A 50,310-nucleotide genomic window follows, 5' to 3' on the forward strand; every position below is an offset into this window, starting at 1 on the left:
AACACATATGCATTGTACCTGAAATGACATAGTTTTCGCCCATTATTTATTGCTTATCATTGTTTGTAACTTATTAACCAATTGCACATAGGGCTTAAATACTGGTTCTTTTGTGCAAAATATATAAGAAAGTATAGAGAGGATTTTAAAATGGGAGATTTTTTAAAGAACTTTTCACTTGAAGGTAAGGTAGCTTGGGTTACAGGCGCTTCTTATGGACTTGGACTTGCTTATGCAGTAGCATTCGCAGAGAGCGGAGCTAAGGTTGTATTCAACGATATCAACCAGGAACTTGTAGACAAGGGACTTGCTGAGTACGAGAAGCACGGCATCAAGGCTTTCGGTAAGGTTTGTGACGTTACTAAGGAAGATCAGGTACAGGAATTTGTAGCTGCAGTTGAGAAGGAAGTTGGTACAATCGACATCCTCGTTAACAACGCAGGTATCATCAAGAGAATTCCTATGCACGAGATGTCAGTTGATCAGTGGCAGCAGGTTATCGATGTAGACCTTACAGGTCCATTCATCTGTTCTAAGGCAGTTCTTCCAGCAATGATGAAGAAGGGCTCAGGTAAGATCATCAACGCTTGCTCAATGATGTCAGAGTTTGGTCGTGAGACTGTATCTGCATATGCAGCAGCTAAGGGCGGACTTAAGATGCTTACAAGAAACATCTGCTCAGAGTATGGTCAGTACAACATTCAGTGCAACGCTATTGGACCTGGTTACATTGCAACACCTCAGACAGCACCTCTTCGTGAGAAGCAGGCTGATGGTTCAATGAACCCATTCGACAGATTCATCCGTTCTAAGACACCAGCTCAGAGATGGGGTAAGACAGAAGACCTTATGGGACTTGCAGTATTCCTTGCATCTCCAGCTTCTGACTTCATCAACGGACAGGTAGTTTATATCGACGGTGGTATCTCTGCTTACATCGGACAGGATCCTAACAACCTTGATCCTTCCAAGTTTGCTGATATCGACGAGAGCACAGCACAGTAAAGAATAATTTCTATATATAGGATAAAGAAAGGCAATAAAAATGGATAAGATTTGCGAAGAGTTATACAAAATTGGTATCGTTCCTGTAATCGCTATTGACGATGCTAAGGATGCAGTGCCACTTGCTGAGGCACTTATTAAGGGTGGTCTTCCAGCTGCAGAGGTTACATTCCGTACAGCTGCTGCTGAGGAAGCAATCAGACTTATTTCTGAGAAGTTCCCAGAGATGATCGTTGGTGCTGGTACAGTCCTCAATGCTGAGCAGGCTGACCGCGCTAAGGCTGCTGGTGCTAAGTTCATCGTTAGCCCAGGCTTTAACAGATCAAACGTTGAGTACATCCAGTCAATCGGTGTACCTGTAGTTCCTGGAACTGCTACACCTGGTGAAGTTGAGCAGGCTATCGAGCTCGGTCTTGATTGCGTTAAGTTCTTCCCAGCTGAGCAGAACGGTGGTATTGCCAAGATCAAGGCTATGGCTGCTCCTTATACTAAGATGCACTTCATGCCTACTGGCGGTGTTAACAAGAACAACCTCAATGATTACCTCAGCTTCAACAAGGTATTCTGCTGTGGTGGTAGCTGGATGGTTAAGAAGGAACTCATCTCTGCAGGCAAGTTCGATGAGATCGAAGCTATGACAAGAGATGCAGTTAATGCTATGCTTGGCTTCACAATGAAGCACGTTGGAATCAACCAGGCTGATGCTGCAAGCGCTGAGGCTACTGCAGACAAGTTTGATTCACTCTTCGGATTTACCAAGAAGGTTGGCAACTCATCAGTATTCGCTGGCTCAGTTGTAGAAGTTATGAAGTCTCAGGGACGTGGACAGTGCGGACACATCGCTATCGGCACTAACAACGTTGACAGAGCTGTATATCACCTTGGCAAGCAGGGCGTTAAGTTTGATGAGACATCATTCTCATATGATGCAGATGGTCACCTTAAGGTAGCTTACCTCGCTGATGACTTCGGCGGATTCGCTGTACATCTTACAAAAAACTAATTATCACATTTGATTTATAGAATAAGAAAAGAGGATTTTATTATGTCAAAGAAAGTCGTTACATTTGGTGAAATCATGCTTCGTCTTCAGCCAGACAACTATCTTAGATTTGTTCAGGTTGATCACCTTGAGGCTACATTCGGTGGCGGAGAGGCTAACGTATCAGTTTCTCTTGCTAACTATGGTCTTGATTCAGTTTACGTTACAAAGCTTCCTAAGCACGAGATTGGACAGGCTGCTGTTAACTCACTTAGAAAGTATGGCGTTGATACATCTAAGATCACAAGAGGCGGCGATCGCGTAGGTATCTACTACAACGAGAAGGGTGCTTCACAGAGAGGTTCTAAGTGCATCTATGATAGAGCACATTCAGCTATCGCTGAGGCAGTTCCAGCTGACTTCAACTGGGATGAGATCTTCGAGGGTGCTGAGTGGTTCCACTTCACAGGTATCACTCCAGCTGTAAGTGATTCTCTTGCTGAGATCACTCTTGAGGCTTGTAAGAAGGCTAAAGAGCATGGTCTTACAGTATCTTGTGACCTTAACTACAGAGGTAAGCTCTGGAGCAAGGAGAAGGCTGGTAAGGTTATGGCTGAGCTCTGCCAGTATGTTGATGTATGTATCGCTAACGAAGAGGATGCTAACGATGTATTTGGTATCGCTGCTTCTTCAACAGACGTTACAACAGGTAAGCTTAACAGAGAGGGCTACATCGAGGTTGCTCAGAAGCTTACAGAGAGATTTGGCTTCAAGAAGGTTGCTATCACACTTCGTGAGTCACTTTCAGCTAACGACAACAACTGGAGCGCTATGCTCTACACTGATGGACAGGCTTACTTCTCCAAGAAGTATGCACTTCACATCGTTGACCGTGTAGGTGGCGGAGATTCATTCGGCGGCGGACTTATCTACAGCTGCGTTAACGGATTTGATCCTCAGGCTACAATCGAGTTTGCTGTTGCAGCATCTGCTCTTAAGCACTCAATCGAGGGAGACTTCAACCTTGTTACTGTTGATGAGGTTAACAAGCTTGCTGGTGGCGACGGATCAGGACGTATCCAGAGATAATCATCATAAAGAATTATGGAGAGCTCTATCTGGCTTAGGCTGGATAGAGCTCTTTTTATTTTGTTTATTAAATTATCACAGAAAAATAACTGATATATCGCACTCGATTGTATATAATGTATTCGTAGAATTGTGTAGTTGTGCGCATTTATAGGTGTTGCGATATGAAGATGGAAAGACCTTTTCATACTTTTTTGATGTTCATAGCTGTTCTTATGATGCTTCTTACAGGGTATCTTGTTAATAAGATTGCTATTGAAAATAATGTATCTTCTGAGGTTACAGCTGATCTGAATCTTTATGGAGCTAAGCTGTCCGATATATTATATGCTTCTGTAACAAAGAAAAGTGAGACAAAGACTACGTCCGGGTATGATACGGAATATGAGTTTTTGATCACTAACATTGGAGATAATACTATATCTAATTGGAAAGCTACGTTATCAGTTCCAAATGGTACGATTGTAAAAAGTTCATGGGATGCAGCACTTAATCAGCATCTGGATAGAAATGAACTTGTTTTTACCCCTGAGTATTACAGTATAGATATTCATTCCTATGAAGCAACTGCATTCAGGTTGCTTTTAAATACTATTGAGCCGTTTGATCCTCATTCAATTAAATTTGTAGGCTATGAGGTTGTTAAAGGCCAAAAAAACATAATAGGACCAATTATTCAGATAGCTATAGCAATCTGGGCGATTTCATTTATTGGATACTGGGTTACAAGGTTCAATATCAGAAACTACAAAGAAAGACAGCAGAATGATGTTAAGATCATTCTACAGTCGATGAATACTTTCATTAGTTTCATAGACGCAAAAGATCCATATACAAGAGGACATTCAAAGCGTGTTGCCATGTATGGTGCTGAAATTGCCAAGAGAATGGGGCTATCGGAAGATGAGGTCCAGAATATTTATTATGCAGGTCTTTTGCATGATTCCGGAAAGATCAGTATTCCGGATGCTGTTTTAAATAAACCAGGTAAGCTTACTGATGAAGAGCGCAAGCTTATACAGAACCATACAATTGCAGGAGGAAAGATGCTCAAACAGCTTTCTTCTATCAGAGGTATCAGAGAAACAGCTCTTTATCACCATGAGAGATATGATGGAACCGGATATCCGGAAGGTCTTCGCGGAGAATCTATTCCTCTATATGCGAGAATTGTAGGTGTGGCAGATGCTTATGATGCCATGTCTAGTAACCGTGTGTACAGAAGACACCTTAATAAGGATGAGATCATTGAGGAAATTCAAAAGGGCGGTGGAAAGCAGTTTGATCCTGATATTGTAAAATACATGGTTGATATGATTAATGATGGCTATGTAAATGTAGTTAAGATGGAAACGGCAGACAGTGAGGAAGGAGCTAACAATTTCCACCTTACAGAAAGCGATATTCCTGGAGTTTATATGGGATATTAGTATACATAATAATCGATATTGACAAGATGTGTGAAATTTCGTAATATGTAATTGAAATCGGTTTCAGACAGTCCCCAAGACGGAGTTTTTATGGAAAACGATAGACTGAATGCCGGTAAGTCGATTACAATCTATGATATTGCAGCGGAAGCGGGAGTGTCTGCTTCTACTGTTTCTCGTGTCCTGAACGGAAGTGCTTCCGTTCGCAAAGAGAAGAAGGACAGAATCCAGAGCATAATTGATAAATATAATTTCAAGCCTAATGCATTGGCTAAGGGGCTTTCTGACACTGCCACCAAGACAATTGGTATCATTGCTGCTGACGTTAGAAACCCTTATTATTCAGCTCTTTTTGTAGCCTGCGAGATTGCAGCAGAGAAGGCTGGATACAGTGTTGGTCTTGCTAATTCGCTTGGCGTAAAAGAAAGAGAGCAGGCGCAGCTGGATATTCTGCTGCAGCAGAAGGTTGATGCCATCATTCAGATGGGCGGACGGGTTGATGATCTTATTACTGATGATGCGTATGCTGAGAAAGTAAGGGCTGTTTGTGCCAGTACTCCTGTGATTGTAACGGGCAAGCTTGATAAAGCGCCTGTTCACAGGGTAGTTATTGATGAAGCAAAGGGAATGAACCTTGTTATGGAACATCTTATCGGACTGGGACATCACAAGATTGCTCTTGTTGGAGGTGAAATGCGCGTTGCTTCTACTTTTTACAAGTATCAGAGATATGAGGATAATCTCAAGGCGCATGGTATCAAGGTAAATGGGGAATATGTAGTAAATGGATATTATGATCCGGAATCAGGGTATGACGCAACCAATAAGATTCTGAAACTAGAGGACAGGCCTACAGCGATAATAGCAATTAATGACTTTGCTGCCAGTGGAGCTCTCAGGAGTATAAGAGAACATGGGTTAAGAGTGCCTGAGGATATATCTGTAGTAAGTTTTGACAATACATATATCGCTGATCTGATGTCACCTAAGCTCACCAGTATAGATTATAACTATGATAAGTATGGCCAGAAGTTGATAGATACAGCAGTTGCTGTATCTGCCGGAAAAGAAGTAGAAGACCTTCAAATGGTTGATCCGGTGCTGGTTATCAGGGATAGTACAGGGATATGCTATAACTGATGGCAAAAGATATAAGAATATTTATGGAAAAACGTTTTTGAAACTGTGATATTGCTATTTGGTATTTTTGTATACAATATATGGCAAAATGTACAAAAATAGGAGGAAGTAACTAGTATAGCTTCCTCCTTTTTGTATTAATTCACCAAAACTGCAATCGGTTTCAAAATAATCATTGACTAATATATGGCATTAATGATTAAATAATGATATGAAATCGGTTGCAAGTTGTTAAAATGCACAAACGGGGACTGTGTTTAATAGAAAAGCAATCGCGAGTAATTGGGAGGGTTCCATGAGTAAGAATACTAATTCATCTTCTACGCAGGTAATCAGGAAGCGCGGGGTGCTAGAAACTTTGTGGAGATACAGAGTTTTGGAACTTATGTGTTTGCCTGCAGTAGTCTTTTTCTTCCTTTTCAGCTATATGCCGATGCCCGGTATTTGGGTAGCCTTTGTTAAATATAATTACAGAGATGGTATTTTTGGAAGTAAGTTCGTAGGTCTTAAGAACTTCCAGTTCCTGGCAGAGTCAGGCAAGCTCTTTGAACTTACCAAGAATACAATTCTCTACAATATCGCATTTATTATCCTGGGTAACTTACTTGCTATTCTCGTAGCTATTCTTCTTAACGAGATGCAGAGCAAGATGTTCAAGAAGGTATCACAGACAATGATGTTCCTTCCATACTTCATTTCACAGGTACTTGTAGGAATTCTTGTTTACAACCTTTTAAATTATGACTACGGTTTTGTAAATGAGGTTCTCACATCACTTGGAAGAGAGAAATGGGGACCGTATTCAGATCCTTCGGTTTGGCCGGTAATCCTGGTAATCGTTCATTTGTGGCAGCAGACAGGTTACAACTCAGTTGTTTACTTCGCTGCAATCTGCGGAATTGATGCAGAGATCATCGAGGCAGCCAAGGTTGATGGTGCCAACGCTTTCCAGAAGATCAGATACATCATTCTTCCAGGACTTAAGCCTACAATAGTAATTCTTCTGTTGTTCGCTCTTGGTGGAATCGTAAAAGGTAACTTTGGTCTGTTCTACAACATTATCGGTACTAACTCACTTCTTTATCCTACAACAGATATTATTGAGACTTACGTGTACCGTGCTACAATCAATGACTTTAACTTCTCTACAGCATCAGCTGTTGGTTTGTATCAGTCAATCATAGGCTTTGTAATGGTTATGGCAGTTAACTACATAGTTAAGAAGATTGATCCAGATTATTCACTGTTCTGATTATTGATGCAAAAGAAATTAAGAAAATAAGAGGAGTTTTACGATGGCTAAATCAAATGAAATCGAAATGACTGGCGTTAAAGTTAAACTTGGCGCTTCAGATATTATTATAAGAGTTTTTGGATATGTACTTATTACATTCTATGCTCTTGCATGTATTTTTCCTTTCCTGATCATCATCGGTACATCTTTTACCAATGAGGCAGTAATCAGAGCAGAAGGTGTTCAGCTTCTTCCAAAGGAGTTCACACTTAAAGCCTATGAGATGGTTGTCAGAGGCGGAATGATCTGGAAATCATACGGACTTACAATTACTCTTACATTATGCGGAACAGTAGTAGGTCTTATGATAATTGCTATGACAGGTTATGCACTTCAGAGAAAAGATTTCCCTCTCAGAAATGCAATTTCCTTCTATATTTACTTTACTTCACTGTTCTCAGCAGGACTTGCACCATATTACCTTCTGATGACACAGACCTACAAATTAAATGATAGCTATCTGGCAGTATTTTTCCCTCTTCTCATGTCACCTTGGCTGATCATTCTCATGAAGAACTTTGTTAAAGCTATCCCTCATGAGATCACAGAATCAGGTAAGATTGACGGAGCCGGAGATATGGTCATCTTTACAAGACTTATTCTTCCTATGCTCAAGCCAGCTCTTGCTACAATAGGTCTTTTCCTTGCACTTGGATATTGGAACGAGTGGTATCAGTCATCTCTTTTCCTTAGTTCAAGAGTAGCTGTTAAGCCACTTCAGTTCCAGCTGTACAAGGTTGTTAACGAAACTCAGGCACTTAAGAATTCAATCGCCGGACAGTACATCACACTTACAGATGTACCTACAGAGTCACTTAAGATGGCAACAGCAGTTATGGCAACAGGACCTATCGTATTCCTGTATCCATTCGTTCAGAAGTATTTTATCGGCGGTATTACCGTTGGTGCGGTAAAGGGCTGAGAGAACTTGCTGAGGTTTTTTCGAAGCTAGTTCGAACGTCTTCCGGCGAGCGTATGCGAGAGCGGAAGTTCCTTGTTTGAAACTCACGTAAGTGGGTTCACATATTCATTTTCTTATCAAAAAGGAGGATAAAAATGAAGAAAAAGTTATTAGCAACATTACTTAGCGCAAGCATGGTACTTGGTATTGCAGCATGTGGCTCATCTACAGCTGAAACACCAGCTCCTGCAGACACAACTGCAACACAGACAGAAACAAAGACTGAGACAACTACAACTGATGCAGGCAGCACAGAGACAGCAGACGCTTCAGCTATCGACACATCTGAGCATGTAGTTATCACCTACATGACAACAGGTGGTGCTCCAGAAGGAAACCAGACAGATGCTATGCTTGAGCAGCTGAACAAGATCCTTACAGAGAAGGTTAACGCAGAGCTTGAAGTATACTACATCGACTGGACAGATTATCTTTCAGTTTATAACTTAACACTTGCACGTATGGACGGTACAGTAGACCTTGTTGGTACAGCTTCTGACTGGCTTGATGCTTGGCCAAATGCCAAGAATGGTGCTTTCCTTGAGCTTTCAGAGGATATGCTCAAGACATACGCTCCTAAGACATGGGAGTCAGTATCACCTGAGCACTGGGAACTTTGCAAATATGATGGAAACATCTACCTTATGCCAGAAGATAACTATGCACAGTGGACTAACCACGGATTTGCATATCGTCTTGACTGGGCTAAGGAAGCAGGCCTTGCTGATGGCGTTAAGAGCTGGGAAGACCTTACAACATACTTCAAGTATGTAAAAGAGACATATCCTGATGTTATTCCTTGGGATTCAGACGGCACACAGTATGCAACAATGGTTGGTGGATGGATCACATCTCACTCTAACTATGTTTCAATCGATGGTATCAACTCCGGCGCTATGTGGGGTGGTACAAAGGATGACCTTTACACAGTATATTCACCATATGTAACAGATACAGATTCACTTGTTGAGTTTGCTAAGATGATGAAGGAATGGGATGAGATTGGCGTTTGGAAGACAGACGTTCTCAACAACACAACTTCTGACAACAGAGAAGACTTCAAGATTGGCCGTGTAGCAGCTGAGCAGCACCACACACAGACTTGGACAGACCTTTGCTCACACAAGGATGGCTATACAATCTATGATGATCCTAAGGCTGAAACAGGCTTCTTCTACTTTGGTGAAGAGACTAAGAACCTTGTAGCTCTTTCAATCACTCACGGTGCTATGGCTGTATCTGCAGCTTCCAAGAACCCTGAGAGAGCTCTTATGGTTTATGACCTTATCAGAAACGATCCAGATTGCTACAAGCTTTTCAACTATGGTGTTGAGGGCGTTTCATACGAGCTTACAGCTGATGGCATGAGAAAGACTCCAGACGGATACAACTCAGCTACAGATGGTATTTCTGTAAACTACTGGTGGGGACGTAACGATGACCTTGAGATCAAGGACGCTACAATGAACTGGGATGCTATCGAGAAGCTCTACAAAGAGTATGATGCAATCAAGATCGACTATCCATATGGACAGTTCGTTCCTAACGTAGATGACATTCAGTCTAAGATCGACAACATCAATGATATTCACACAACATACATGAAGCAGATCGCATTTGGTAAGTACCAGGGATCAGCTGAAGATATCGTTGCTGAGTATCAGGAAGCTCTTAAGAAGGCTGGTATCGATGATGTAACAGCTGAGCTTCAGAGGCAGTTCGACGAGCTCTACAAGTAATAACTTGAACTAATTACTAGATAAAAAGGGAATACTGTAGACTAGTTTTGCAGTATTCCCTTTATTATAAAAATGAGGAAACGAAAACAATAGCTTTAGTTTTCAGGAGATAAATTATGGGAAAATTTGAAATTAAGGATACCTTTTATTTAAATGGAGAACCATTCAAGGTTATATCTGGTTCTTTTCACTATTTCAGGACTGTCCCGGAGTATTGGGTCGACAGACTTGAGAAGTTAAAAGCTCTTGGATGCAATACCGTTGAGACCTATATTCCATGGAATCTTACAGAGCCTAAAAAAGGTGTATTTAATTTTGAAGGTTTCTGCGACATAGAGAAATTTATACAGACTGCTACTGAGCTGGGCCTTTACATTATTATCAGGCCATCACCTTATATCTGCGCTGAGTGGGAATTTGGCGGACTTCCAGCATGGCTGTTAAAAGACAGAAATATGCGCCTTAGAGTCAGCTACAAGCCTTTTCTTGATGCGGTAGAGGATTATTATAAGGTTCTGATGCCTAAGATCACCAAGTATCAGATTGATAATGGTGGAAACATTATTCTCATGCAGATTGAGAATGAGTATGGATATTACGCTAATGACCATGAGTACATGAAGTTTATGCGTGATCTGATGGTTAAGTATGGCGTTACAGTACCTCTTATTACTTCAGACGGCCCATATCATGAGAGCTACAGAGGTGGCTATGCAGAAGGTGCTCACCCTACTGGTAACTTTGGATCCAAGACAGAAGAGCGCTTCAATGTAATCAAGGATTACACAAACGGTGGACCACTTATGTGCGCTGAGTTCTGGGTTGGCTGGTTTGACCATTGGGGAAATGGCGGCCATATGAAGGGCAACCTCGTACAGAGTACTGAGGACCTTGATAAGATGCTTGAGCTTGGAAATGTCAGTATCTACATGTTCCAGGGTGGTACAAACTTTGGATTTATGAATGGCTCTAACTATTACAACGAGCTTACACCTGACGTTACAAGCTATGACTATGATGGAATACTCACTGAGGATGGACAGATCACTGAGAAGTATCGTAGGTACCAGGAAGTAATTCGCAAGTATGTGGACGTTCCAGAGGTTGAGTTTAGTACCAAGATCAGCAGAAAGAGCTATGGAACACTTGAGTGTAAGGAGAAGGTATCTCTTTTTGCAACACTTGATACACTCAGCACTCCAGTGCATCTTCCTTATACGGTTAACATGGAAGAGCTTGATCAGAGCTATGGCTATATTCTCTATAGATCAAGACTTCATTCAGAGGCTGGAATTGCCAAGCTTAAACTCTGGGAGACTGGAGACAGAGCTAATGTATTTGTAGATGAGAATCCGCTCATTACACTTTATGACCTGGAGCTTAACGATGAGCATAATATTCCTATGGAGAAGTTCCTTGCATGCTCTCAGCCTGCACAGATGCTCGCCGGTAAGTTTATGATGGAGAATGGACTCACTCCTGAGACTGCTGCAGCTGCTATTGGAGAAGCAGGTCTTTCTACAGGAACTCTTCAGGGACTTAATGAGAAATTTGATGTCCTTGTTGAGAACATGGGACGTGTTAATTTTGGCCCTCGTATGGAGACACAGAGAAAGGGTATTAACAGATGTGTTCAGATTAACGGTCATATACATAATGACTGGGATATCTATACACTTCCTCTTGATAACATCGACAAGGTAGATTTTAGTAGAGAATACAAAGAGGGTGCGCCTGCATTCTATCGCTTTACATTTGATGTTGATGAGAAGGGTGACACATTCCTTGACTTCGAAGGATGGGGCAAGGGAGTAGCATTTATCAATGGCTTTAACCTTGGAAGATTCTGGGAAATCGGACCTCAGAAGAGACTGTATATACCAGCTCCTCTTCTTAAAGATGGAGAAAATGAGATCATTATCTTTGAGACAGATGGTAAGGTAAGAGATACAATTGAGCTCAAAGATGAGCCAGATATTGGTTGAATATAGCACGTGACAAAAGAGGTGACTTGGATGCCGCCTCTTTTTTGTATTAATGAAATTAAAAAAGACCACCGGTATATGCCGGTGGCCTAATTTACCAAGCAAATTATGGATGATAGATTACATCAGCACCTGGTGCTTCTGTATTTACAGTTCCGCCGCTGAAGCTCTTCCAGTTAGTGTTTCTGTCAGCATCGTAGATATAGCCATCAACATATCTTGTATCGTCGCCGCTGAGCTGTGTTCCACTGAGCTTAAGCTCTTTGATCTCTGGTGTGTTCCAAGTCTTCATACCTTTTGCTCCTCCATGATACTTTTTTTCCCGCAAGTTGGCCAACTTACAGAGGCTATGTTATCACTGCACCATAGTAGAGTAAAGGAATCTTACACAACTGTAACAGATGTGTTCAAATTGTTAAAAGTTTACCATAATACGATAACAACCAATATCAAATTCTGAAAAACAATATAAATATATCGAATAACAACAAAAATATATTGACATTCAATTTTAGGAGTATTATCCTAAAATCAATAAAACGTTAGAAACACCCAAAAACGTTATTTTGGAGGAAAAATAATGGGAAAAGATGGGAATAAGGTGAATGTAAACGAGTCAGCAAGCATCGGTGCAACAAAAGCCTTTATAGTTATCCTGACAGTTGCTGCAGTGATTATGTGTGTTCTGGGCCCCAGAATCGTAGAGATCGTCATGACCAAGACAACACCACTTGTACCGGATGAGTACAGATTCTGGATTATGTTAATTGGGGGATATGTTCTTGCAACGATTCTATTTGTCTTTTTGTCTCTATTATATAAGCTGGTTTGCAGAATAGAACTGGGCGAAGTATTTGTAGAACAGAATGTTAAGGCACTTAGAATCCTTAGTAAGCTCGTATTTGCCGCATGTGTTATTACATTCGCTATCGGAATCACCTGTACGTACATGATATTCGTCATCACCGTTACAACCGCATTTGTGACACCTATCATCAGTGTTATAGGACATGCATTTGCCAAGGCGGTAGCGATGAAGGATGAATTGGACCTGACTGTATGAGGAGGTGGCCATGATTAGAGTTAATTTGGATGTGGTAATGGCAATGCGTAAGGTGGGGGCTGGAGATCTTGCGGAGAAGGTCGATATCACTCCGGCGAATCTTTCTATTTTGAAAAATAATAAAGCTAAGGCGGTTAGATTTTCGACGCTCAACGCGATCTGCAAGGAGCTTAATTGCCAACCGGGAGACATCCTGGAATATGTACCAGACGAAGACAACGATGGAGGACAGTATGGAAGTAAAGAAGAATAAGGTAGTCTTTAGATGGGCTGCCATCATAAGTTATGTTGTGGGATTTATTTATATTAAGTATATGGCCTGGAGCGCAGGCATTTGTGACAATGATTTCTGGCAGGGCAAATACGGACTCAGGATGCTGATCTTTGCAGTGATTTTTATTGTATGCACAGAGCTGTTTGCAAATCTTACAGGCGTTACCTATCAGAGTATTAAGGAAAAAAAGAACTCGGTAATCGAGCCGATTATCTATATCGCATGCATATTGCTTCAGTCAATTGGACTTGCTTTCTGGAACTTCCATGATGACTGGGAGGCTGCACAGCTCTTTTTCTGGCACTTTACAATTATCTATTATATTCTCGCAAGAACAGGCTCACTGGTAGCTGGCAGAAGCGGAATAATGTTTATCATAGACTGTTTTCAGGGATGTGTTGTTATTCCGGTCAGCAATATGTTCCTCAGAGTAGTTGCTATTTTCAAGAGAGAAGATAAGCTTGATGAAAATGGAAATGTTATTCCAAGGAAAAAGATTTCTGCTAGAACTGTTGCAACAATAGCAGCTTCTTCGTTTGTAGCACTCATCATTTGCTTATATGCGTATGTTCAGCTTGCAAATGCATCAGATACCTTTGAAGATGTTGGAACTCGTTTCTTTGAGGCTTTAAATAAGTTTTTCACTCAGGATTTCTGGGAGTATATTACAGAGAACTTTGTATTTTTCTTAACTTCAATCCCTGTTAGCTGGTTCCTTTTCTGCCTGCTTGGTGGAACTCTCAACACTGATAAGCCTTACGTTACAGATGAGAGAATTGAACATGAGACAAAAGGCTTCCACGTGCTTCCTTCATATTCAGCTTATATCATTATCGGAAGTGTTTGCCTGTTATATACATTGTTCCTTGGCGCTTCAATAAATGACTTTATCAACCATAAAGGTCTTTTTGCAGCAACAGCACATGAAGCATCAGTAAGAGCAGTTGGAAGCTTCTGGAGCCTTATAAGAGTTGTTCTTTTGAACTTTGTAATCCTTGCCGGATCATGTTTCTTCTCACAGAAAGCTCTTTGGGATGAGAAGGCTACAAGAATCCTTGCAACAATACTTTTTGTGTTCGCCCTTGGATTCGCAGTTCTTGCTGCATGTAACCTCATTGGTGTATATATCATGATCTTTGGAATCACACCAAGAAGAATTATGTCATCATGGGTAGTTATGAATGTCATTGCATGGTGCATACTCCTGATAATTCGTTTTTACAAAAAAATACCTGCCGCTCAGATCGGTATTATCCTTGCGGCAGTTTCATTCTCAGTTGTTGTATGCTTTAAATTCTAAGTGTTCCATATAGGTGACCATCAAATTCTCTAAAGTAGGTCTCTTCGATCTTGCGCATGAAGACTGTAATGTCTCCATCACCAAAGTACAGCTCGAACCTAAGGGACCCTACACATTCACCTATGAGATGGACGCGAATATATAGAACATTTTCTCTAAGCCAGATGGCACCTGCTGCAAAGTGGGTGCCTTCGTTTTGCTCTGGGCCACATAAGGAAGCCTTCATATCTGAAGGGATTATGTCGCCTTCTACCATGTTCTGGAATCCAAATTTTATTTCGGTAAAAGAACTATCGCCGCTCTTATCATCTGACAAAAGCTTTAAGGATGACGCATCCTCTGACAGATCAAGTACCAGCTTGGTATAACCCTGCCTGTTATTGTCAAGGTCATATTCCAGGTGCTTGGATGTGATGCATGGAGTAGGATTTGGCCGTCCATTTGGAATCTTTGGAAGTTCGACTTTTAAGGATTCCGATAGCTTCATAAGCTCATCGTAATCTCTTTTGCCGTCTGTAACTTCCTTTATATCATCACAAATTCCAGGTAAAAGAATATTGTAAATGCCATCATATATAACCTGATTGCCACCAGCAATTCCCTGAGTGTCAGCAGTTGTCATGATCAGAAGCTCCTGCTCTGGAAGGCTTATGGCCAGCTGACCACCCATGCCATACATTACAAAGCCGCCCATTTCATTCTGCCAGATCTGCATTCCATAGCCCACAGATTCACTTGGAAGAGGCCCTGTCATTATGCTGTCGCTCAGGTTAGAAGTGGCAAGCTCGATGAACTGTGGATTTAAAAGAGTTCTTTTTTCACCATCGTTGCAAACTACAGTGCCTTTTTTATCAAGGACATATAAGACCTTCAGAATATCCATTGGAGTTGCCATAAGGCCACTTCCGCCGATAGATACCCCAAAGGGATCCTTGACCATATATGAGTTTTCGCTGAAATCAAGATAACACAGGAACTTTTCTCTCAGGTACTCCAGCATTGGCTTATCTGTAAGCTTTTCTACAAGTGCGCACATTACATGGGCTGCAGATGTGTCATAGTGGAACACTGTTCCAGGCTTATGTGTGGGAGCTACGGTAAAAAAGCTCTCGACCCAGTCGGACTTCATATCTACCTTGTAGGTGGTAGAAGCGTGACAGGTGCGCATCATCAGCATATTTCTGATGGTTGTCTCTTTTATCCAATGATGGGTATCGGCTGTTATGTATTCAGGAAAATATTTGGTAATGGAATCATCAAGAGATATTTTTCCCTCATCTGCCAAAAGAGAAATGGCCATGGCAGTGAAACTCTTACTTATGGAAAACATTCTGTGAAGAGTATCTTTTTTATAGGGGGCATAATATTTTTCAAATACAAGCTTATCTTTTCTCATTATGAGAAGTGAGTGCATTGGAATTTCTTTTTTATCAAGATATAAGAGGAGGTCACGAATCGATGAAGATTTTATTCCTGCCTCTTCTGGAAGTGTGGTGTTAAAAGCGAACATATTAAACTCCTTATAAGGTTATGATTATCAGCTGCTTTCATCATAGCAGAACGGAAAAGTTTATCGCAACTGGCTTATTAGTAAAGAACGATTTGATATAGTTGTTTTAGGGCTAATTTCTATGCTATAATCTGTAGTTAGTACATTATTGGAGAGGTGTTTATGTCATCAATAATTCAGAACAATCAGGTTTTTAATAACGAAATCGCTTTTTGCAGAGTATATAGCTTAGAGAGCAAGAAGCAGCTCGAGGAGAGATTCCTTGCACACAGGATTTCATACTTCATAGAGTGGCAGGATAAGTCAATTATTCAGCGTTTGTTCGACAGAAAGGGCAGCAAGATCGTTTGCACCTTTAGAATCAATAAGAGCGAGGTTATGAGAGCAAGAGAGCTTGCTCAGGGAATCGAGGGTATCAAGTTCAAGGACAACGGAGACATCAAGTTTAACGAGCGCATTCGCAGGAGAAGCGAAGCTGTTAAGAGTGATGACGACAGCGATGGACTTGAGATGCCAGAGCTCAAGTTTGAGAATAGTACTGAGGACTATGAGGAAGAGAACTGATAAAGAGTAGGGGACAAGCGCCCCTACTTTATTTTTGTATCATAGGACAATTGTTCCAATATCTATATTTAAGAGTGTTGTATTTAATGAGAGGTAAGAGATGTCATATCATCAGAATGTTAAAAAATTTGAGAAGATAAACCAGAAGATGAACAAGGGAAAAGAGGCTGCGGATAAGACTCAGGACAAGAATAAGAAATCTAAATTTACAGATGGGCTTAAGGCAAGTGTAAAGGCAAAAGCAGATGTTGAGATGAATGAGAAGTCTGTAGGTAAAAGTAAGACAAACACTAAGGTCAAGACTGCTCCAAAGGGCAAAAATGCAGATAATAAGACTCTTGCCAAAAAGAGCCGCTGTCCATATTTCAAGAAGTGCGGCGCTTGTCAGATGATCGATACTCCATATGACAAGCAGCTCAGACAGAAGCACGCTCATGTAGCGGAGCTCCTTGAGCCATACACAAGAGTTGCAGCTTTTGTTGGAATGGAAGAGCCGGAGCACTACAGATGCAAGGTTCACGCTGTATTTACCCATGATAAAAAGGGCAATCCATTATCTGGAATATATAGAGAAGGAACACATGACGTTGTGCCTATCGACAGCTGTCTTTTGGAGGATCAGAAGGCTGATGCTATCATCGGTACAATCCGTGGAATGCTCAAATCCTTTAAGATCAAGACTTATGATGAGGACAACGGCTACGGACTTCTTCGCCATGTACTCATCAGAATTGGCAAGAATACAGGCGAGATAATGGTAGTACTGGTTACAGTATCACCTATTTTCCCATCCAAGAATAATTTTGTTAAGGCACTCCTTAAAGAGCATCCGGAAATAACAACAATTGTTCTTAATGTAAATGACAAGCAGACCAGCATGATTCTTGGAGATAAAGAAAAGGCCATGTATGGCCCTGGATTTATCTATGATATCTGCTGTGGCATGAAGTTCAAGATCAGTCCTAAGTCCTTCTATCAGGTTAATCCGATTCAGCAGGAAGTTCTCTACAATACTGCGATTGAGATGGCTGACCTCAAGGGGGATGAAGTTGCTCTTGACTGCTATAGTGGTGTAGGAACCATCGGAATCATCGCAAGCCCTCATGTTAAAGAGGTTATTTCTGTAGAGCTTAATTCTGACGCAGTCAAGGATGCCAAGCTTAATGCCAAGATAAATGATGTGGATAATATCACATTCTACGAGAATGATGCTACAAGATTTATGCAGCAGATGGCTGATTCAGGGGATAAGGTTGATCTGGTATTCATGGATCCACCACGTGCAGGCTCAACACCAGAGTTTATCGAGTCTATGATCAATCTGGCACCACAGAAGGTTGTCTACATCTCATGTAGCCCGGATTCATTGGCTAGAGACCTTGAACTTATCACAAAGGGAGGCTACAAGGTTAAAAAAGCTGTGCCAGTAGACATGTTCCCGTTTACTAGATCGATAGAAACCTGTGTGTTACTGACAAAATAATGCGTTACAGGTTGAGAATGCTGTGATATTCTTAAATAAAAAACAAATTAGGGGAATAAATGTATGAAAAAGAGTAGTTTTGGGACGAGACAAATTGTAATTACAGCAGTGCTGCTTGCTATATGCATAGTCAGTCAGTACTTTAAGAATCTGAGCGTGTTTATAACCGGGCCTATCATAAATGCCTGTCTGATCATAGCTGTTTTATCATCAGGGCTTGTAAGCGGCCTTATTTTGGCAATTATAACACCTGTTACGTCATATATCATTGCTGCATCACCAGTTATGATGGCAGTGCCTTGGTTGGTTCCATTTATTATGACTGGAAATGCTGTCCTTGTACTTGCAACTAACCATTTCCTTAGAAAAGACCTTCAGTATGGAAAAGGGCTTAGAGACATAAAGAGTTACGTAAAGGCTGTTATTTGTTCAGGACTTAAGGCATTCTTTATGTGGATTACTATTTCAATGTGGCTCCTTCCTGCATATATATCTGAAGAGAGCCCACTTTTCAATAAGCTTCCTGTATTTAAGACAATGTTCTCAGCAACACAGTTTATTACAGCCTGCATTGGCTTTGTATATGCTTTTATTATCTGGGCTGCTCTTAGCAGATTCCTTAGAAAAGGCGAGTAATCGTAACAGATGTTTTTTTCAATTTTAGCAAGAATTTTTACATGATTTTAGGTTTTTCTAAAAGCCTGTTCCATATAGAATAATCCAAAAGGGAGGATTATTCTATGTCTGTACATGTTATTGATGAAGCAAATCGTTGTTTGCAGTGCCCTAATCCCAGATGCAGGGAGAATGGGTGTCCGATTCACACTAATATTCCTGAGATGATCAGACTTTTTAAAGAGAATAAGATGATGGAAGCGGCGGAGATGTTGTTTGAGAACAATCCGCTTTCCATGGTCTGCTCTCTTGTCTGCAATCATGAGAATCAGTGCGAGGGGAACTGTGTTCGCGGGATAAAAGGGGACCCCGTCCATATTTCTTCCATAGAAAACTACATATCAGATTCCTGTTTTGAGAGACTTGAGCTTAAAAAAGCTCCTTCAAACGGAATGAAAGCAGCTGTAATCGGTGCAGGACCTGCAGGAATAACAATTGCTATTATTCTTGCTCTCAAGGGATATTCCATTACAGTATTTGAAACTCACGACAAAATCGGTGGAATCCTTAGGTACGGAATACCTGAGTTCAGGCTTCCTAAGTCCATTCTGGACAGATACTATGTCAAGATGAGAGAGCTGGGTATCAAATTCAGACCTAATTTCTCTATTGGAGGATCAACTGGTATTCAGGATCTTTTAAATGATGGCTACAAGAGCGTTTTCATTGGAACTGGCGCATGGAGACCGCGTAAGCTTGGAATTCCAGGAGAAACCTTTGGAAATGTCTTTTACGCTATTAACTATCTCAACAATCCTGATGTCTACGAGCTTGGCGATAAGGTGGCTATCATTGGCGCTGGAAATGCTGCAATGGATGTTGCCAGAACTGCCATCAGACACGGCTCAAGAGATGTCACAGTTTATGTAAGGGGCGATGAGGTTTCTGCGTCCAAGACAGAGTTCGAATATGCCAAGGTTGACGGTGTCAAATTTGAATACAATATGTCTATTGTGAGAATAGAAGATGATGGCCCTGTGTTTAAGGATGGAGATGGCGAGAAGCTCATACCTGCTGATAGCATTCTCATTGCAATCTCTCAGGTTCCTCAGGACAGGATTATCAGTAAGGAAAAAGACCTTAAGCTTAACGAGAAGGGTAATCTTGCCACCAATGAATTGGGCGAAACTACCATTCCGGGAGTATTTGCGTCAGGCGATGTTGTTACAGGTGCCAAGACTGTAGTTGCAGCTGTAGCAGTTTCTAAGCAAATTGCTGAAGATATGCACAACTTTATGCAGACAAATAGGTGATTATTAAGGTATAATAGATTCTGCGAAAAATTACTTGGAATTGTATAGGGTAGAGATGCAGAATTATAAGTTCATTATCAGCTATGATGGGACAAGATATCATGGCTGGGAGAAAAAGCCGGGCATTGACACTATTCAGGGTAAGGTAGAAGGTGTTCTTAATAGGATGGTTGGTGCTGATGGGGCTAATGAAGTGAATCTAATAGGCGCAGGCAGGACTGATGCTGGTGTACACGCCAGAGCAATGACTGCCAGCGCCCTTCTTGAGACGAAATTATCTGAAGCGCAGATACAGGAGTATATGAATACTTATCTGCCGGAGGATATTAGTATCAATGAGGTCAAGGTCTGTTCTGACAGATTCCACGCCAGATATAATGCAATAGGTAAGACATACAGATATACATGCTGGTATGGGGCCAGCAAGCCTGTTTTTGACAGGAAGTATGTGACTATTCTTGATGCGGAGCCTGATGTTGACAAGATGAAAGAGGCGGCGGGCTTCTTAGTTGGCGAGCACGATTTCAAGAGCTTTTGTGGCAATCCCAAGATGAAGAAATCAACGGTTAGAAACGTTGATGCCATCAACATAGAGAAGAGTGGCAATTACATTCGTTTTTATTTCCATGGCAATGGATTTTTACAGAATATGGTGAGAATTCTCACTGGAACGCTTTTGGAAGTTGGCTATGGCAATATTCCTCCACAGCGTGTTAAGGACATTCTGAGTGCATGTGACAGGAAACAGGCAGGACCAACTGCCAGACCAGAAGGCTTATGCATGATGAAGGTGGACTACTAATGTATCTACGAGTGGCCAAGGCTGTGAGTAGTAGATATATAAAATTATGATACGGGGTGTTATATGAATCACAAGTTAAGCAAAAAACTATTTATGACAGTAGCCGGAATGTTTATGATAGCATTTGTTCTTTTGACAAATCCTATCACAGCCAAGGCTGCTGGTACTGGTGCAGTTGCAATCAATTCCGTAACCATCGGTGGCAGCAATGTTAATATTGTTGCTTCTGCATCGGACCTTCCAGACAGTGATGATGGGGTATATTATCTCTACGCTGAGAAGGTATATCAGAATGGCCCTTCAGGCAATGCAATAGCATCTGCTCCTGTAGGCACTGCGGTTAATTTTTCAGTACCACTTGGTATGAATACAGCAGATTGCCGACTTTATGACAAGTTCCAGATCTGCGTGCTTCAGGGCGGCGCAATGGTACCTGTAACTAATCCAAGATATATCACTAATCCTGAGGTTCTGGGCACAGCTGTTCCAGCCAAGAACAACGGTAAAAAGGGTATTATCCTTGACGGCGCCAAGATAGGCAATGGCAATACAGAGGTTGTTGACCTTGGAGTTCAGCAGGCTGCTTATAATATCAACATTACTGATATTGTTGGCGGTAACGGAGCTGTTAAATATGAGTATAATGGCAAGGTTTATGGCTTTGACTCTACATATCTCAGCCAGTATGACCACTGCGTTAAGACTACTTCCAGCCAGGGAATCGGACTTACAATGGTACTTCTGAACCCTTATTCAAGAGGCGAGGAGTTCATGATCTCTCCATCTTCAAGAGGTGGAATCGGCAGAAGCAGCTACTATATGATGAATACTTCTGAGCAGAAGGGCCTTGAGCATCTTGAGGCAGTTATTTCCTTCCTTGCTAACAGATATAACGGACGTAATGGCTTTGGACAGATTGACAACTGGGTAGTTGCCAACGAAGTAAATGCCAAGAATGTATGGAACTACTCATCAGTTTCTGATGAGCTTACATATGCGCAGTTGTATGTTGATTCTCTCAGAGTGTGCTATAACGCCATCAAGAGTAAGAATGCCAATGCAACAGTCTGCATCAGCCTTGATCAGAACTGGACACATGTACATAATCCAGCTTCTTACTACTCTGCAAGAAGTATGATCGAAGCTATCAACGCTGTGGCTTGTGCACAGGGTAACTTTGACTGGGCTGTAGCTGAGCATCCATACAACTATCCTATGACATGGACTCCTTTCTGGACTCCTAAGAGCGAGACTGCTGCAGCTATGATCCAGCACAACATCAATACACCATATCTTTCTATGGAGAATATTGAGCAGCTTACAGATTATCTTAGCCTTCCTGAAATGCGCAATACCAAGGGCAATGTGAGACCAGTTCTTTTAACAGAGATAGGTTATACCTCAACTCAGAGCGAAGAGGCTCAGGCTTATGCCATGGTTTATGCGTATCAGAGGGTTATGACTAACAGATATATCAGAATGATCATATTCAACAGACAGACTGATTTCCCTCTTGAGGTAAGACAAGGACTTTCTGTAGGTCTGACAGACCAGAAAGGTAGAAGGAAACTGGCTTACGAGGTATTCAAACAGATGAGTGGCCCTAACGCCGGAACCTATTCAGCACAGGCTGCTGCGTATATGGGAATAGCCGATTGGAACGCTGCCATGAATGCCCGCTAACCCAGTACTGGTGCGGGGTTCATACATTTTTTATAAAGTTAAAAAAAGGATTAAGTAACCGCTGATACCGTCGATTAATTAACCCGAAACTAGGATAATAAATTTATCAGATAATTCTAGTTGGAGGGTGCCGGTCATGAGGAAAAAAATCGCTTCTATCGCAGTATCTATGGGAATATCTTTAATCCTCATCTTACTTAATTGCATATTAGAAATTGGTCAGCTGACTGTATATGCGGCGGAACCTTCAGTCCAGAATATCAGCATAAACAGCGAGTATGTTATTCCTGATGGATATGACTGGTGTACCTATTACGTGGTTGTTGCTACTAACAATACAGGCAAGGATATCACCATAAATGCTGAGTTTGCAGCACTTGATAAATCAGGCAAGATTCTTGGAAAGTCTCAGGATTATTCAGACGCAGTCAAAAAAGATCAGCAGTTTATACTGTACGGGCAGTTCAAAAATGCTGATATTGCAGGCGCTAAGGATTTTAAGTATAACTTCAGCATAGCTGAAACTGATAACTGCACATATAACTCAGTAAATATAGATGCTGTTAACAACGGTGAATGCCTTCAGGTATCTGCTACCAATTATTCTGAGCATGATATTCAGGGTGTTGGAGTCAGAACAGTATTTCTTAAAAATGGTAAGGCTGTTGGCTTTGATACGGTAAATATCGCAGATGTAGGCTATACCTTCCACGGTGGCAGTACTAATTCACAGATGGTTGGCCACAACACTGGAAGCTATGATAATTACATTCTGACTTATACATCAGCAGGCAATGATGTAATGATGGATTTTTAATTTAATATCATTAGTTTTTTTGAGCGCAGGAAATAGACCTGCGCTCTTTTCTTTTGGGGTTAAACTATGCTATACTATTCACTGGTTACATATTTTGAATGAAAGAGATTTTTAGTAATGACGTCTGACAAGAAGACAATTAAGTCGGGGAAAGTTTATAGTAAGCGCGTTCAGCATTTACGCAGGCTGATTGTGGCTACAGTAATTGCTTCTTGTCTTATCCCAACATGTATTTGTATTATCCTTGCAATTAAATATGACAGACTCAGAGGTAACTTCGAGCAGAGTACTACTGACCTTGCCTGGTACAGAGACCGGTATGGTACAGAGATGGAGATACTTGCAAGGGAAACTGAGGAAGCTGCGCAGCCGGCACAGGAGGCTACTACGGAACTTATCAGTGAGATAGAGGCTGCTGAGGCTAGTCAGACAGAGACTTCTACCGATCTTGTTAACATGGATGTTGACTATGCCAATGTAGAAGTTAGTGGAGCTCAGAATCCTGAGGATATTGAGGGAACACGATATGTTTATCTTACCTTTGATGACGGACCAAGCTCTTATACCAATGAGATTTTGGATATTCTGGCAGAGTATGATGTCAAGGCTACATTCTTTGTATGTGGCAAGCCTGATGCAAGATATACAGACGTTTACAAGAGAATAGTGGATGAGGGACATACACTTGGTATGCATTCCTACAGCCACAAGTATAATGTAATCTATGAATCAGCGATTTCTTTTAAGGCTGATCTGGAGAAATTAAGAGTATTCTTATATGAGACTACAGGAGTCTGGGCCAAGTATTACAGATTTCCTGGTGGCAGCTCCAACAATGTCAGCAAAGTCAGCATGAAGGAACTTGTTGATTGCCTTAACGATAGCGACATAACATTTTTTGACTGGAATGTTTCTGCAGGCGATGACAGAGCTGGTTCTAACAAGACTACTATTTACAACAACATTGTGGAGAATATTCCAAGATTCAAGCATTGCGTAGTCCTGATGCACGACGCAACTGACAAGAAGGCCACAGTAGAGGCCCTTCCTGAGATAATCGAGGCTATTCAGGCAATGGATGACACAGTGATATATCCGATAACAGACGATACGTTACCGGTTCAACATATCAAATAATAAGATTTATAGCGAATGGAGGATATCAAGATGGGATTTTTTTCTGAGCTGAAGAATGACCTTTCACAGGCTGTTAACACTCTCATGCCTGATGACAAGGCGGACGAGACAGCTACTCTTGATAGTGACAAGAATGGGGAAGGTTCTGCTCGCGGGGACAAGTCTAAGGGAGTAGATATTGACAGCATGCTTAACAAGCTGGATGATATCAAGCTTGACGAGATTGGCGGGGAGAAGTCAGAGACTTTTGAGGCAGAGGAAACCAAGGAACCAGAAGAGGTTGTTGAGGAGACCGTAGAGCCAGAAGAAGCTCCAAAGAGTGCACTTGACGTAATGGCTGAGCTTAAGCAGAGCGCTGCAGCAGAAGCTGCTGCTGAGATCGAGAAGGAAGAACTTGATCAGCTTGAAGAGAAGATTGAGGATCAGACAGAGGCTGAAACTGAGGTGGAGCAGCCACAGTCTGGTTTCGAGGCACTTGGCGCAGCACAGGAGTCAGTTTCAGGGGATATGTACATTGCAGAAGAGCCTGCAACTGTAGATAATAATTCAAATGATGGGGGATATGATACTATGGATTTCGAACAGCAGACACCAACAGAAGAAACAGCTAGCATAACAGAAGGAATGGTCATCACTGGTGACCTTCAGACAACAGGTTCACTTGATCTTATTGGTAAGGTAACAGGTAATATCAAGTGCCTTGGCAAGCTCAATGTTACAGGAGAGATCGCAGGTGATTCAGATGCTGCTGAGATTTATGCTGAGTCAGCAAGAATTACTGGTGAAGTTAGAAGTAAGGGAAGCGTCAAGGTTGGACAGAGCACAGTTATCGTTGGTAACATCTTTGGTTCAAGCGCAGTTATCGCTGGTGCTGTTAAGGGTGACATCGATGTTCACGGTCCAGTAGTACTTGATACAACAGCAATCGTTATGGGTAACATCAAGTCTCAGTCTGTACAGATCAACAATGGTGCAGTTATCGAAGGTATGTGCTCACAGGCATATGCAGATGTTAATCCATCAGAGTTCTTTGAAACACTTAAAAACAGATAATAGAATAGTCGGAGATAGTTATGAGAATTTTATTAAAACTCAGTGGTGAGGCCCTTGCGGGCGACAAGAAGACTGGCTTTGATGAGGAGACAGTCAGAAAGGTTGCTCTGCAGGTTAAGCAGCTTGTTGACAACGGAACACAGGTAGGAATTGTTATCGGTGGTGGTAATTTCTGGAGAGGCCGTACAAGTGAGAACATTGATCGTGTTAAGGCTGATCAGATCGGAATGCTTGCCACAATCATGAACTGCATTTATGTTTCTGAGATTTTCAGAAGCGAGGGCATGATGACCAATATACTTACACCTTTTGAATGTGGCTCTTTTACCAAGCTGTTTTCTAAGGACAGGGCTAACAAGTATTTTGCAAGAAATATGGTAGTGTTCTTTGCCGGTGGTACAGGACATCCTTATTTCTCAACAGATACAGGAGTTGTACTGAGAGCAATAGAAGTTGAGGCAGATTATATTCTTCTTGCCAAGGCAGTAGATGGTGTTTATGACAGCGATCCTGCCAAGAATCCAGATGCTAAGAGATATGATACTGTTTCTATTGATGAGGTTATCGCAGAGAATCTTCAGGTTGTAGATATGACAGCTTCAATTCTTGCAAGAGATAACAAGGTTCCAATGAGAGTGTTCGCTCTTCAGGAAGAGAATAGCATTGTCAACGCCGCAGCAGGCAAATTTAATGGAACTACAGTTACAACAGATTGATAAATACTACACTGGAGTTTAATAGGAGGAATCCGATATGAATGAAAAGTTAAAACCATATAATGATAAAATGCAGAAATCATTTGATTTCCTGAGAGAGGACCTTGCATCTATCCGTGCTGGTAGAGCAAACCCTCATGTACTTGATAAGATCAAGGTGGACTATTATGGAACACCTACACCTCTTCAGCAGGTTGGTAACGTATCAGTTCCAGAGGCTCGTATCATCCAGATCGCGCCTTGGGACAAGTCTCTTATCAAGGATATCGAGAAGGCAATCATGATGTCTGATCTTGGAATCACACCTAGCAATGATGGTGCTGTTATCAGACTTGTATTCCCAGAGCTTACTGAGGAACGTCGTAAGCAGCTTACCAAGGATATCCGCAAGAAGGGCGAGGATGCTAAGGTAGCAGTTAGAAACGTACGTCGTGACGGTAACGACGCTTTCAAGAAGCTTAAGGGCACAGAAGTTTCTGAGGATGAGATCAATGATCTTAACGAAGAGCTTCAGAAGATTACAGACAAGTTTATCAAGGATATTGATACTGCTGTAGAAGAAAAGAATAAAGAAGTAATGACAGTATAATTAGTTTTTGCTCCGCATCACTGCGGAGCAAATCTTTATGTAGGTAAGTGATATGGATAATAATACAAATATTCCTCAGCATGTAGCGATTATTCTGGATGGCAATGGCAGATGGGCCAAGGCTAAGGGAATGCCCAGAAATTATGGACACATGCAGGGAGCCAAGGCAGTAGAAGATATTTTGGTTGATGCCAGAGATATAGGCATCAAGTATCTTACAGTCTATGCTTTTTCAACAGAGAACTGGTCAAGACCAGAGACTGAGGTTTCAGCGTTGATGACAATTCTGCGTAACTACCTCAAGACCAGTATCAAGAAATCAATGAAGAATAATGTTCGTTGCCGTGTTATCGGTGATAAGAGCGCTCTTTCTCCTGATATTCAGGATGCTATCAGAGAGCTTGAAGAGGCAACAGCTGGCAATACAGGACTCACATTTACTATTGCCATTAACTATGGTAGTAGAGATGAGATCACTCGTGCGGTCCGCAAGGTTGCCCAGAAGGTTCAGGCAGGTGAGATAACAGCAGATGAGATCACACAGGATATGATCGCTGAGAATCTTGATACTAATTACCTTCCAGATCCTGATCTTCTCATCAGAACCTGTAACGAGCAGCGTATTTCTAACTATTTGCTGTGGCAGTGCGCATATTCAGAGTTTTACTTTACAGAGGTTGCATGGCCTGATTTTGACAAGGAGCAGCTTCTCAAGGCAGTAGAAGCTTATGGCAACAGAACACGTAAATTTGGTGGTCTCAAAACTGAGGAATAAGGCTGGTATATAGATTTGAAGAATAGAGTGATTAGCGGAATTGTTATAGGTGTAGTTCTCGCTGTGGTGCTTCTGACAGGCGGCTATGTTCTGGCAGCAACACTTCTGGCGGTTTCATTTATCAGCTTTTTCGAGCTGACAAGAGCTACAGGAATACATGAGCAAGGCAAGAAGTGCAATGCATTGGAATTGTGCGGATATATATCCATCGCTGTTCACTATGTGCAGATGGTGCTGGTGCAGGATTACAGATACTATATCTTTTCAATCATGTTTGCATTTTTCCTGATAATGGTCTGCTACGTTGTGAACTTTCCTAAGTTTACAGCTACAATGGCTATTACAACATTCTTTTGCTTTGTATATGCACCAGTGAATATGTCTTTTGTATATTTACTGAGAATCAGACCTTTTGGACAGTATTTTGCATGGATTCCATTTATTGCATGGGTTTGCGATACATGTGCCTATTTTACTGGAAGAGCTTTTGGCAAGCACAAGCTTGTACCTAAGCTTTCTCCCAAGAAGACAGTAGAGGGCGCTATAGGCGGAGTTATTGGCTCGGTTATAGTTGGTGCCATCATCGGATACATCCTCTATGTCAGGGAGTCACTCGACTATGGCATTATCATCGCACTCATGGTTATAACCTTTGCAGGTAGTATCATTGCTCAGTTGGGTGATCTTCTTGCATCCGGAATCAAAAGAGATCACAATATCAAGGACTACGGACAGCTGATTCCTGGACATGGCGGAATCATGGACAGATTCGACAGTGTAATTTTCGTAATACCTTGTATATATTTTCTGGCAGCTGTTCTGGCGCCTATGATTTATTAAATAGTGCTTATACATACCCCTTTTACCCTAAAAAGTAAAGGGGTATTTTTTATGTCCTCATAGTGATATAGTATACAGTGACTGATTTTATAGTTTTCTATTTATAAAAAGATATAGAGGTGAAATTTAATGCATAGAAATATAGTACTTTTGGGTTCTACAGGTTCAATTGGAACTCAGACTTTGGACGTTGTCAGAAATAATCCGGAGGAGCTTACTGTAGTAGGTCTAGCAGCCAACAGGAGAGTTGCGGATGTTGAGGCTCAAGTTAGAGAATTTAAGCCTAAATATGTCTGCATGTACGACGAGGCTGCAGCCAAGGACCTTCAGACCAGAATCGCAGACCTTGGTATCAAGGTTATGTCAGGCATGGAGGGACTTCTTGAGATAGTATCAGTTCCAGAAGCAGACACTGTCCTTACTGCAGTTGTTGGTATGATCGGAATTCAGCCTACAATCAAGGCTATAGAGAGTGGTAAAGATATTGCCCTTGCCAACAAGGAGACTTTGGTATGTGCTGGTCACATCATCATGCCTCTTGCAGCACAGAAAAAGGTTCAGATTCTCCCTGTAGATAGTGAGCACAGCGCTATTTTCCAGTCTCTTAACGGAGAGCCAAGGGACAAGGTTGAGAAGATTCTTCTCACAGCCAGTGGCGGACCTTTCAGAGGCAAGAAGAGAGAAGAGCTGGCTAATATGACTGCAGCCGATGCTCTCAAGCACCCTAACTGGGATATGGGACCTAAGGTTACAATCGATTCTTCATCTCTTGTTAACAAGGGACTTGAAGTTATGGAAGCAAGATGGCTCTTTGATGTGAGCCTTGATAATATTCAGGTTGTGGTTCACCCACAGAGTATTGTTCACAGTGCAGTTCAGTATGTGGACGGCGCTGTTATTGCACAGCTTGGAGTGCCTGATATGAAGCTTCCTATTCAGTATGCACTCTTTTACCCAGACAGAAGACCTATGGCTGAGAAGAGGCTTGACCTTTTCGAGCTTTATAGCCTTACCTTTGAGAAGCCTGATACTGATACCTTCAGAGGTCTCAAGCTTGCTTTTGATGCTGCTTATGCTGGCGGTAGTATGCCAACAGTATTTAACGCAGCCAATGAGATGGCAGTTAAGGCATTCCTCAAGGGCGACATCAAGTACCTTGAGATCTATGACATGATTGAAAGAGCTATGAATCACCACAATAGAATCGATAATCCAGATGTTGCAGCTATTCTTGCAGCAGAGAAGGAAACCTACGATTATCTTGGATATTGATATTAGTTATGTATATGAGTGTTACACAATAATATAACTGACAGCTAGGAGAGATATGATAGTAAGCGTACTTATTTTCTTTATTATTTTTGGAGTGCTGGTAGCCTCCCATGAGTTTGGACATTTCATTGTGGCCAAGTCAGGTGGCATCAGAGTTAACGAGTTCTTTATCGGAATGGGCCCCACTATCTGGAAGAAACAAAAGGGTGAGACTCTTTACAGCATCAAGCTTCTTCCTATTGGAGGAGCCTGCGTATTTGATGGAATGGATCCAATTGCAGAGGAGAAGGGCTCATATGATGAGCATTCTTTCTTAAATGCTCCAGTGTGGAGGAGAATTGCTACTCTTTTTGCCGGACCATTTGCCAACTTTATAATTGCCTACATTCTTTCTGTCATTCTCGTGAGCTTCACAACCTGGGATTTCCCGGTTATCAGCAATATGACTGAGGATTCAGCAGCAGTAGAAGCTGGAATGCAGATTGGCGATAAGTTCATCAGCGTTGATGGCGAGAAAGTTTATATGGCTGGTGAAGTTACTCTTATCTCACAGTTTGCGGAAGGCTCTCCTATGGAGATTGTGTATGAGAGAGATGGCCAGAGATATACAACAACTCTTCAGCCCAAGTACAGCGACGAAGCTGGCAGATACTATATGGGTATCTATCTTGGAGAGTACGACCGTATCCAAGGCCCTGCAGCTCTTAAATATGCATGGTATCAGGTCAGATACTACTTTAAGGCTACCTACAGAAGTCTTGCACTTTTGTTCAAGGGAAGACTCACAGCAGATGATGTTTCAGGCCCTGTTGGTATGGTCAAGATGGTGGATGATACTTACGAAGAGGTTAAGCCTTATGGAGTTTCAGCAGTTGTGCTGACTATGCTGTCTTTGACAGTTCTTTTGTCAGTCAACCTTGGAGTTATGAACCTTCTGCCAATTCCAGCTCTTGATGGAGGAAGACTGGTGTTCCAGTTCATCGAGGTTATCTTTGGCAAACCTGTTCCTCCGGAAAAAGAGGGCTTTGTACACATGATAGGTATGGTGGCACTTCTGGGGCTTATGGTATTCGTACTGTTTAATGACATTACAAAGTTTACAAGGTAAGGAGATATTTATGGCATATAGAGATAATACTAAGGTTATTCATATTGGCGACAGAGTGATCGGTGGCGGTAATCCAATCCTCATCCAGTCCATGACTAATACTAGAACTGAGGACGTAAAGGCTACAGTTGAGCAGATCAAGAGACTTGAGGAAGCTGGCTGCGAGATCATCAGATGTACAGTTCCTAATGAGGAAGCTGCCAAGGCGGTTAAAGAGATTAAGAAACAGATATCTATTCCGCTTGTTGCTGATATTCACTTTGATTACAAGATGGCCATTGCAGCTATGGAAAATGGCGCTGACAAGATCAGAATCAACCCAGGTAACATCGGTTCCAAGGACAGAATTGCAGCAGTTGTATCCTGTGCCAAGGAGAGAAATATTCCTATAAGAGTAGGCGTTAACAGTGGTTCTTTGGAAAAAGACCTTGTGGAGAAGTACGGAGGTGTAACAGCCCAGGGACTTGTAGAGAGCGCTCTAGATAAAATTGGAATCATTGAAGATCTTGGCTACGACAACATGGTTGTCAGCATCAAGTCATCTAACGTTATGCTCTGTGCCAAGGCTCATGAGCTTCTGGCAGAGAAGTGCCAGTATCCTCTTCACGTAGGAATCACAGAGGCTGGTACTCTTTACGGTGGTAATATCAAGTCATCCGTTGGCCTTGGAATCATTCTTAGTCAGGGCATTGGTGACACAATCAGAGTATCTCTTTCTGGAGATCCTGTAGAAGAGATCAAGACAGCCAAGTTTATTCTTAGGACACTTGAGCTTCGTAAGGGCGGAATCGAAGTTGTTTCCTGTCCTACCTGTGGCAGAACCAAGATTGATCTCATCGGACTTGCTAACCAGGTTGAGACTCTTGTGCAGAAATATCCGCTTGATATCAAGGTTGCAGTTATGGGCTGCGCAGTAAACGGCCCTGGAGAAGCCAAAGAGGCTGATATAGGAATCGCTGGTGGCGACGGAGAAGGCCTTCTTATTAAGAAAGGTGAGATTATAAGGAAAGTTCCAGAGAGCGAACTTCTTAATGTATTAAAAGCTGAGCTGGATAACTGGGCTGGCTGAGAGAACTAACAGAGGTTTTATGAGTAAAAGTTTTTTTGAGGTTTTTCCTGCCCTCAAGCTGGATGCGGGGACCAAAGAAATCATGGAACAGACCATGGTTGAAAAGGTATCCACCACGAGGAAACAGGATTTCATTAGAATATACATTTCCAGTAACAAGCTGATAGATAAGTCTGATATTCTCAAGACCGAATCAGGTATCAAGAAGCAGTTTTTCGGAGGTCAGGACCTTACAGTTAAGATCTACGAGAAGTTTAGCTTGTCAGCTCAGTACACTCCCGAGAATCTGATCGATTTGTACAGAGAGAGTATAGAAATGGAACTAAGAGACTATGACCACATGGAATATAGTCTTTTTCGTTCTGCCCAGTTTGTGTACCCAGATGATGACAACATTGTAGTGCAGCTCGAGGACAGCGTTGTAGGCAAAAAGAAAGCTCCTGACCTTGTGCGCGTACTTTCCAAGATCATCAATGAGAGATGTGGCCTTACAGCTGTGATTTCACCTGAGTTTGTTAAGACGGAAAAAGAGGAATCAGAGCCTGACTATTCAGAAGAAGCAGCCACAATGGCCAAGAAGCTTGAGGCTGTTGAGCAGCAGGCTGAGGAAAAGAGAAAAGAAAAGGCCGAGAAAAAAGCGGCCAAGGAAGCCGAGAAGGCTGGCGGAGATTCTGCAGCTCCAAAGAGCGCAGGTGCTGCACAGGGAGGCGAGAAGACTCAGGCTGGTACAACAGCAGAGGGCGCCAAGAGTTCTTTTGCCGGAAAAGGAAAGTGGACTGGCAGAAGATCAGACTTTGGCGGAGGCTTCAAGAAGTCTGATAATCCTGATGTTATCTTTGGTAGAGACTTTGACGACGAAGTAATGAAGCTGGTTGACCTTGTGGGCGAGCTTGGTGAAGTTACTATCCACGGCCAGATCACAGCTTTTGAGCAGAGAGACATCAGAAACGAGAAGAGTATTCTCATATTTGATATTACTGACTTTACAGATTCTATTACAGTCAAGATGTTCATCAAGACTGAGGATGCGCCTGAGATTACCAAGGATATCAAGTGCGGAGCCTTTGTTAAGGTTAAGGGAATTGCGGCTGTAGATAAGTTCGACCACGAGCTTTCTATCCAGTCTGTTGTGGGAGTCAAGAAGATTCCTGATTTCACAACCAAGCGTAAGGATAATGCTGATGTTAAGCGTGTTGAGCTCCACTGCCATACCAAGATGAGTGATATGGACGGTGTTTCTGAGGTTAAAGACATCGTTAAGCAGGCCTACAAATGGGGTATGCCTGGAATCGCTATCACAGACCACGGCGTTGTTCAGGCTCTTACTGATGCCAACCATGTATGGGAAGATCTGTATTCAGGCGAATGTAAGCGTAGAAAAGAAGCAGGTGAGCCACCTATCGAGAGACAGGATTTCTTTAAACTTGTCCTTGGCGTAGAGGCTTATCTTGTTGATGACCTCAAGGAAATCGTAGTTAATGACAAGGGACAGCCACTTGATGACACTACCTTTGTCGTATTTGATATAGAAACAACAGGATTTTCTCCTATTAAGAATAAGATCATCGAGATCGGTGCTGTTAAGATACGTAACGGTGAGATCATTGAGCGCTTTTCTGAGTTTATCAATCCTCAGGTTCCGATTCCATACAGGATTGAGAAGCTCACCAGTATCAATGATGAGATGGTAATGGATGCTCCTACAAGGGAAGTGATCATTCCTAAGTTTGTGGAGTTCTGTAAGGACGCGGTTCTTGTAGGACATAATGTTTCTTTTGATATCAGCTTTATCAACCAGAACTGTAAGGACCTTGGAATTGACGTTGACTATACAACAGTAGATACACTCTGGCTTGCGAGATATTTCTTCCCGCTACAGGCTAAGCATACTCTTGATGCTGTAGCCAAGACTCTTAATGTAGTTCTTGACCACCATCACAGAGCTGTTGATGATGCGGAGTGTACAGCTCTTATCTTCAACAAGTTTGTTCCTATGCTCAAAGAGCAGAAGGCTGAGAACCTTACTGATGTAAATATTCTGGGTAAACCAACCCCGGAGATGATAAGACACCTTCGTCCTAATCACTGCATTATTCTTGCCAAGAACACACTGGGAAGAGTTAATCTCTATACCCTTGTCAGCAAGTCTCATATAGATTATTTCAGAAGATTCCCTCTTATTCCCAAGAGCGAACTTATGAAATACAGAGAAGGACTTATTGTTGGAAGCGCCTGCTGCGCCGGCGAACTTTACGGAGCGGTTGTAGAGGGAAGACCACCAGAGGAGATCGCTGGTCTTGTAAACTTCTATGACTATCTTGAGATTCAGCCTGTGGCTAATAACCACTTCATGGTTGGCTCAGAGAGATACGAAGATATTAACTCTGATGATGATATCAGAGAGATCAATAAAGAAATCGTAAGGCTTGGAGAACAATTCAATAAGCCTGTAGTTGCTACATGTGATGCTCATTTCCTTAATCCTGAGGATGAGATCTATAGGACTATCATCATGGCCGGAAAAGGTATGGATGATGAGGAGCCGGCGCCTCTTTTCCTGAGGACAACTGAGGAAATGATGGCTGAGTTTGACTACCTTGGTGGCGATAAGGCAAGAGAGATTGTTATAGACAACACAAGGAAAATCCTTGATATGTGTGACAGTATCTCACCTGTGCGCCCTGATAAGTGTGCTCCTGTCATTGAGAATAGTGATGAGATCCTCACCAAGATCTGTTACGACAAAGCTCATGAGATATATGGCGAAGACCTTCCTGAGATAGTTCAGGAGCGTCTTGAAAGAGAGCTGAATTCCATTATCAAGAATGGATTCGCCGTTATGTATATCATCGCTCAGAAGCTGGTTTGGAAGTCCAATGAGGATGGATATCTGGTAGGTTCCAGAGGTTCCGTTGGATCTTCTTTCGTTGCCTTTACTTCAGGTATCACAGAGGTTAACTCACTTAGTCCGCACTATGTGTGCCCTAAGTGTAAATACAGCGATTTCGAATCAGAAGAAGTTGTAGCATTTGGTGGTAATTCAGGCTGTGATATGCCTGACAAGAGATGCCCTAAGTGTGGAACAATGCTCTACAAGGACGGCTTTGATATTCCTTTCGAGACCTTCCTTGGATTCAAGGGAGACAAGGAGCCTGATATCGACCTTAACTTCTCTGGTGAGTATCAGTCCAAGGCCCACAAGTACACTGAGGTTATCTTCGGCTACGGACAGACCTTCAGAGCTGGAACTATAGCTTCACTTGCTGATAAGACGGCTTACGGCTTTGTTAAGAAGTACTATGACTCAATAGGCTCCAGCAAAAGAAAAAGTGAAATAAACAGAATCGTTCAGGGCTGTACCGGCATCAGACGTGGTACAGGTCAGCATCCTGGTGGAATCATAGTTCTGCCAGTGGGAGAGAATATCAATTCCTTCTGCCCTGTTCAGCACCCTGCTAACGATATGACAACTGCAACAATTACAACACATTACGACTATCACTCAATCGACCACAACCTTCTTAAGCTCGATATTCTGGGACACGATGATCCTACCATGATCAGATTCCTTCAGGATTGTACGGGCCTTGATCCCAAGCTGGTTCCACTTGATGATAAGAATGTAATGAGTCTTTTCATGAATACAACAGCGCTTAACGTAACTCCTGAGCAGCTTGGAGGCACTAAGCTTGGATGTCTCGGACTTCCTGAGTTTGGTACTGACTTCGCTATGCAGATGGTTATCGATGCCAAGCCTTCATCACTTTCGCATCTTATCAGAATTTCTGGTCTGTCACATGGTACGGACGTTTGGCTTGGTAATGCTCAGACTCTTATTCAGGAGGGCACAGCCACAATCGATACCTGTATCTGTTGTCGAGACGATATCATGATCTACCTGATCCAGAAGGGACTTGATAAGTCTGAGTCCTTCAAGATCATGGAGGCTGTTCGAAAAGGTAAGGTTGCCAAGGGTAAAGAGGGCAACTGGCCTGAATGGAAAAAAGATATGACGGATCACGGTGTTCCTGACTGGTACATCTGGTCCTGTGAGAAGATCAAGTACATGTTCCCTAAGGCTCACGCTGCAGCCTATGTTATGATGGCCTGGCGTATAGCTTATTTCAAGGTTTATGTGCCACAGGCTTTCTATGCTGCATGGTTCAGTATCAGAGCTAAGGCCTTTAACTATGAGCACATGTGCCTTGGTGAGAATCACCTTCATGCAATCATGCGTGAGTATCAGAACAAGAAGGATGAGCTTACAAACGCTCAGCAGGCTGAGTACGGTGATATGAGACTTGTTGAGGAGATGTACGAAAGAGGCATCGAATTCATGCCTATCGATATCTTCAAGGTTAAGTCCAGAGACTTCCAGGTTATCGGGGACAAGATCATGCCTGCTCTCACCAGTATCGATGGTATGGGTGAAAAAGCTGCTGACCAGATCGTGGAAGCTGCCAAAGACGGCCCATTCCTTTCTAAGGATGACTTCAGACAGAGAACCAAGTGTCCACAGGGCGTTATCGAGAAGATGGCCGACATGGGACTTCTTGGAGACCTTCCTGATTCTAACCAGATCAGCTTGTTTGATCTGATGAAGTGATGAATAAATTTTGATTATTGTTGGGAGGAAAAATAATCATGGCAACTAGTAATAAGAATAAGCAGATTTGGAAATTTATCTGCGCTGGTGTTTCTTTGGCTCTTTTCTTTGGACTCATCGCACTTGTTAAGAGCTACGATGTGGATGCTATAGGCCCTGAGGGAACATCAATTGGTTTTTCACATTTAAACGGAGCAGTACACGACAAGTTTGGCTACAGCAAGTTCTGGTATTTCCTTACTCAGATATTCGGTCTTGTAGCTATTGGTGTTGTTCTCCAGTACGCGGCAGCAGGCGCATACCAGCTTATTAAGAGAAGAAGCCTTCTTAAAGTAGATGGACCTATTCTCTTATTGGGCGGCTTATATGTTGTAGTGTTTGGTCTCTATGGACTCTTTGAAAAGGTTGTTATCAACTACAGACCTATAATAGAAGAGGGCGCTGAGCATGTGGAAGCATCATTCCCATCATCACACACAATGCTTGTGTGCGTTGTAATGGGCTCTCTGATCCTTATGATCAATAAGTACAGATTACAGGCATCCAGCAACGACAGATTTATCATCAGATTGATTGCGGTAGCTTCTATAATTCTTACTGTAATTGGAAGACTTGTCTGCGGAGTTCACTGGTTTACTGATATTCTCGGCGGAGTACTTATCAGTGCAGCTCTTTTATTCCTGTTCTCAGGACTTCTTGATAGGCTTGAAATCAAGAAATAACAAAAAATTTTGATGCCTAAATCATCAAAAAATGGTTTTGAGGGATGATTTTTAAAAGAGATTTAGAAAAAATTATCCCTCACAAACCGCATAAATACTGGCTTCTTGAAAAAACTTGCAAAAAAAATAAAAAAATTTAAAAAAAGTGCTTGCATTATTTTCTGAGTTGGGATAATATAAACAAGTCGCCGCGATACGGCGGTGACAAACAAAGCTTAAGCCTCGTTGGTCAAGCGGTTAAGACGCTGCCCTCTCACGGCAGAATCAGCGGTTCGATTCCGCTACGAGGTATTGACTGTTTAATAACAGCCCAACCCGAGTCCAGATCACATATGTGATTTGGATTTTTTATTGCTAATAATTTGACATTATTGCATTATCATGCTAATATGCATGTGTAACATAAGATTTAGACTAGTTTGAAGTGGACTTTCGCGAGTCCACTTTTTCTGTGCAATCAAAGAGAGGATTTATATGTCCAAAAAAGACGATATTGAAAAGAAGACCGAAGCCCTTCTTACTCCAATTGCTGAGGCAAATGGTGTCAGAGTCTATGACGTAGAATACGTCAAGGAAGCCGGTGAGTGGTACCTTAGAGCTTATATTGACAAGGATGGCGGAGTTAACATCAATGAATGTGTTGATGTGAGCCATGCACTTTCAGATGCTCTTGACGTTGATGACTTCATTGAAGAGGCTTACACATTAGAGGTTAGCAGCCCTGGACTTGGCAGACAGCTCAAGAAGGACAGGCATTTCGCCAGCAGCATCGGCCAGGATGTAGAACTCAAGCTCTTTAAGGCCAAGGACGGCGTCAAGGAATTTGCCGGAACACTTAAGAGTTTTGATGATACAACCGTAACCGTAACTATAAATGATGTAGATGAAACTTTTATAAGAAAAGAGATATCAGTGATTAAGCTTGCTCTTGATTTTTAATAATCCACGAGCGGAAAAAGGAGATTACGATGAGTAAAGAATTAATGGATGCCCTTGACCTTTTAGAAAAGGAGAAGAACATCAGCAAGGATTCTCTGTTTGATGCAATTGAGAATTCCCTTATCACAGCTTGCAAGAACAACTTTGGCAAGGCTGACAATATCAGAGTAGAGGTAGACAGAAATAACTGTGACTTCAAGTGCTACGCTGATAAGGAAGTAGTAGAGACAGAAGATGATGTTATGGATCCTCAGATTGAGATCAGTCTTGACGATGCCAAGAAGATCAGCAAGAAGGCTAAGGTTGGCGATATCGTAGCTGTATCACTTAACTCCAAGGAGTTTGGACGTATTGCTACTCAGAATGCCAAGAACGTTATCCTCCAGAAGATTCGTGAGGAAGAGCGCGGCGCTATCTATAATGAATACTTTGAAAAAGAGCATGACATCGTAACAGGTGTTGTACAGAGATTTATCGGCAAGAACATTTCTATCAACCTTGGTCGTGCAGATGCAATCCTCAACGAGAACGAGCAGGTTAAGGGTGAGGTTTACAGACCTACTCAGAGACTTAGAGTATACGTTCTCGAGGTTAAGAATGGTTCTAAGGGACCTAGAATTCTTGTATCACGTACACACCCAGACCTTGTTAAGAGACTCTTCGAGCAGGAAGTTGCTGAGATTCAGGACGGTACAGTAGAGATCAAGTCAATCGCAAGAGAAGCTGGAAGCCGTACTAAGATCGCTGTTTACTCTAACAATCCTAACGTAGATGCAGTTGGCGCATGCGTTGGTGTTAACGGCGCAAGAGTTAACCTTATCGTAGATGAGCTCGGTGGCGAGAAGATCGACGTTATCAACTGGGATGAGAACCCTGGTAACCTTATTCAGAACGCCCTTTCACCAGCCAAGATCGTTGCAGTATTCGCTGATCCTGACGAGAAGAGTGCTAAGGTTGTAGTTCCTGATTACCAGCTTTCACTTGCAATTGGTAAGGAAGGTCAGAACGCAAGACTTGCAGCAAGACTTACAGGCTACAAGATCGATATCAAGAGCGAGACTCAGGCTAAGGATGCTCCAGGATTCCGTATGGAAGACTACCTCGACGATGAAGACTACGATGAGTACGAAGAGGGTGAGTACGAGGAAGGCGAGTACGAGGAATCTGAGGGAACAGAAGAGTAATCCTCTAGGCCCCATATTTCAGGAGTAAGAGATTTATGCAAAAGAAAATTCCCTTGAGGAAATGTGTCGGTTGCGGCGAGATGAAAGAGAAAAAAGAAATGATCAGAGTTCTGAAGACGCCTGAAGACGAGATCATTTTAGATACCACTGGCAGAGCAAATGGAAGAGGTGCTTATATCTGCAACAATTCCGAGTGCCTTGCCAAGGCCATCAAGAACAAAGGCCTTGAGAGATCTCTTAAATCCCGGATACCAGAGGAAGTTTCAATTAGGCTACAGAAGGAGCTTGGTTAAATATTGGATTCTAATAAGAATTATTCGTTACTGGGGCTATGCATGCGAGCGGGCAAACTTAAGAGCGGCGAATTTGCTGTGCTTGAGGCAATACGAGCGCATAAGGCAGAGCTTGTTATCGTAAGTGAGGATGCTTCCGATAACACCAGGAAACAGTTTAATGATAAATGTAAATATTATAATGTCCCTATAGTTTTCTTTGGAACCAAGGAGGAATTGGGACATGCAATAGGTAAGGATGTTCGAACAAGTCTGGCTATAACAGACAAAGGCTTTGCACAGTCGCTTCGGAAGAACTTACAGTTACCACCAGATGATACTGATGGCAACGACTTACATTCGGCAAACAGAAATACGGAGGAAATGTAATGGCAAAAATAAAAATATCCGATCTTGCATTTGAGCTTGGATGCGAAGGAAAAGAGCTTATAAGCTTTTTGCAGGAAAAAGGCATTGAAGCGAAGCGTTCGAACAGTTCTATAGAAGAAGCAGATGCAGAAGTAGCTCGTAAGCACTTTGGCGGAGCTAAGGCAGAAGCACCTAAGAAGGAGGAGAAGCCTAAGAAGGCTCCAGAGAAGGCAGAAGAGCCAGCAGCTAAGCATGCTGAGAAGCCTGTAGAGAAGGCAGCAGCTAAGCCAGCAGAAGCTACAGACAAGCCAGCTGGAGAAGCTCCTAAGAAAAAGAAGAAGATTATCATGGTTACTAACGCCGGTAACTCCAAGATGGGCGGCTTTAATAACCAGAATAATTCAGGCAATGGTAATAACAACCAGCGTCGTGACAACAACAGAGGTGGTAACAACCAGCCTCAGCGTAAACAGTTCGCGCAGTCACAGAACGTATATCATCCTATCAAGCCTTTGACAGCACCTTCACAGCTTGATAGCTATAGTTCTCCTGTTAAGAAGACACCTGCACCAGCTCCCAAGAAGGAAGCTCCAGTTCAGACACCAGTTCAGGAACAGCCTAAGGCTCCAGTACAGGAGCAGCCTAAGGCACCAGTTCAGGAACAGGCACCTGTAGCAAGTGCTCCAGTAGAGAACAGAAACAGAGATAATCAGTCATTTAGAAACGACCGTAACGATCGTAATGACAGAAACGATAGAAACGACAGAAATGATAGAAACTCCGGCTTTAATAGAAACGGAGACAGAAATCAGAATGGTCAGAACAGAAATGGTGGCCAGGGCGGATTCAGAAGAGACAACGCTCAGGGCGGATCATTTAACCGCGACAACAAGGGCGGCTTTAATCAGGCTGCAGGCGGCCAGGGCAAGTTTGCTGGCAAGAACGACAAGTTCGGCGGCAACAAGTTCGAGGGCAAGCGCGGTGATAGAAATGACAGAGGCGCAGCTTTCGAAGCACCAGTTAAAGAGGGTGGAAGCCATAGAGACGAAGAAAGACGTCGTATGGGCCAGGAGAAAGATAAGCGCAACAAGAAGGATCTTGCTTACGAGCAGGAAGAGATGATGCCAAGAAGTAAGAGAGTTGGCAGATTCATCAAGCCTGAGGTCAAGAAGGTTGAGGAACCTGAAGAGCAGATCAAGGTTATCACAATCCCAGAGAAGGTTTCTATTAAGGAACTTGCTGAGAAGATGAGAATGCAGCCTTCAGTTATCATCAAGAAGCTCTTCATGGCTGGACAGATTTCTACAGTTAATACAGAGCTTTCATATGAAGAGGCTGAGAATATCGCAATGGAATATGAGATTCTCTGCGAGAAAGAGGTTCCAGTTGACGTTATCGAAGAGCTCCTTAAGGAAGAAGATGACGCACCTGAGACACTCAAGAAGAGACCTCCAGTTGTCTGCGTAATGGGTCACGTTGACCATGGTAAAACATCACTTCTTGATGCTATCCGTAAGACATCTGTTACAGACAGAGAGGCAGGCGGTATCACACAGAGAATCGGTGCTTATACAGTATCTGTTAACGATCAGAAGATCACATTCCTTGATACACCTGGTCACGAAGCATTCACAGCTATGCGTATGCGTGGTGCTAATTCAACAGATATCGCAGTACTTGTAGTAGCTGCAGATGACGGTGTAATGCCACAGACAGTAGAAGCTATCAACCATGCTAAGGCAGCTGAGGTAGAAATTATCGTAGCTGTTAACAAGATTGATAAGCCAAACGCTAATATAGACAGAGTTAAGCAGGAAATGACAGAGTACGGTCTTATCTCTACAGATTGGGGCGGAACAACAGAGTTCGTTCCTGTATCTGCTAAGTCAGGTGAAGGTATCGAGGACCTCCTTGAGACAATCATCCTTACAGCAGATATCCTTGAGCTCAAGGCTAACCCAGACAGAGAGGCAAGAGGACTTGTCCTTGAGGCAAGACTTGATAAGGGCCGTGGTCCTGTAGCTAACGTACTCGTTCAGAAGGGTACACTTCACGTTGGAGACTTCATTTCAGCTGGAGCAAGCTCAGGTAAGGTTAGAGCCATGGTTGATGATAAGGGCAACAAGCTTAAGGAAGCTCGTCCTTCACAGCCAGTTGAGATTCTTGGTCTTTCTGATGTTCCTAACGCAGGTGAGGTATTCCTTGCACATGCTACAGATAAGCTTGCCAAGCAGTATGCTAATACATACCTTCAGCAGCACAAGAAGGATCTTATCGAAGAGACTAAGGCTAAGATGTCACTTGATGATCTGTACTCCAAGATCGAGGAAGGCAGACTTCAGGAACTTGATATCATCATCAAGGCTGACGTTCAGGGTAGCGTAGAGGCTCTTAAGCAGTCACTCCTCAAGCTCTCTAACGACGAAGTTGTTGTTAAGGTTATCCACGGTGGTGTTGGTGCGATCAATGAGTCTGATGTAACACTCGCTGCAGCATCTAACGCTATCATCATCGGATTTGATGTTCGTCCAGATGCAACAGCTAAGAGCATGGCTGAGCACGAGGGCGTAGAGATCAAGCTTTACAAGGTTATCTACCAGGCTATCGAAGAGATCGAATATGCTATGAAGGGTATGCTTGCTCCTATCTATGAGGAAAGAGTTACTGGACATGCAGAAGTTCGTCAGATCTTCAAGGCATCCAAGGTTGGTAACATCGCCGGTGCATTCGTTAAGGATGGTGTCATCAAGAAAGAATGCAAGGTTCGTATCCAGAGAGATGGCGAGCAGATCTTCGAAGGTGATCTTGCTTCACTCAAGAGATTCAAGGACGATGTTAAGGAAGTTAAGGAAGGCTTCGAGTGCGGTCTTGTATTTGATGGATTCGATTCAATACACGAAGGCGACTATGTAGAAGCTTATGAGATGGTAGAGGTTCCTCGCCAGTAAGCCTTTTCCTACAAAGGAGTAAAAATGCGTAAGAACAGCAATAAGAATAAAAGAATCAACGGCGAAGTAATGAAAGTTATTTCAGAAGCTCTCCGTTATAGTAAAGATCCCAGAATCAGCCCCATGACTTCTGTCATGGACGTTGAAGTCGCTCCAGACCTTAAGACATGCAAGGTCTGGGTAACAGTTATGGGTGATGATGAGGACAGAGCCAGAACAGCTGAAGGCCTTAAGAGCGCGGCAGGCTATGTTCGCAGTACTTTGGCTAAAGAGCTCAATATGAGATACACTCCAGAGATCAGATTCATCATGGATGACTCAATTGAGTATGCTATCAATATGTCCAGGAAGATTGATGAAGTAACAGCCAAGGACAACGAGGCCAGAGCGGCTCGTGGTGAAGAAATAGAAGAAGTAGAAGAGTCAGAAGACGAAGAGTCTTTTGATGAAGAGTAATTACAAATATTTATAGTGTTGAAAGAGTAGGTTTCTAATGAAAATTGATGAATTGATGAGTGGAGTTACAACAGTAGGTATTGCAGGTCATGTCAGACCAGACGGAGACTGCATAGGTTCTACAATGGGGTTATATCTTTATCTGACCAAGAATTATCCAGGCGTTAAGGCAACAGTTTTCCTTGAGGATATTCCTGATGAGTTCTTATTCATCAAGGATGCAGACAAGATCAACCATACTTTCACATCAGATGTTGAGAGCTTTGACCTCTTCATCTGCATCGACTGCGAAAAGGGCAGACTTGGCGGCGCAGAGAAGTTCTTTGATGCAGCCAAGAAGACACTTAATATTGATCATCATATCAGTAATCCAGGAACTGGCGATGTTACTTACATCGTTCCAACAGCCAGCTCAGCTTGCGAGCTTGCATATAATGTAATGGACGAAGACAAGCTGGATAAAGAAATCGCTCAGGCGCTCTATACTGGTATGGTAACAGATACAGGCGTATTCAAGTATAACAGCACATCTCCCAAGACTTATGAGATCGCTGGTAAACTTACATCCTACGGTTTTGATTTCACATGGCTCATTGACCACGTATTCTATGAGAAGACATATACACAGAATCAGATCCTTGGTAGAGCACTCCTTGAGAGTATCACTCTTATGCATGGTAAGGTAATTGCTTCTGTTGTATCCAGACAGACAATGGACTTCTATGGTGTTAACGGCAATGATCTTGATGGAATCGTTAATCAGCTGATGTTCACTATCGGTACAGACGTTGCTATCTTCATGTATGAGGAAGAGCCAATGATGTACAGAGTAAGCCTTCGTAGTAATGGTAACATTGATGTTTCCAAGGTTGCCAAGCTCCTTGGCGGCGGTGGTCACGTAAGAGCATCAGGATGCACACTGAATGGAACTGCACACGATGCGATCAACAGCATTACCAATTACATTCAGCAGCAGTACGACGAGAAGAAATGATAATCTGGTCGCCGCATTCGAAATATTCGGGTGCGACGACTATTTTTACCTAGGCGGACATATGAACAAATACAACGGACTTATCAATATCTATAAGGAACAGGGCTTTACCTCCAACGACGTGGTGGCCAAGCTAAGAGGAATCCTTCATCAAAAGAAAATAGGTCATACTGGAACTCTTGATCCTGATGCCACAGGTGTACTTGTTGTGTGCCTCGGTACAGGAACCAAGCTTGTTGAGATGCTCACAGACCACGACAAGGAATATATCGCGGTTTGTAAATTGGGCGTAACTACAGATACTCAGGATATGTCAGGAACTATCCTTGAGGAAGCTGAGGTTAATGTCACAAGGCAGCAGCTCCACGAGGCAGTTCAGGCTTTTGTTGGTGACTATGACCAGATTCCACCTATGTTCTCAGCTATCAAGCAGAATGGTAAAAAACTCTATGAGCTTGCAAGAGAAGGCATAGAAGTAGAGCGTAAGCCAAGAAAGGTTCATATCAGCGCCATCACAATACTTGATGACAGCAACCTTGATAAAGACAACACCTTCGTTATGGAAGTTAAGTGCTCAAAGGGAACCTACATCAGAACCCTTTGCAATGATATAGGGCTTCGTCTTGGATGTGGAGCAGCAATGCAGAACCTAATGAGGACAAGAGTTGGTGCTTTTGCTCTCGATACTGCAGTTAAACTCTCACAGGTAGAAGAGATGAGAGATAATGGAACTCTCGAGGGAATCATTCAGTCTCCTGAATATATTTTTAAGGACCTTGATAAGATACACGTCAAGGATTCCTGCAGAGCTCTTCTTGAAAACGGTAACAGCTTCCGTAAGGACAACGTAGTTAATGAAGATCCTGACGAAGTTAATGATACAGAATTCTCAGAGCAGATGTTTACTGATGGTAACATGGTAAGAGTCTATGCTGAGGACGATACATTTTTTGGAATCTACAAATATGACGCCAGAACCAGACAGTTCAAGGTGGACAAGTTCTTCTTTGAAAAGAACTAATTATACAGTAAGTTTGGAATATCACAATGCAGATAATAACACGACTTGATGAACTTAATATACAGGACAAAACAGCCATTGCTATTGGTAAGTTTGACGGAATTCATTTAGGACACAAGAAGCTCCTTAAATACATTCTTGATCAGAAACAGGATGGACTTAAGGCAACAGTTTTTACCTTTGAGCCATCACCTGAGGAATTTTTTGTTGGACACCCTGTTAAGCAGCTCTTTACCCGCAACGAGAAGCGCAAGGCCTTCGAAGACATGGGAATTGATATACTTGTTGAATTCCCGCTTAATGAGAAGACTGCAGCAACTCCCCCTGAGGATTTTGTTAAGACTATCCTTGTTGAGGACCTCAATGCAGACTATATAGCTGCCGGTACCGATGTTTCTTTTGGCGACAAGGGAAGAGGAGATCAGTATCTTCTTCGCAATATGAGCAAGGAACTTGGCTTCGAACTCTGTCTTATTGATAAGGTAATGCTTGATGGAGAGGAAGTTTCATCCACAAGAGTCAGAAACCAGATAGCAGACGGCGAGATTCCAATGGCCAAGAGACTTCTTGGCGGCGATTACAGCATTATGGGAATCGTTGAGCATGGCAATCATCTGGGCCACACTATCGGTATCCCTACTGTTAATATCTTGCCTCCTGCTGGCAAGCTCCTTCCACCTTTTGGCGTTTATAGCAGTAGAGTTATTATCGACGGCGAAGAGTACAAGGGAATGACCAATATTGGCCGTAAACCTACTGTATCCTCCGACAACCAGATAGGCGTTGAGACCTTCATTTATGATTTTGATCAGGACGTTTATGGTAAGACCATAGAAGTCAGACTTCTTGAGTTCAAGCGCCCTGAGATGAAGTTCGATTCCGTTGAGCAGCTCAAGGCTCAGATGGAAAAAGATATTATCAATATATCATAAAATATTAATTTATATTTTATAAATGTAACCAACTATATATGTTAAAGTTTTTAGTGATTGGACACGTAATCAAGGGGGTATTATGGACCAGATCACTAAAAAAATAGTTGGGAAAATCAGTATTATTCTGACTGCCATGCTGGTAGTCTTCAATTTGGGGTGCGTTACAGCAAAGGCCGCCCCTTCTATTCAGGTCAGAAACACATATTCCAATGCGCAACAGGCAAATACCGAGGGTAAGACTGTAGTTGCTGACCTTCAGATCATTAATCTTGATGTGCCATCTCAGGGCAAGCTCCTCGACAGCTTTGCCACTATCAAAACATCCCAAGGACTTTATTGGAATATTCCTGTTATCTGGCTCGATCCACAGGGGCAGATTTCTTCTGTGTGTATTCCGGGCATCAAATATATTCCTATTTTCGCATTCTATCTCCCTGACAACATAGTTGTAATGAATCAGGGGAATTCCCGCGGATACTCTATTGAACTGCCTGAATTCGTAGGTCAGCTCTATGGTGAAAAGAGCTTTCTGTCTATCAGCAATCCTCTTTCCGGAGTTACATACATCACAACTTCCTCAATTGTCGGCTATCTTGGATCATCAAATGGTCCACAGGTCTTTAATTCCACTGAGCTAAAACGTCTTTCTACTATTAGTAGAGGAACTGGAATATTCGACGTTGCCACTGCGCAAAAAGAGCTGCAAAACGGCCTTACGCAGATGGCTGAAGAAACAGAAGATTATACTGATACAGGCGCTGAAGATTCTTACTACGTAGAACCAGAAAACAAAGATTCTCAAGATCAAGTAGATGATTATAGCGATGATGATCAGATTCTTTCCAGTGAGGGGAATTACTCAGATGCTGGAGAAACTAAAGGCGGATCATCAGAAATACCAGTTGATCCCAAGCCGGTAGAGCCTGTTGTAGATCTTTTGGCAATCCATTGTTCAGATAATGTTATTGCGACCATTGGTCGCGAGAATCTCACAAACCTTCTGAACCTTATCATGAATGTCATAGAGCCACAGGCGGTTAGCCAGCTTACTAACAATTTCCAGTGCTATTATGATGGGGCAAAAGAAAATGCGCTGGGCAAAGAGATAGGTCTTTATGTATATGATTCCAGAGTGGACCATATAAAAGACAGAGACTATGACGATGCTAATGCCTATGTTCAGCCCAAATATGAGAACATAACGGTTAACGGCGAGGAAATAACATCCTACGGCTATTTCATGGCTGTTAACACCAAGTCTTTATATAAAGAAAATGAAGATGGCACCTATTCTTTGATCAATACGGAAATTGATACACTGAACAATACCATTACCCATGAGCTCATGCATGCTTATATGGACGACTATGTCAGAACCGGTATGACAGGCCTTGCTAATAATCAGACCGAGTATACTGCAGATGAGAACAAATTTCCTAACTGGTTTATAGAAGGTTCAGCGTCCTCAGTAGAAAACGTATATTCATATAGATATGAAGTCTTTGACGCTATGCATACGGATAAAGAGGATGCGTTATCTGATTACACTGTGGATTCTCTTTTGGCATATTATCAAAACTTTAATGATGAATATTATGGAAGTCCTAGCATAGACAGCAAAAATAAGTATTATGATTCTGATAAGAATACGGCCAGTGCTTATGTGAGTGGATATCTTGCGTGCCTATACCTTGCCGATATGGCTATAGAAAAAGGCTACGTGGAAGGCAAGACTTCCGCAGTTACAGATACTTATGACGGGGATAAAAACGTATATAGTTCCGCTATCCTTAGGAGCGGATTCGATGAGATATTGAGAAGACTTCATAATGGAACTTCTCTCGATGACATCATAGATGACATATCTAATGGAACCTATGCAGATACAGAGAGCTTCCAGAACGCATTCCTGACTGGAGCATATAATGAAGCAAATGGCACTTATGAAAATGTTGATGCTTCTGCAAATTTCTGCGTTGACGTTCTCAACTACCTTAATAAGGTGTCAAAAGACCTGACGGGGGATGCAGAATATGTTGAGTTTGCCAACGGTTCAGTCCTTTTGGACTTTGCTACAGACAAAACTTCAGTTATTGATGCAGCGTCAACAGACAGTGAACCTGAGCAGACACTTTATAATATTGTAGATTCAAAAGACTATGTAGAGTCTACAGTATCTAACGAGAGTACCTGGGCTACAGCAGGAACTAAGGGCCCGGCAATGCCACCTGAAGGAAATGAGGATACAGATGCTTCTGATACTCCTGAGTCTGATGATGAAGGGCAGATTGCAGCAAGGGCGCCTGAGGTTGATGCTCCGCCTGAGCAGATTGCTGACAAGCAGATATCTAGCGAAGAGGCAACGACAGTAACTACCCAGACTGATCCTGTTACCAATAACGATGCAGATGAATCCGTACCGGAAGATCTGGCCACGCAGCCGTCTGATGAAGATGACAACGAGGATGATGGAGAAAAAGAAGCTGATCCTGATCCTGAGTCTGAGTCCGAAAAAGATGCAGAACCAGAGCCAGAGACAGAGCAGGAGTCAAGTACTGAATCAGAACCAGAGCAGGAGCCAGAATCAAGTACGGAATCAGATACAGAGGCAGCTCCTGAGCCTGCAGAAGATAATAATGAAGATAGTCAGGAAACATCAGAAACAGAGCCTGAATCAGATGATAACAATCAGGAAACAGAGCAGTAATAACTGACACAAATATATTAACAGATTATAAAAAAGAGTCACTTTCTCTTTGAAAGTGATTCTTTTTTTGCGTAATACAGTCAAATTATAAAATGGTTGTTTAGACTTATAAACTAATCATAAATTTATGCTTAATCGACAAAAGAAATGATAAATATGATTTTGTTTATGATTTTGTATGATGTATAACTATGACAAGTTAAATGAAACAGCATATACGTGTGTGTTATTTTTGAATGAGAGGGAATTAGTTATGAAGAGAAAGATGATGAACAAGCAACTTATAAAAGCAATCGCAGTTGGACTTAGTGCCAGCATGGTACTTCAGCCAGTAACAGCACTCGCTATTGAGGGAGATGGCGACAACCTTACAGAGGGTAATGAGCAGCAGGCTAACAATCCTAGCGAAGTAGAACTTGTAAACAACGCAGAGCAGGCTTTTGATGAGTCTGTAAACGACAGTGATATGGGTGTTGAGCAGGCAGTTGAGCAGGTAAATGAAAGCTTAGCAGCAGTTCAGGATCAGTTTACACCAGAAGCTCCTGCAGCTGATGATCCAGTAGTTGAAGATACTAAGGAAGCTGTTTCAAACCCAGATCTTAATCAGGTTTATGATAACAGCATTTCTAATATCAGTCAGGATGCTCAGAATCTTACAAACAGTGTTGATACAGTTCAGGACGATATCACAGAGCTTAATGGAGATGTTCAGACTCTTAACTCTACAGATTCAAATAGAAAAGATGCTGTTGATACATTAGATAATACACCATCTCTTGATGCAGCAGCAGGCAAGGCAGCAGGTGCTTTCTCAGATGTTTCTGATAAGATCGAAGAAGCAAATAATAAGATTGCAGCAGCAAACACTCAGCAGGAAGCAGAAGCTGCATACGAAGAAGCAGAAGCAGCTGTTAATGCAGCAAATGCAGAACTTGAAGCAGCCAAGAAAGAATTTAATGAAAAGAAAGCAGCTTATGAAGCAGCTCTTCAGGCAGCAAATGATAAACAGGGCGAATACCTTGAAGCTATAAATGATATTACTCAGGACGCAGCTACAGCAGAGCAGGATCTTGCAGATGCTAAGGCATACGCAGCAGCTCTTAAGGGAGAACTTGAGACAGCTAATGCTAAGCTCGCAGCAGCTAAGAAGAATGCAGAAGATGCAGGAGAACTTGATGTTGCTGCTAAGGAAAAGCTTCAGAAGGAAGCTGGTGATGCAGTAACTTCTGCAAACGGCGTAGTAAATGGACTCAATGAAGCAATCTCAGCAGGAACAGCAGCAGAGAAGGCAGTAAAGGACGCTAAGGATGCAGCAGATAAGGCAGAGACAGATAATGCCCAGGCAATAAAGGATGGCGAGGATGCAGAGAAGGCAGTGAAGGACGCCAAGGATGCAGCAAATAAGGCAGAGACAGATAGTGCCCAGGCAATAAAGGATGGCGAGGATGCAGAGAAGGCAGTGAAGGACGCCAAGGATGCAGCAAATAAGGCAGAGACAGATAATGCTCAGGCAATAAAGGATGGCGAGGAAGCAGAGAAGGCAGTGAAG

Annotated in this window: 42 protein-coding genes, 1 tRNA gene and 1 pseudogene; 42 read left to right on the forward strand and 2 right to left on the reverse strand. The window is 42.4% G+C overall.

Going from position 1 to position 50,310, the window contains the following annotated elements; all coding sequences use genetic code 11:
* The first annotated feature begins 150 nt into the window (after positions 1-150).
* The 9 genes from IJI01_RS00335 to IJI01_RS00375 all read left to right on the forward strand — a co-directional run bounded on the left by IJI01_RS00335 (position 151) and on the right by IJI01_RS00375 (position 11,625).
* Positions 151-1,005, forward strand: coding sequence for a gluconate 5-dehydrogenase (locus IJI01_RS00335; protein ID WP_292184104.1), 855 nt, complete (start codon positions 151-153; stop codon positions 1,003-1,005).
* Positions 1,006-1,045: 40 nt separating this feature from the next.
* Complete coding sequence (locus tag IJI01_RS00340; protein ID WP_292184106.1) at positions 1,046-2,008, forward strand: bifunctional 4-hydroxy-2-oxoglutarate aldolase/2-dehydro-3-deoxy-phosphogluconate aldolase; 963 nt, start codon at positions 1,046-1,048, stop codon at positions 2,006-2,008.
* 42 nt (positions 2,009-2,050) lie between these two features.
* Entirely contained in the window at positions 2,051-3,076 is a 1,026-nt protein-coding gene (locus IJI01_RS00345; protein WP_013280330.1) for a sugar kinase, read from the forward strand.
* 164 nt (positions 3,077-3,240) lie between these two features.
* Positions 3,241-4,506 (forward strand): HD domain-containing phosphohydrolase, encoded by a 1,266-nt coding sequence (locus tag IJI01_RS00350; protein WP_292184110.1) that lies wholly within the window; start codon positions 3,241-3,243, stop codon positions 4,504-4,506.
* 90 nt (positions 4,507-4,596) lie between these two features.
* The gene (locus IJI01_RS00355) at positions 4,597-5,646 is read left to right on the forward strand and encodes a LacI family DNA-binding transcriptional regulator (RefSeq protein WP_292184113.1); all 1,050 of its coding nucleotides are present in this window, start codon (positions 4,597-4,599) and stop codon (positions 5,644-5,646) included.
* Between the two features lie 295 nt (positions 5,647-5,941).
* Positions 5,942-6,898, forward strand: a complete 957-nt coding sequence (locus IJI01_RS00360; protein ID WP_292184116.1) for an ABC transporter permease — start codon at positions 5,942-5,944, stop codon at positions 6,896-6,898.
* Positions 6,899-6,941: 43 nt separating this feature from the next.
* Entirely contained in the window at positions 6,942-7,862 is a 921-nt protein-coding gene (locus IJI01_RS00365) for a carbohydrate ABC transporter permease (RefSeq protein ID WP_292184117.1), read from the forward strand.
* 134 nt (positions 7,863-7,996) lie between these two features.
* On the forward strand, positions 7,997-9,640 hold the full coding sequence (locus IJI01_RS00370; RefSeq protein WP_292184119.1) for an ABC transporter substrate-binding protein: 1,644 nt from the start codon (positions 7,997-7,999) through the stop codon (positions 9,638-9,640).
* A 116-nt stretch (positions 9,641-9,756) separates the two neighbouring features.
* The gene (locus IJI01_RS00375; protein ID WP_292184122.1) at positions 9,757-11,625 is read left to right on the forward strand and encodes a glycoside hydrolase family 35 protein; all 1,869 of its coding nucleotides are present in this window, start codon (positions 9,757-9,759) and stop codon (positions 11,623-11,625) included.
* Between the two features lie 106 nt (positions 11,626-11,731).
* On the opposite strand, the gene IJI01_RS00380 is transcribed toward IJI01_RS00375, so the two are convergent.
* Positions 11,732-11,917, reverse strand: coding sequence for a hypothetical protein (locus IJI01_RS00380; protein ID WP_292184125.1), 186 nt, complete (start codon positions 11,915-11,917; stop codon positions 11,732-11,734).
* A 288-nt stretch (positions 11,918-12,205) separates the two neighbouring features.
* On the opposite strand from IJI01_RS00380, the gene IJI01_RS00385 reads away from it, so the two are divergent.
* Genes IJI01_RS00385 through IJI01_RS00395 form a run of 3 tightly spaced genes read left to right on the forward strand, consistent with a single transcriptional unit; the run spans position 12,206 to position 14,262 of the window.
* A complete protein-coding gene (locus IJI01_RS00385) occupies positions 12,206-12,688 on the forward strand; it encodes a DUF2975 domain-containing protein (RefSeq protein WP_292184128.1) in 483 nt (160 codons plus the stop codon).
* 10 nt (positions 12,689-12,698) lie between these two features.
* Positions 12,699-12,941, forward strand: a complete 243-nt coding sequence (locus tag IJI01_RS00390; protein ID WP_292184131.1) for a helix-turn-helix domain-containing protein — start codon at positions 12,699-12,701, stop codon at positions 12,939-12,941.
* Positions 12,922-14,262, forward strand: a complete 1,341-nt coding sequence (locus IJI01_RS00395; RefSeq protein ID WP_292184134.1) for a DUF4153 domain-containing protein — start codon at positions 12,922-12,924, stop codon at positions 14,260-14,262. Before IJI01_RS00390 ends, IJI01_RS00395 begins: the two co-directional genes overlap by 20 nt.
* Here the strand turns inward: IJI01_RS00395 and IJI01_RS00400 are convergent.
* Complete coding sequence (locus IJI01_RS00400) at positions 14,252-15,772, reverse strand: serine hydrolase domain-containing protein (protein ID WP_292184137.1); 1,521 nt, start codon at positions 15,770-15,772, stop codon at positions 14,252-14,254. The two genes, IJI01_RS00395 and IJI01_RS00400, sit on opposite strands and share 11 nt — an antisense overlap.
* Positions 15,773-15,934: 162 nt before the next feature.
* Between IJI01_RS00400 and IJI01_RS00405 the strand changes: the two genes are divergently transcribed.
* From IJI01_RS00405 to IJI01_RS00550, 30 genes and pseudogenes are all read left to right on the forward strand, one after another.
* Positions 15,935-16,336, forward strand: coding sequence for a hypothetical protein (locus tag IJI01_RS00405; protein ID WP_292184140.1), 402 nt, complete (start codon positions 15,935-15,937; stop codon positions 16,334-16,336).
* Positions 16,337-16,436: 100 nt separating this feature from the next.
* Entirely contained in the window at positions 16,437-17,819 is a 1,383-nt protein-coding gene (gene rlmD / locus IJI01_RS00410) for a 23S rRNA (uracil(1939)-C(5))-methyltransferase RlmD (RefSeq protein ID WP_292184142.1), read from the forward strand.
* A gap of 63 nt (positions 17,820-17,882) precedes the next feature.
* Positions 17,883-18,455, forward strand: coding sequence for an ECF transporter S component (locus IJI01_RS00415; RefSeq protein WP_292184145.1), 573 nt, complete (start codon positions 17,883-17,885; stop codon positions 18,453-18,455).
* Between the two features lie 104 nt (positions 18,456-18,559).
* The gene (locus tag IJI01_RS00420; protein ID WP_292184149.1) at positions 18,560-19,747 is read left to right on the forward strand and encodes an NAD(P)-dependent oxidoreductase; all 1,188 of its coding nucleotides are present in this window, start codon (positions 18,560-18,562) and stop codon (positions 19,745-19,747) included.
* A gap of 55 nt (positions 19,748-19,802) precedes the next feature.
* Complete coding sequence (truA, locus tag IJI01_RS00425) at positions 19,803-20,549, forward strand: tRNA pseudouridine(38-40) synthase TruA (protein ID WP_292184152.1); 747 nt, start codon at positions 19,803-19,805, stop codon at positions 20,547-20,549.
* A gap of 63 nt (positions 20,550-20,612) precedes the next feature.
* Positions 20,613-22,232, forward strand: coding sequence for a DUF5722 domain-containing protein (locus IJI01_RS00430; protein WP_292184155.1), 1,620 nt, complete (start codon positions 20,613-20,615; stop codon positions 22,230-22,232).
* Positions 22,233-22,368: 136 nt separating this feature from the next.
* On the forward strand, positions 22,369-23,049 hold the full coding sequence (locus tag IJI01_RS00435; RefSeq protein ID WP_292184158.1) for a hypothetical protein: 681 nt from the start codon (positions 22,369-22,371) through the stop codon (positions 23,047-23,049).
* 117 nt (positions 23,050-23,166) lie between these two features.
* Entirely contained in the window at positions 23,167-24,186 is a 1,020-nt protein-coding gene (locus IJI01_RS00440) for a polysaccharide deacetylase family protein (RefSeq protein WP_292184161.1), read from the forward strand.
* 30 nt (positions 24,187-24,216) lie between these two features.
* The gene (locus IJI01_RS00445) at positions 24,217-25,239 is read left to right on the forward strand and encodes a polymer-forming cytoskeletal protein (RefSeq protein ID WP_292184164.1); all 1,023 of its coding nucleotides are present in this window, start codon (positions 24,217-24,219) and stop codon (positions 25,237-25,239) included.
* Positions 25,240-25,259: 20 nt separating this feature from the next.
* Positions 25,260-25,955 carry a UMP kinase gene (gene pyrH / locus IJI01_RS00450; RefSeq protein ID WP_292184167.1) on the forward strand — a complete coding sequence of 232 codons (696 nt, stop codon included), beginning with the start codon at positions 25,260-25,262 and terminating at the stop codon, positions 25,953-25,955.
* Between the two features lie 37 nt (positions 25,956-25,992).
* Positions 25,993-26,544: a ribosome recycling factor gene (frr, locus tag IJI01_RS00455; RefSeq protein WP_292184170.1), complete on the forward strand. Its 552-nt coding sequence runs from the start codon at positions 25,993-25,995 to the stop codon at positions 26,542-26,544.
* Between the two features lie 52 nt (positions 26,545-26,596).
* A complete protein-coding gene (locus IJI01_RS00460; protein ID WP_292184173.1) occupies positions 26,597-27,319 on the forward strand; it encodes an isoprenyl transferase in 723 nt (240 codons plus the stop codon).
* A gap of 27 nt (positions 27,320-27,346) precedes the next feature.
* A complete protein-coding gene (locus tag IJI01_RS00465; protein WP_292184176.1) occupies positions 27,347-28,159 on the forward strand; it encodes a phosphatidate cytidylyltransferase in 813 nt (270 codons plus the stop codon).
* Positions 28,160-28,288: 129 nt separating this feature from the next.
* Positions 28,289-29,431 (forward strand): 1-deoxy-D-xylulose-5-phosphate reductoisomerase, encoded by a 1,143-nt coding sequence (locus IJI01_RS00470; RefSeq protein ID WP_292184179.1) that lies wholly within the window; start codon positions 28,289-28,291, stop codon positions 29,429-29,431.
* A gap of 55 nt (positions 29,432-29,486) precedes the next feature.
* On the forward strand, positions 29,487-30,539 hold the full coding sequence (rseP, locus tag IJI01_RS00475; protein ID WP_292184180.1) for an RIP metalloprotease RseP: 1,053 nt from the start codon (positions 29,487-29,489) through the stop codon (positions 30,537-30,539).
* A gap of 10 nt (positions 30,540-30,549) precedes the next feature.
* Positions 30,550-31,608 carry a flavodoxin-dependent (E)-4-hydroxy-3-methylbut-2-enyl-diphosphate synthase gene (gene ispG, locus IJI01_RS00480; protein WP_292184183.1) on the forward strand — a complete coding sequence of 353 codons (1,059 nt, stop codon included), beginning with the start codon at positions 30,550-30,552 and terminating at the stop codon, positions 31,606-31,608.
* A gap of 19 nt (positions 31,609-31,627) precedes the next feature.
* On the forward strand, positions 31,628-36,214 hold the full coding sequence (locus IJI01_RS00485) for a PolC-type DNA polymerase III (RefSeq protein WP_292184185.1): 4,587 nt from the start codon (positions 31,628-31,630) through the stop codon (positions 36,212-36,214).
* Between the two features lie 38 nt (positions 36,215-36,252).
* On the forward strand, positions 36,253-36,936 hold the full coding sequence (locus tag IJI01_RS00490) for a phosphatase PAP2 family protein (RefSeq protein ID WP_292184187.1): 684 nt from the start codon (positions 36,253-36,255) through the stop codon (positions 36,934-36,936).
* Between the two features lie 219 nt (positions 36,937-37,155).
* Positions 37,156-37,227, forward strand: a tRNA-Glu gene (locus tag IJI01_RS00495).
* Between the two features lie 183 nt (positions 37,228-37,410).
* The gene (rimP, locus tag IJI01_RS00500) at positions 37,411-37,875 is read left to right on the forward strand and encodes a ribosome maturation factor RimP (protein ID WP_029231496.1); all 465 of its coding nucleotides are present in this window, start codon (positions 37,411-37,413) and stop codon (positions 37,873-37,875) included.
* Between the two features lie 29 nt (positions 37,876-37,904).
* Positions 37,905-39,059, forward strand: coding sequence for a transcription termination factor NusA (nusA, locus tag IJI01_RS00505; protein ID WP_292184192.1), 1,155 nt, complete (start codon positions 37,905-37,907; stop codon positions 39,057-39,059).
* 35 nt (positions 39,060-39,094) lie between these two features.
* Complete coding sequence (gene rnpM, locus IJI01_RS00510; protein ID WP_292184195.1) at positions 39,095-39,352, forward strand: RNase P modulator RnpM; 258 nt, start codon at positions 39,095-39,097, stop codon at positions 39,350-39,352.
* A gap of 3 nt (positions 39,353-39,355) precedes the next feature.
* Positions 39,356-39,721 (forward strand): L7Ae/L30e/S12e/Gadd45 family ribosomal protein, encoded by a 366-nt coding sequence (locus IJI01_RS00515; protein WP_330622964.1) that lies wholly within the window; start codon positions 39,356-39,358, stop codon positions 39,719-39,721.
* Positions 39,721-42,648: a translation initiation factor IF-2 gene (infB, locus tag IJI01_RS00520; protein ID WP_292184198.1), complete on the forward strand. Its 2,928-nt coding sequence runs from the start codon at positions 39,721-39,723 to the stop codon at positions 42,646-42,648. Before IJI01_RS00515 ends, infB begins: the two co-directional genes overlap by 1 nt.
* A gap of 24 nt (positions 42,649-42,672) precedes the next feature.
* Positions 42,673-43,104 carry a 30S ribosome-binding factor RbfA gene (gene rbfA, locus IJI01_RS00525; RefSeq protein ID WP_292184200.1) on the forward strand — a complete coding sequence of 144 codons (432 nt, stop codon included), beginning with the start codon at positions 42,673-42,675 and terminating at the stop codon, positions 43,102-43,104.
* Positions 43,105-43,141: 37 nt separating this feature from the next.
* Positions 43,142-44,098 (forward strand): DHH family phosphoesterase, encoded by a 957-nt coding sequence (locus IJI01_RS00530; RefSeq protein ID WP_292184202.1) that lies wholly within the window; start codon positions 43,142-43,144, stop codon positions 44,096-44,098.
* A 61-nt stretch (positions 44,099-44,159) separates the two neighbouring features.
* Complete coding sequence (gene truB / locus IJI01_RS00535; RefSeq protein ID WP_292184204.1) at positions 44,160-45,119, forward strand: tRNA pseudouridine(55) synthase TruB; 960 nt, start codon at positions 44,160-44,162, stop codon at positions 45,117-45,119.
* A 26-nt stretch (positions 45,120-45,145) separates the two neighbouring features.
* Complete coding sequence (locus tag IJI01_RS00540) at positions 45,146-46,051, forward strand: bifunctional riboflavin kinase/FAD synthetase (RefSeq protein WP_292184207.1); 906 nt, start codon at positions 45,146-45,148, stop codon at positions 46,049-46,051.
* Between the two features lie 82 nt (positions 46,052-46,133).
* Positions 46,134-48,761, forward strand: a complete 2,628-nt coding sequence (locus tag IJI01_RS00545; RefSeq protein WP_292184210.1) for a hypothetical protein — start codon at positions 46,134-46,136, stop codon at positions 48,759-48,761.
* Positions 48,762-49,014: 253 nt separating this feature from the next.
* Positions 49,015-50,310, forward strand: a pseudogene (locus IJI01_RS00550) (hypothetical protein); the annotation flags it as partial.

Source organism: Butyrivibrio sp., from assembly GCF_017433805.1.
In the GTDB taxonomy this organism is placed as follows: domain Bacteria; phylum Bacillota; class Clostridia; order Lachnospirales; family Lachnospiraceae; genus Butyrivibrio.

What these genes read in the sequence shown, in the direction of transcription:
- IJI01_RS00335 (WP_292184104.1), top strand. Translation starts at nt 151, where the DNA reads ATGGGAGATTTTTTAAAGAACTTTTCACTTGAAGGTAAGGTAGCTTGG.
- IJI01_RS00340 (WP_292184106.1), top strand. Translation starts at nt 1,046, where the DNA reads ATGGATAAGATTTGCGAAGAGTTATACAAAATTGGTATCGTTCCTGTA.
- IJI01_RS00345 (WP_013280330.1), top strand. Translation starts at nt 2,051, where the DNA reads ATGTCAAAGAAAGTCGTTACATTTGGTGAAATCATGCTTCGTCTTCAG.
- IJI01_RS00350 (WP_292184110.1), top strand. Translation starts at nt 3,241, where the DNA reads ATGAAGATGGAAAGACCTTTTCATACTTTTTTGATGTTCATAGCTGTT.
- IJI01_RS00355 (WP_292184113.1), top strand. Translation starts at nt 4,597, where the DNA reads ATGGAAAACGATAGACTGAATGCCGGTAAGTCGATTACAATCTATGAT.
- IJI01_RS00360 (WP_292184116.1), top strand. Translation starts at nt 5,942, where the DNA reads ATGAGTAAGAATACTAATTCATCTTCTACGCAGGTAATCAGGAAGCGC.
- IJI01_RS00365 (WP_292184117.1), top strand. Translation starts at nt 6,942, where the DNA reads ATGGCTAAATCAAATGAAATCGAAATGACTGGCGTTAAAGTTAAACTT.
- IJI01_RS00370 (WP_292184119.1), top strand. Translation starts at nt 7,997, where the DNA reads ATGAAGAAAAAGTTATTAGCAACATTACTTAGCGCAAGCATGGTACTT.
- IJI01_RS00375 (WP_292184122.1), top strand. Translation starts at nt 9,757, where the DNA reads ATGGGAAAATTTGAAATTAAGGATACCTTTTATTTAAATGGAGAACCA.
- IJI01_RS00380 (WP_292184125.1), bottom strand. Translation starts at nt 11,917, where the DNA reads ATGAAGACTTGGAACACACCAGAGATCAAAGAGCTTAAGCTCAGTGGA.
- IJI01_RS00385 (WP_292184128.1), top strand. Translation starts at nt 12,206, where the DNA reads ATGGGAAAAGATGGGAATAAGGTGAATGTAAACGAGTCAGCAAGCATC.
- IJI01_RS00390 (WP_292184131.1), top strand. Translation starts at nt 12,699, where the DNA reads ATGATTAGAGTTAATTTGGATGTGGTAATGGCAATGCGTAAGGTGGGG.
- IJI01_RS00395 (WP_292184134.1), top strand. Translation starts at nt 12,922, where the DNA reads ATGGAAGTAAAGAAGAATAAGGTAGTCTTTAGATGGGCTGCCATCATA.
- IJI01_RS00400 (WP_292184137.1), bottom strand. Translation starts at nt 15,772, where the DNA reads ATGTTCGCTTTTAACACCACACTTCCAGAAGAGGCAGGAATAAAATCT.
- IJI01_RS00405 (WP_292184140.1), top strand. Translation starts at nt 15,935, where the DNA reads ATGTCATCAATAATTCAGAACAATCAGGTTTTTAATAACGAAATCGCT.
- rlmD (WP_292184142.1), top strand. Translation starts at nt 16,437, where the DNA reads ATGTCATATCATCAGAATGTTAAAAAATTTGAGAAGATAAACCAGAAG.
- IJI01_RS00415 (WP_292184145.1), top strand. Translation starts at nt 17,883, where the DNA reads ATGAAAAAGAGTAGTTTTGGGACGAGACAAATTGTAATTACAGCAGTG.
- IJI01_RS00420 (WP_292184149.1), top strand. Translation starts at nt 18,560, where the DNA reads ATGTCTGTACATGTTATTGATGAAGCAAATCGTTGTTTGCAGTGCCCT.
- truA (WP_292184152.1), top strand. Translation starts at nt 19,803, where the DNA reads ATGCAGAATTATAAGTTCATTATCAGCTATGATGGGACAAGATATCAT.
- IJI01_RS00430 (WP_292184155.1), top strand. Translation starts at nt 20,613, where the DNA reads ATGAATCACAAGTTAAGCAAAAAACTATTTATGACAGTAGCCGGAATG.
- IJI01_RS00435 (WP_292184158.1), top strand. Translation starts at nt 22,369, where the DNA reads ATGAGGAAAAAAATCGCTTCTATCGCAGTATCTATGGGAATATCTTTA.
- IJI01_RS00440 (WP_292184161.1), top strand. Translation starts at nt 23,167, where the DNA reads ATGACGTCTGACAAGAAGACAATTAAGTCGGGGAAAGTTTATAGTAAG.
- IJI01_RS00445 (WP_292184164.1), top strand. Translation starts at nt 24,217, where the DNA reads ATGGGATTTTTTTCTGAGCTGAAGAATGACCTTTCACAGGCTGTTAAC.
- pyrH (WP_292184167.1), top strand. Translation starts at nt 25,260, where the DNA reads ATGAGAATTTTATTAAAACTCAGTGGTGAGGCCCTTGCGGGCGACAAG.
- frr (WP_292184170.1), top strand. Translation starts at nt 25,993, where the DNA reads ATGAATGAAAAGTTAAAACCATATAATGATAAAATGCAGAAATCATTT.
- IJI01_RS00460 (WP_292184173.1), top strand. Translation starts at nt 26,597, where the DNA reads ATGGATAATAATACAAATATTCCTCAGCATGTAGCGATTATTCTGGAT.
- IJI01_RS00470 (WP_292184179.1), top strand. Translation starts at nt 28,289, where the DNA reads ATGCATAGAAATATAGTACTTTTGGGTTCTACAGGTTCAATTGGAACT.
- rseP (WP_292184180.1), top strand. Translation starts at nt 29,487, where the DNA reads ATGATAGTAAGCGTACTTATTTTCTTTATTATTTTTGGAGTGCTGGTA.
- ispG (WP_292184183.1), top strand. Translation starts at nt 30,550, where the DNA reads ATGGCATATAGAGATAATACTAAGGTTATTCATATTGGCGACAGAGTG.
- IJI01_RS00485 (WP_292184185.1), top strand. Translation starts at nt 31,628, where the DNA reads ATGAGTAAAAGTTTTTTTGAGGTTTTTCCTGCCCTCAAGCTGGATGCG.
- IJI01_RS00490 (WP_292184187.1), top strand. Translation starts at nt 36,253, where the DNA reads ATGGCAACTAGTAATAAGAATAAGCAGATTTGGAAATTTATCTGCGCT.
- rimP (WP_029231496.1), top strand. Translation starts at nt 37,411, where the DNA reads ATGTCCAAAAAAGACGATATTGAAAAGAAGACCGAAGCCCTTCTTACT.
- nusA (WP_292184192.1), top strand. Translation starts at nt 37,905, where the DNA reads ATGAGTAAAGAATTAATGGATGCCCTTGACCTTTTAGAAAAGGAGAAG.
- rnpM (WP_292184195.1), top strand. Translation starts at nt 39,095, where the DNA reads ATGCAAAAGAAAATTCCCTTGAGGAAATGTGTCGGTTGCGGCGAGATG.
- infB (WP_292184198.1), top strand. Translation starts at nt 39,721, where the DNA reads ATGGCAAAAATAAAAATATCCGATCTTGCATTTGAGCTTGGATGCGAA.
- rbfA (WP_292184200.1), top strand. Translation starts at nt 42,673, where the DNA reads ATGCGTAAGAACAGCAATAAGAATAAAAGAATCAACGGCGAAGTAATG.
- IJI01_RS00530 (WP_292184202.1), top strand. Translation starts at nt 43,142, where the DNA reads ATGAAAATTGATGAATTGATGAGTGGAGTTACAACAGTAGGTATTGCA.
- truB (WP_292184204.1), top strand. Translation starts at nt 44,160, where the DNA reads ATGAACAAATACAACGGACTTATCAATATCTATAAGGAACAGGGCTTT.
- IJI01_RS00540 (WP_292184207.1), top strand. Translation starts at nt 45,146, where the DNA reads ATGCAGATAATAACACGACTTGATGAACTTAATATACAGGACAAAACA.
- IJI01_RS00545 (WP_292184210.1), top strand. Translation starts at nt 46,134, where the DNA reads ATGGACCAGATCACTAAAAAAATAGTTGGGAAAATCAGTATTATTCTG.